Source organism: Flavobacteriaceae bacterium, from assembly GCA_014075215.1.
Classification (GTDB): Bacteria; Bacteroidota; Bacteroidia; order Flavobacteriales; family Flavobacteriaceae; genus Polaribacter.
The window spans coordinates 519,043-576,713 of sequence record CP046177.1; the positions used below are offsets into that span (position 1 = coordinate 519,043).

The following is a 57,671-nucleotide window of genomic DNA, read 5'->3' on the forward strand; positions in this document are numbered from 1 at the left end:
TTCCCATAAACCAAGGTAAATGTTGCTCCGTTATCGTTCTCTAAAACCTCTTTAATCATAGACATAATCGGAGTGATTCCACTTCCCGCTGCAAAGGCGATATAATCTGAATTTGCTTCGGAATTTAAAATAAACCTGCCTTCGGGCCAGGTAACCTCCACCATATCTCCAGCTTTTAACCGAGTGTTGGCATAAACAGAAAAAGTACCATTTTCTATAGCTTTAACGGCAATTTTTAACACACCGCTTTTAGGAGACGAACAAATAGAATATGCCCTTCTTAATTCTTTACCGTCAACGGTACTTTTAATCGTTACATACTGCCCAGCTTCAAAAGAAAAAGTAGCTTTTAAATCTTCAGGAACTTCAAAAGTAATGGAAACAGCATTCGATGTTTCTTTAACAATCTTTTGTATAGGTATGGAGTAAAAGGGACTCATTAAGCATTCGATATTAGATGATTTTTAACCAGATATTCTGCAATTTGTATTGCATTTGTGGCAGCTCCTTTTCTCAAATTATCAGAAACAATCCATAAATTCAGAGCATTTTTTTGAGACAAATCTCTTCTGATTCTCCCTACAAATACATCGTCTTTTCCTTCGGCATAGAAAGGCATTGGATAGCTGTTGTTTTCAATATTGTCTTGTACGGTAACTCCTTCGGACGCAGCCAATAACTCCTTTAATTCTACAAGGTCAAAATCATTCTCAAATTCAATATTCACACTCTCGGAATGGCCTCCTACTACCGGAATCCGGACAGCAGTTGCAGTAATGGCAATAGTATCATCTCCTAAAATTTTACGTGTTTCATTAACCAATTTCAACTCTTCTTTCGTATATCCGTCAGCTTCAAAAACATCGCAATGCGGAATGGCGTTTTTATGAATTTGGTAGTGATACACTTTTTCGGCTGTTGCTCCTGCAAATTCGGAAGCCAACTGGCGAACCGCTTTTACACCGGTGCCCGTAACCGATTGGTAAGTAGAAATAACTAACCGTTTGATTTTATATTTCCTGTGTAAAGGAGCCAAAGCCACAACCATCTGTATGGTAGAACAATTAGGGTTTGCAATAATGGTATCTCCTGCAGTTAAAATTTCGGCATTGATTTCTGGAACAATCAATCGGTTTTCGGGATTCATTCTCCAAGCAGAAGAATTATCAATAACGGTAGTCCCTACTGCTGCAAATTTCGGAGCCCATTTTAATGAAGTACTCCTTCCAGCGGAGAATAATGCGATATCCGGTTTTGCAGCTATGGCATCGTCCATGCTTACAACCGAATAGTTTTTACCATTGTAAACCATTTGTTTTCCAACTGATTTCTTCGATGCAACAGGAATCAATTCAGTGATTTTAAAATTACGCTCTGCCAGAACCTGTAGCATTACATTTCCTACCATTCCGGTAGCGCCAACAACTGCAATTTTCATTTTTCCGGTTTTAAAACTTTCATTTAACTTAAGAACTTAGATATGCTAACCTCATTTACAAAATGCAAAGATGCTAAAAAATGTAGCAAAACTTCCATGTTTTTTATTAATTGATGAAAGGAAATCATTTGACCCAAATAATGCAGTTGAACATCTATGATTCTTTTTGGTATTAGAATTTGAAATGCAATTCCAATCGAAAATAATAGTACTTTAGCCAAAGATTACATTCGAACATCAAGTAATATGTTTAACTAAATTAGTATAGCATGCAACTGTACAATAAGTTAAGTGCTAAAGAACGCGCGGTTTTAATTGATAAGGCGGAAAAAGATCGTCTGACGATATCTTTTTATCGATATCACAAAATAGAAAACCCGCAGCTTTTTAGAAATCATCTTTTTATAGCATGGGATTGCTTTGAGGTCTTAGGAAGGATTTATGTTTCTTATGAGGGTATCAATGCACAACTTTCTGTTTCTGCGGAAAATTTCCGGTTATTCAAAGAGCACCTGGACAACATCTCTTTTTTAAATGGAGTACGTTTAAACATTGCTGTGGAACAAGGCAACAAATCTTTTTTAAAACTAAAGATAAAAGTTCGGGATAAGATTGTTGCCGACGGGTTAAATGACAATACATTTGATGTAACAGACATAGGGATTCACCTGAATGCCAAAGAATTTAATAGAATGCTGGAAGATCCGAAAACCGTTTGTATGGATATGCGGAATCATTACGAAAGTGAAATAGGCCATTTTAAAGGGGCAATAATACCGGATGTAGATACCTTTAGAGATTCGTTAGATATCATTGAAGAAGATTTGAAAAATCATAAAGAAGATAAAAACCTGTTGATGTACTGTACCGGAGGGATTCGATGTGAAAAAGCATCGGCTTATTATAAACATAAAGGATTTAAAAACGTATTCCAGCTGGAAGGAGGCATCATAGAATATACCCGACAGATAAAAGCCAAAGGAATCGAAAATAAGTTTATCGGTAAAAATTTTGTATTCGATCACCGGAGAGCTGAAAAAATTTCCGATGATGTCATTGCCCATTGCCATCAGTGCGGCAAACCCTGCGACACACATGTAAATTGTGCGAATGAAGCGTGTCATTTATTGTTTATTCAATGCGATGCATGTTCCGAAAGAACCGAGAATACTTGTTCTGCAGATTGTCAGGAAATCATTCATCTGTCATATGAAGAACAGAAAAAACGCAGAAAAGGAACACACAACAGCAATAAGATTTTCAAAAAAGGACGTTCTGAAGTATTGAAATTTAAGAAATGAAAACAAATTTTAGTAAAATTTTTCATTCCCTTTTACTCTTAGAATCCTTATATTTACAAGTCAATCAAAATAAGATAGGTTAATATGAGTATATTAATCTGAAAATCAATTAATAAGAATCGTAACGTTTTTAGTGTGTAAGCATATTCTTTGATCATGCAACAACTAAAAACGAAGAATGGATAAAATATGGGGTGTGGAAGTTGTGGAACGTCAAAAAACGGAGTTCCAAAAGGTTGTAAAAGTAATGGAAATTGTGCTACGGGAAGTTGTGAAAAGCTATCAGTGTTTGATTGGTTAGCTAATATGACACTTCCGGACAATGAACAGCGATTTCATATTTTTGAAGTACGTTTTAAAAACGGACGCAAACACTTTTATCGCAATCCGAAAAACATACCGTTGATTATTGGAGATGTGGTTGCTGTAGAAGTAAATTCGGGACATGACATAGGTGTTATTTCTTTGGCAGGAGAGCTGGTAAAAGTTCAAATGAAAAAAAGAAAGATAGCTTTTGATAGCAAGGAAATCAAAAAAATATATAGAAAAGCTTCCCAAAGAGATATAGATGTTTGGCAAAAAGCGAGAGATAAGGAACTTGAAACACAAACGAGAGGAAGGGAAATTATTAGTCGTTTAGGCTTAAAAATGAAGCTTTCCGATGTGGAGTATCAGGGAGACGGAAACAAAGCTACTTTTTATTATACGGCAGATTCCAGAGTAGATTTCAGACAACTCATTAAAGATATGGCTGTAGTATTTTCTATTCGAATAGAAATGAAACAAGTCGGAGCCAGACAGGAAGCTTCCAGATTGGGAGGAATAGGATCTTGCGGCAGAGAACTTTGCTGCTCTACTTGGTTGACTGATTTTAGAAAGGTTACTACAACTGCTGCAAGATATCAGCAGTTATCTTTAAATCCTTTAAAATTAGCCGGGCAATGCGGAAAGCTCAAATGTTGCTTAAACTATGAACTGGACACATATTTAGATGCTTTGGAAGATTTTCCCGAGCAAGAAACCATATTAAAAACAGAAAAAGGAGACGCTGTTTTTATTAAAATGGATATCTTTAAAAAACAGCTTTGGTATACCTATAAAGAAGAAGGAACAAAATGGTTTAAATTAACTCTGTACCAGGTAAAAGAGATCATCGCTCTTAACGAAAACGATGAACCGGGCTTAGCATTGGATGAATATGAATCCGAAACGGAAGAGCTGCCAAAAGTAGATTTCGGAAATGTAGTGGGGCAAGATAGTTTGACTCGCTTTGATATACCAAAGAAAAAACGAAGAAGAAACAGAAACAGACACAGAAAGAATGCAGCTGCGACAACTGAAGCAACTGCCGGAAAACCCAACCGGAAACCGGAAAATAAAAACCGGTACACCAAAAACAGAAAAAGAGGTAAAGGTTCTAATGGAAACAATAATCAAAAAAAATAAAAAACTTTTGATACTGGTTTTTATCGGATGTATTTCTTGTGTTTCTGATAATCAGATTTTTGATGAATACCAGACATTGGAAAATGCTATTTGGGAAGCAGATAAACCTGTCGAGTTTTATTTTTCCATAACAGATACGATTTCAAAAAATAACCTGTTTATAAATTTGAGGAATAACAATAAATATCCTTACAGTAACTTATACATCATAACACAATTGGATTTCCCCGATGGAAATCGCATTGTAGACACACTACAATATGCCATGACAGATACTAAAGGGAACTTTTTGGGAGCCGGATTTACCGAAATTAAAGAAAATAAATTGTTTTATAAAGAGCAAAAAGTGTTTCCCGTTCCCGGAGAATACCATATTTCAATACGTCAGGCAATGAGAAAAAATGGAGAAATAACTCAGATTAAAAAATTAGAAGGAGTTTCCGATATCGGTTTTAGAATTGAAAAAACAAAATAAAATGAAGAAGAAAAACAGACATTCTTACAAAAAATATATCAAGCGTTTTTGGATATTGGTACTTAGCGGCTTTGGAACCATCTTACTGCTATTTTTACTGGCTTCCTGGGGAGCTTTTGGAGTACTTCCGACTTTTGAAGAGTTAGAAAATCCCGAGAAAAATTTAGCGACGGAAATTATTTCCGCAGACGGAAAAACAATTGGAAAATATGCATACGAGAACAGGACTCCTGTAAGATACAAAAACCTGCCAAAAAACCTTGTAAATGCATTAGTTGCCACAGAAGACAAACGGTTTTATAGTCATTCCGGGGTTGATTTTAGAAGTACCGCCAGAGCTATTTTATATATGGGAAGAAAAGGGGGGTCAAGCACCATTACACAGCAATTAGCAAAGATGCTTTTTACAGGAAGAGCGTCTAAAAATATTTTCCTGAGAGTCATTCAGAAAATGAAAGAATGGGCAGTTGCAGTTAAATTGGAACGTCAATACACAAAAGAGGAAATCATTACCATGTATTTAAACAAATATGATTTCCTAAACCAAGCTGTAGGAATACGGTCGGCGTCAAGAATTTATTTTGGTAAAGAACCCAAGGCATTAACGATAGAAGAATCAGCGGTATTGGTAGGGATGCTTAAAAACTCCTCTCTTTATAATCCCAGAAGAAGAAAAGCACTGGTTGAAAAAAGAAGAAATGTGGTTTTAAAGCAGATGTACCGTAATGCGTTTTTGGACTTACCGGAAAAAGATTCCATTCAAAAAATCCCTCTCCAATTAAACTATAAACCTGAAAGCCATAATGATGGTTTGGCAACTTATTTTAGAGAATACTTAAGAGATTTTTTAAAAAAATGGGCAAAAGAAAACCCTAAACCTAACGGAGAGAGATATAATATAAATAGAGACGGGTTAAAAATTTACATAACGTTAGATTCCAGGATGCAACAATATGCAGAAGAAGCTGTGAAAGAACACATGGTAAATCTGCAAAAATATTTTTACAAAGATCAAAAGAAAAATAAAACAGCTCCTTTCTATGACCTGGAAGAAGAACAAATTGAATTGATTTTGTTAAGAGCAAAAAAGAATTCGGAGCGTTATCGGAAAATGAGACGGTCACAAAAATATTCTCAAGTGCAAATCGACTCTGCTTTTAATGCAAAAACCCAAATGAAAGTATTCTCTTGGAAAGGAGATATAGACACCATTATGACACCCAATGATTCTATAAAATATTACAAGTATTTTTTGCATTCGGCACTCCTTTCCATAGAACCGCAAACCGGACACATCAAAGCATGGGTTGGTGGGATCAATCATAAGCACTTCAAATACGACCATGTAAAACACGGGAAAAGACAGGTAGGATCTACATTTAAACCCTTTGTATATGCAACGGCCATAAACCAGCTGCGTTTATCTCCATGTGAAACCTATCCGATATCACCCTATACGATTCCAAAAGGGAGGCATGGACTTGCTGAAGCCTGGACACCGGACGATTCCGGAAAAATATTTGGAGGAGAACTAACATTAAAAGAAGCTTTGGCCAAATCTATCAATACGATGTCAGCTCGCCTTATAGATATGGTAAACCCCAAAAATGTAGTGCGTTTGGCGAAATCCGCAGGAATAGAAAACAGAGTTCCGGAAGTACCGGCGATTGCCTTAGGGGCCGTAGAACTTACCCTGATGGAAATGACAAGTGCTTATGCTACGTTTGCAAACAAAGGCCTTCGGGTAGAACCCGGTATGATTACCCGAATTGAAGATAAAAACGGAACGATATTAGCTCAATTTACACCTAAAACAAAAGAAGTAATGAGCGAGGAATCTGCCTATGTGATTTTAGACTTATTAAAAGGTGTAACCATGTATGGTTCAGGTGTTCGATTGAGGACAAAAGAACACTACCTGAAAGAGGTTATCACAGGGTTTCCGTATGAATTTACAAATCCGATTGCCGGAAAAACCGGGACCAGCCAAAATCATACGGACGGGTGGTTTATGGGAGTAGTACCTAACCTTGCTACGGGAGTCTGGACAGGAGGAGAAGATAATGCCATTCACTTCGAAAATTTAGCAGAAGGACAGGGCGCAACAATGTCGCTGCCTTCTTGGGCAATATTTATGCAGAAGGTATATGCCAACGAAACGTTAAATATAAGTAAGGAAGATTTTGAAAAACCGGAATATGTAGGAATCAATTTAAACTGCGGTTCAGGAAAAAAAGATGAAGAAATACATCCTGTAAAAGATGATGATACGGATTTTTAATACTATATTACTTTCGAGCATGTAAAAATGAAATTAGAAAATGATCCGTTTTGAGCATAATAAAGTAATTTGGATTTGTGATATCTTTATAAAAATGATTTCAGCGTTTCAACACAAACAAAATGATACATAAAGAAGTAAAAAATGTTCAGGAAGCCCTTGAAGGAGTTACCAGTGGAATGACTTTAATGTTAGGAGGTTTTGGGCTATGTGGAATTCCTGAAAATGCCATAGGAGAGCTGGTCAGGTTGGGTGTAAAAGGCCTTACCTGCATCTCTAACAATGCCGGAGTAGACGATTTTGGATTAGGCCTTTTACTACAGCATAAGCAAATACGAAAAATGATTTCATCTTATGTAGGCGAAAATGATGAATTTGAGAGGCAGATGCTTTCAGGTGAACTTGAAGTAGAATTAACACCACAAGGTACATTAGCGGAAAAATGCAGAGCTGCCCAAGCAGGATTTCCTGCATTTTATACTCCGGCAGGTTACGGAACCGAAGTAGCCGAAGGAAAAGAAACCAGAGAGTTCAACGGTAAAATGTACGTATTAGAACTTGCTTATACAGCAGACTTCTCTTTTGTAAAAGCGTGGAAAGGAGATAGCACAGGCAATTTAATTTTTAAAGGGACAGCACGTAATTTTAATCCGTGTATGTGTGGCTCTGCTCATATAACTGTGGCAGAAGTAGAAGAGTTAGTTCCCGTTGGAACATTGGACCCAAATCATATTCACATCCCCGGAATTTTTGTACAGCGAATTTTTCAAGGCGAGAAATATGAAAAAAGAATTGAACAACGAACAATCCGCAAACGAGAATTATAATGTTAGACAAAAACGGAATCGCTAAAAGAATAGCAAAAGAAGTAAAAAACGGTTACTATGTAAACTTAGGGATAGGAATTCCTACACTGGTTGCCAATTTTGTACAAGAAGATTTGGAAGTTGAATTTCAGAGCGAAAACGGTGTTTTAGGCATGGGGCCTTTTCCTTTTGAAGGTGAAGAAGATGCAGATATTATCAATGCGGGAAAACAAACCGTCACGACAATGCCGGGTGCCAGTTTTTTTGATTCTGCTACCAGTTTTTCCATGATACGCGGAAAACATGTACACCTGACCATCCTGGGAGCAATGGAGGTTGCAGAAAACGGAGATATTGCCAACTGGAAAATTCCGGGGGAAATGGTAAAAGGAATGGGAGGTGCAATGGATTTAGTAGCCTCTGCAGATAGTATTATTGTTGCCATGATGCATACCAATAAAAAAGGAGCATCAAAATTGCTAAAACGCTGTTCGTTACCTTTAACAGGTGTAGGATGTGTTACAAAGGTAGTTACTAATCTGGCAGTAATGGAAATTAAAAACAATCAATTTCATTTACTTGAAAGAGCTCCGGGAGCTCGTATAGAAGATATTCAAAATGCTACGGAAGGAACATTGGTGGTTGGAGATCATATCCCTGAAATGAATATATAATAACCTAGGAAAGAAAAAAAGTCAAGGTGAGGTCATTAAAGAGACCTTTGCAGAATTGATTTGACAAAAAAGTTCGACGCCCGAAGAAAATTTTCAACCGGAATAACCTGTTGGTTTTGAGGATTTAAAATTTTCGAGAAGGAAGAAATTTGAAGTCAAATCAATTTAAATACGGAATATATCACTATTTTGCAAAGGTTTCTAAAAGTAAAAACTAAAATACAGTTAAGAAAATAATCATTGAATAGCTGTTTAGATATCTAAAAGGAATTAGTAGAAAATTTTTTTAAACCTTTGGATCTTTCAATTTTTTTACTATGTATCCAAGAAATATAATTAGGTATCATAACGGACAATCAAAAGTAATAAAACCCTTTTTTAAAGAAGCAAAAAGCATACACAGATTTTGATGAAAATAATGTCTTATAATGTTAACGGAATCCGAGCAGCACTTAAAAAAGGCTTTTTAGATTGGCTGCGAAAAGCAAATCCGGATGTTATCTGTATTCAGGAAACTAAAGCCCATAAAGAGCAGTTAGACACTGAAGCATTTGAAGCTGCCGGATATCCATATCATTATTGGTTTTCAGCACAAAAAAGAGGCTATTCAGGTGTAGCTGTTTTTTGTAAAGGAAAACCGAACCATATAGCATATGGGACAGGAATTGAAACGATGGATTTTGAAGGAAGAAACCTTCGGGTAGATTATGACACCGTTTCTATTATGAGTTTGTATATTCCTTCCGGTACAAATTTAGATCGGTTGGAATTTAAGCTGAAATACATGGCAGATTTTCAGGAATATATACATAAACTAAAACAAGAAATTCCGAACTTGGTCATTTGCGGAGATTATAATATTTGTCATGAAGAAATAGATATCCATAACCCGAAAATGAAAAATGTTTCCGGATTCTTACCTGTAGAACGAGAATGGATTGGCAACTTTATTAATAGCGGTTTTACAGACAGCTTTCGTCATTTAAATAAAGATCCTCACCGCTATAGTTGGTGGAGTTACAGAGCAAATGCCAGAGCAAATAATAAAGGTTGGAGAATTGATTATAATATGGTTTCCGAACCGTTAAAAAATACCATTACAAGAGCATATATTTTACCCGAAGCAGAACATTCGGACCACTGCCCGATTGCAGTAGAACTTAATATCTAATCATTAATCGTATGAAAACCCCCCTGCTCATTATATGTAGTATTCTCTTTAGTTTGAGTTTGAATGCTCAATTGCATAAAGACGCTTTGTCCCTAGAAAAAAATATTGTCAAAACTTCTAAAGAAGCATTGTTTTCCGATGTAGACATTGCCCGTATAGACAGCTTGGTTTTAGACGCTAAATTTAACTCTCCTCTGTACGATACAGCAGCATATTTTATAAGAGATATCGCTACAAAAGAGGTGTCGTCTGTCCAATTAGCAGCAACTGTTTTAAAAAAACGCCTGGCAGCTATTAATGCTAAAACACCTTTTCATATTGCATACAACCCTGCACTGGAGAGGGTCATTAAATCGTATTTAAAATATCGCAGGAAGTACTATCCGAATTTAATGGCAAGGGCAACATACTACTTCCCAATGTTTGAAAAATACTTAGACCAATACAATATTCCTTTGGAAATGAAATATTTGGCAATTGTAGAATCTGCATTATACCCAAAAGCCAAATCAAGAGTGGGTGCTAAGGGCTTATGGCAGTTTATGTATCAAACAGGAAAACAATACAAGTTAAAAGTGAGTTCTTATGTTGATGAACGCCAGGATCCCGTAAAATCTACCATTGCAGCCTGTGAATACCTAAGTGATCTGTACAAAATTTTCGGCGACTGGGATCTGGCTTTAGCTGCCTATAATTCAGGCCCGGGAAATGTTTCCAAAGCAATTAAAAGATCCGGAGGATATAAGAACTACTGGAATATTCGCCGATATTTGCCAAGAGAAACAGCAGGTTATGTACCTGCTTTTTATGCAACCATGTATTTGTTTGAGTATGCCAAAGAACACCATTTAAGTAAAAACATTCCGAAAATATATCATTTTGAAACAGATACTATCCATGTTAAACGCACAATAAGTTTTAAACAAATATCAGAAAAAACAGGAATAGATATAAAAGTACTCTCTTTTTTAAACCCTTCTTATAAGTTAAATACGATTCCATATATAAAAAATAAAAATTATACGGTAACCATTCCTAAAATAGCTACCATAGGGTTCTTAAAAACCGAAAAAGAATTATATGCATTGGCAGACAGAAATGATGCAAAAAGAGAAAAACCACTTCCCAAATACTTTGAGGTGGATAAAAGGGTTCGCTACAGAGTGAGGCGTGGAGATTATCTGGGGAAAATAGCTCGTAGGTTTGGAGTGCGAATAAGTCAGATAAAAAAATGGAACGGTTTGAGAAGCAATCATTTAAGAATAGGGCAGAGGCTGAGTATTTACCCTAGGAGAATTTGAACGCCTAAATCAAATAAAAAAAGCCATAGAAAAACAAAACTCTTAAAAAATAGTGTTTAAATAATTGACATTGGAATACTATTTGAGACAAAAAATATGGTGATGAACTCATTTAAAGAGACCTTTGCAGCATTGATTTGGCAAAAAAAGTTCGACGTCCGAAGAACATTTTCAACCGGAATAACCTGTTGGTTTTGAGTATTTAAAATTTTCGAGGAGGAAGAAATTTGAAGTCAAATCAATTTTAATACGGAATATATCACTATTTTGCAAAGGTCTCTTAAACTAAAAAAACAGGCAGTATGAAAAAAATAATAGCGGTTATATGTATATTCTTTTTACATACTTCCTGCGGAGGCAATGACTCATTTGTGATGCCTCCTTCTGTTGGTAATATTAACCATGTTCTTGTTGTAATAAAAGGGAACCTGTGGAAAGGAAGTGTAGGAGATGAAATAAAGAAATCTTTAAGTAAATTACAAAGAGAGCTACCACAAGAAGAACCTGTCTTATCACTATTGCACGTCGAACCGAATAAATTTTCAAATATCATTCAAAGAAATCGCAATATTCTGATCATAGAAGAAAGAGCAGACGAAATGTTTAAAACGATAAAAAATAAGTATGCCGGCCCGCAAACCATTGTATATATTTCAGCAAAAAACAAAGAAGAAATCAAACGTGTTATTTCGGAAAAAGGGAAAGAAATTGTTGCTATTTTCAGAACGGCTGATATCTTACAGACACAAAGGGTATTTAGAGCCAAGAAAATAAATGATATATTGTATAAAACCGTAAAGAATTTAAATATTTCTTTAACTATCCCCGAAGAATACAGAACGGTAGATGATACAGGGGAGTTTTTATGGTTGCGTCATCGCTTGAAAAGCGGAATAGCAAAAGGAGCAGGAAGTAACAATATCATAGTTTATGCATTGCCACTAACAGACACCTCTGTAATGAGAGCTAGTATAGCTCAAATAAGAGATTCTATTGGAGAAAGATATATCCCCGGTGCAAGAGAAGGCATGTATATGATTACCGAAAAAGCCTATACTCCGGAAACCTTAGCTATAGAATTAAAAGGATATAAAGCTTTTGAGACCAGAGGCAAATGGGAAGTGAAGAATGCATTTATGGCAGGTCCTTTTGTAAACTACACCATTTTAGATAAAAAAAATAACAGATGGTTAATTGTAGAAGGTTTTACGTATGCTCCGTCAGTTGATAAAAGAGATCTTTTATTTGAATTAGAAGCAATTGCAAAATCAGTAATCATAAAGTGATATATATATTTCTAAGTAAACATTTCAAAATCAAATGTTTATTTTTTATATATTTGAACTTAACTAAAAACTTTACATTATGGATACGAACTATTTAATTCTTGCACTAGCTGCATTAGTACCCCTGGTAATGGGCTTTATTTGGTATGGCCCCATGCTATTTCAGAAAGCCTGGATGAAACAAATGGGTTTTACGGAAGAATCTTTAAAAGGCGGAAACATGGCTTTTATTTTTATTTTAAGCTATGTATTTAGTTTTATGTTAGCCATGTTATTACAATTATCTGTCATTCATCAAACAGGAGTTTTCTCTACTCTAACCGGAGAACCGGGATTCATGGATAAAACAGGAGAAGTATATACCTATTTTCAGGATTTTATGGCGACCTACGGAGACCGCTTCAGAACATTTAAACACGGAGCTTTACACGGAGCTTTAACAGGTATTTTTCTAATACTTCCCGTATTGGCAACTCAAGCCATGTTTGAGCGTAAAACCGCTAAATATGTGCTTATTAATGTTGGCTATTGGACCATAACACTTGCCATAATGGGAGGTATTCTTTGCCAGTGGGTATAATACCATTTCTGAAAGACCTTTGCAAAATTGATTTGGCAAAAAAGTTCGACGCCCGAAGAAAATTTTCAACCGGAATAACCTATTTGAGGATTTAAAATTTTCGAGAAGGAAGAAATTTGAAGTCAAATCAATTCAAACACAGAATATATCACTATTTTGCAAAGGTCTCTCTGATTTAAAATTTTACATTGAAATCTCACAGAATAACTAATTTGTTTCCATGTCTGTGAGATTTTTTTAACCTTCATTACGAAGTTCTAACGCGTAATCCGGGTTTAATACCCTATTTTATTTCGGACTCTTTGCAGTACGTCTTGAGCTACCTTTTTGGCTTTTAAAGCACCTGTATGGAGAATAGTATCGATCTCATTTTTATTTTCCATAAAATAAGTATACCGATCTCTTATAGGATTAAATGAATCTAAAATAAGTTCGCATAATTCTTGTTTTGCATGCCCGTACCCATAATTGCCTCCTGTATAATTACTCCACATTTCATGTATCTGTTTATCGGATGCCATTAATTTATACAATGCAAAAACATTGTCGGTATCGGGATTTTTAGGTTCTTCCAGTGGAGTACTGTCTGTCTTAATAGACATGATTTGTTTTCGCAGTTTTTTTTCAGGTAAAAAAATATTGATGATATTATCCCTGGATTTACTCATTTTTTGACCATCTGTACCGGGGACTAATTTAGTATGTTCCTGAATTTTTGCATTGGGAGGGACTAATGTATTTCCTACTATATGATTAAATCTGTTAGCAACATCCCGGGTCATTTCCAGATGCTGCAATTGATCTTTCCCTACCGGAACAATTTCGGCATCATATAAAAGAATATCGGCAGCCATTAACATTGGATACGTAAATAAGCCTGTATTTACATCTGCAAGACGATCTGCCTTGTCCTTAAAACTATGTGCTAAAGTCAACCTTTGATAAGGAAAAAAACAACTCAAATACCAAGTGAGTTCGGTTACTTCCGGAATATCACTTTGCCTGTAAAAGACAGTCTTGGAAACATCTAACCCACATGCTAGCCAGGTAGCTGCAGTACTATACGTATTTTCCCTCAATTCGTTTCCGTCTTTAATTTGAGTTAAAGAATGCATGTCTGCAATAAACAAAAACGATTCGTTTTTAGGGTTATTTGCCATTTCTATAGCAGGCAATATAGCCCCCAGTAAATTCCCTAGGTGCGGTGTTCCCGTACTCTGAACACCTGTTAAAATTCTGGACATTCAATATAATTTCGGAGCAAAAATACAGATTTCATAAGTAAATCGATTCTGATTTTAAAAATACTCAAATAAAAAACGGCTATTTTTAACGGGTAAATTTAAAATCAGAAATGGTATAAAATCAATCAAACAAAAGAATATTACTACATTCGCAATTATGGGATATGTAAAAATACCTTTTCTAATACTTTGGCGGTTTTGGTTTTACTTTCTAATATTTGTAACCGTATTGTTAATGACTCCTGTTTTATTGATAGTAACAGCCAGGGAACGTTATTATATTGCCTTTTGGAAACTGATAAGAATTTGGGCTTTTTTCTTGATATATGCTATGGGCTTCAGGCTAAAAATTAGTGAAGAACAAAAATTAGATCACAACCAGAGTTACATGTTTTGTCCAAATCACGCATCTTTAATGGATCCTTTTGTATTAATTGCCATTTCTAAAAATCCGATTGTTTTTATCGGAAAGAAAGAACTGGTAAAGGTTCCCGTTTTTGGATTTTTTTATAAAAAGGTAGTCATTATAGTAGATAGAAGTAGTTATACCAGTAGAAAAAAGGTATACGAGAGGGCTAAAAAAAAGTTAAAAAACGGTGTGAGTATGGGCATCTTTCCTGAAGGATTGGTGCCCGAAATGGATGTCATTTTAAGCCCGTTTAAAAAAGGGGCTTTCAATTTGGCGATAGAACATCAAATACCCATTGTGCCTCAAACATATTATGATTGTAAGCGTCTTTTTTCCTGGGACATTTTAAAAGGAGGAATGGGAACGCTTAGGGTAAAACAACACCATTTCATTGAAACAAAAAACAGGGATATTTCTGAAGCAGATTCTCTGAAAGACCAGGTATTTGATGTGATTTATAATGAATTATATAATGATGAGTTATATATGAAAAATACGGACCACTACAATGAAAAAAAGAGCAATTCATGATAACCAAAAAATATTGCTTTATCTAGGTCTTTAAAAAAAATCAGTATTAAAAAAAAAAAATTTGTTTATATAGAAAAAAATAATTATCTTTGTCAAACTGAACATGCTTTAGTGGTTTTGTTCGGTAATTTATAATCTTATTTTAGGGGGTAAGTTTATTAAATTTCCTCGAACCTCTCGGTTCGAGGTTTTTTTATGGTCAATTTTTAAGGATCAAGCAAAAAAGAGATCAAGATGAATTGAGATTGCGGTTATAACTATACTGTTGAACAAAAATCAACAACAAAACCCGACTCTATGAAAAGACAAGCATTACAATTGTATTTAGAGGGTTTAGGGTTTCGGTCAATAGGCAGGTTATTACAAGTAAGCCACGTATCCGTTTATAATTGGATAAAATCATTTGGTTCTAAACCGGATAATCTGAGAAGCGATAATGCCATCTTCGCATAATGTGAGTAAAGATTGGATCAATCTCAAAAGTTGTGTGTGAATTTAAAATAGTATTGTGATCTTTGTAAAAAAAGGAGGTTGGATACTTATATAGATTTACTAAAATTAATTTTACCAGAGTTGTTAGTTGAACATTTTGATTTGTCAAAACATAGTGTTGAAAATGAAGTGATGCATTTGTATTTTGAAGAACGTAACATAGTTCCCAAAGAAGAATCAGAACGTATCTTGATAGCTCACGGATTTCATAAAGAGCTTACCATTCAAGACTTTCCATTACGAGGCAACACAGTATATCTTCACATTAAACGTCGTAGATGGTTAGATAGGAAGACCAAACAAATTGTACAAAGAGATTGGAATTTAGTAGCACAGGGGACTCGAATGACAGAGCAGTTCGCTGCTTTTTTAAAAGAAATTAGTAGATAGAGAAACCAGTGATTGTAGAACTATAGGTAGATTTTACGGAGTTGATGGTAAAAAACTTGGACGTCAATATCGTGATTATTTAAGTGAGTTTAAACAATGGAAACAAAAAAAACATGCTAAAGAGTGGCATGTTTTTCCTGAAAATATAGGTGCTTATTTATCTATTGATGAAACAGCATTGTCTAAAGGAGAACTCTACACCATTATTACCAATAAAAAAGCCAAAGGTAAAAAAGGAGCTATTGTAGGGGTTTTTGCAGGCACTAAGATAGAACCCATTATAGAACAGTTACTTAAAATATCCTCTAAAAAAAGAAACAAAGTCAAAGAAATTACACTAGATATGGCGAACTCTATGAAAAATATAGCCAAAACATGTTTCCCTAAGGCCATACAAGTAACTGATAGATTCCATGTGCAAAAACTAGCTCTAGAAGCGCTACAAGATATTAGAATAAAACATCGATGGAATGCAATAGACCTAGAAAATGACCTAATCAAGTTAGCAAAAACAAAAGGTAAAGAGTATCAACCTGAGATATTTGACAATGGGGACACTAGAAAACAACTCTTAGCTAGAAGTAGATATTTACTCTATAAATCTCCTGAAAAATGGACACAAAATCAATATCTAAGAAGCAAAATACTTTTTGAAAAATATCCTGATATTCAAAAGGCTTTTAACTTAAATCAGAGCCTTAGAAATATATTCAATACAGCTAAATCAATACAAATTGCATATACAAAACTAGCACATTGGTATAATGATGTAGAAAAATCTGGTTTTAAAGCTTTTAATACAATAGCAAATACAATTTCTATAAATTATCGGTCAATACTCAATTATTTTATCAATCGGAGTACAAATGCTTCTGCTGAATCTTTTAATGCTAAGATTAAAGCCTTTAGAGCGCAGTTTAGAGGTGTTAAAAATGTAGAATTCTTCCTGTTCAGATTAACACAAATTTTTGCCTAAAACACAACAATTAGTCTTGATCCTAAAGATTTTGCTTCTTCATAGTTGATTTTTTAAAATCATCATTCACTATTAAAAACGTTCTTTCGATTTCTAACTTCATATAAATGGCCTGATTTTAGCACTTATAGGTTTTGACGTTATTACAAGTGAACTCAATTTTTGAGTGAAAGCAAAACGGCAATTTTTAGCCAATTGAAAAAGTTCAAATGAGTTCATAATAAATAAATATATTTGATACCTAGATTTATTACATGAAAAAAGGTACTTTTTTTTTAGTTCTGTTCTTAACAACACTACTCAATGCACAGATAGATTACAGTAATTCCTGGGAAGATTTTTTTTCATATAACAACGTAAAGGATTTAGTAAAAAACAACAATACTATTTATGCGTTATCAGATAATGGCATATTTACTTATAACACAGCGACTCAAGAAATTAGAAAATTATCTTCGGTACAAGGGTTATCGGGAGAAACAACTTCTGCAATACATTACAATGAATCGTTTAACCGGTTGGTGATCGGATATGAAAATGGGTTGATAGAAGTGGTAGATGCAAACGGAACCATAAATATATCGGCAGATATTGTAAACTTTAATCAATCAGGAGCAAAACGGATCAATCACATATCGGAATATAATAATAAATTATACCTCTCAACACCCTTTGCAATAGTGGTATATGACATTAAAAGATTGGAATTCGGAGATACTTATTTTATCGGAAATAATTCAACTTCCATTAAAATAAATGAAACTATTGTGTATAACAACAGGATATATGCAGCAACAGAAGTAGGGATTTTTAGTGCTGATATCACAAACCCTAATTTGATTGATTTTAATAATTGGCAGCAAATTTTTTCAGGAAACTACACACATATAGCTAGTTTTAATAGCAGGTTATTTACAGTTCAGAACACCTCTGTTTATCAAATTTTGGGAGGAAATCTCAATGTAGTCAGAAATTACCCTAATACTGTTAAGGGGTTTAAAAGCTCTGCTACAAACTTAGCCGTTGCTTTTACAAATGCAGTATCTGTTTTAGACGTGAACTTAAATCAAATACTATTTGCCGGTGCGACTACCATGTTTGATTATACGTTAAACAATGCTTTGGCAACAGATAATATCTTATTATTAGGAACGAATGAGTTTGGAATTCTTTCAGCTAATTTCTCAAGCGTAAATAATTTTACTGAAATTCACCCCGAAGGCCCTTTGACAAACGATGTGTTTTCAATAGAAGCCAATAATAACAATTTATGGGTGGTTTACGGAGGCTATAGAATAGATTTTTCTCCAACTGCAGAGAGAAAAGGATTTAGCCGTTGTACCGGGACAGAATGGATAACCGTGAATTATTCGCCTGCTCAGCCTTTTCCGGATTTGGTAGACATTACATCTGATCCGTCAAACCCGAATAAGGTTTTTATTAGCGCATTTAATGACACTCAGAACGTAGACAATATTAGTACAGCCGGATTAATTGTTGTAGAAGATACAATGGTTACTCAGTTTTACAATCATATAAACAGCGGATTGGAAGATATTGCATTCATCAATCCGAACAGAGCAACGATAAGAGTGAGCGGATCTGTATTTGACAGGCAGGGAAATCTCTGGATGACAAATATTGGTGTTCAGCAGGAATTAAAAAAGTTATCCTCCGGAGGAACCTGGTCAGGGGTTGATATAAGTAGTATTAAAGAGTCTAACTCGTTTGGATTAACCGAAATAATTGTGGATAGAAATAATAGTATCTGGATGGGATCTCGTAAAGACGGAGCCCTTGTGTTTAATGAAAACGGGAATAGAATACGTGCATTAACGACACAAGCAACAAGGGGAAGTTTACCCGATGATAATGTAAGAACTTTGGCTGTGGACGGAAGTAACCGAATTTGGATAGGAACCCTTTCCGGATTGGTTGTTTTTAACAATGCAAGTGGTCTTTTTGATGCGGATATTTATGATGCCGCCCCTGTAATTATTTTAGATGATGGAATCCCCAGAAGATTATTAGGAGATCAAACCGTAAACTCTATAGTTGTGGATGGAGCCGATAACAAGTGGTTTGGTACGGATAACGGAGGTGTGATCTATACCAATCCAAACGGGCAAACGACATTGGCTAATTTTAGTACACAAAACTCCCCTTTACCTTCCAATAAAATTGTAAAAATATCGGCAGATGATACGAATGGAAAAGTATACTTTGCAACCGATAAAGGAATTGTTGCCTATAAAAGTAATGTGGCTCCTTTTGGAGATACGCTGGGAGCCGTTTATGCATACCCGAATCCTGCGCTAAAAAATCATGCAACGGTTACTATTGACGGGAGAAACGGTACGCATTTACCCAGAGGCACAAATGTAAAAATCTTAGATATTTCAGGAAATTTAATCTATGAAACCAATGTTGTAGAAGGGCAACAGTTGCAAGGAGGAAAAGTAGTTTGGGATAAAAAAAATTTAGCCGGGAAAAGTGTAGCCTCAGGCATTTATGTAGTGCTACTGTCTAATGACGATGCTACGGAAACATCGGTAACTAAAATTGCTATTGTGAATTAATGAGCATCATTACTACAAAGGCAATTGTAATGAATGCAATAAAATATAGCGATACAAGCCTTATTGCAAAACTTTATACGGAGTCCAACGGATTGAAATCATATCTGATCAGAGGAGTTTTAAAAGCTAAAAAAGGAACACTAAAACCGGCGTATTTTCAACCATTTACACAACTTAAGATCACAGCTACCCACAATACAAAAGGAAAGTTGAACAGTATTAGGGAAGCACATATTCTATACCCGAATACAACCATATATAAAAGTGTCACAAAACAATCGATTGTACTTTTTCTATCCGAAATTTTAGGAAGCTGTATCCGGGAAGAAGAAGTCAACAAACCTTTGTATCACTATTTGGAAAATGCTATTTCCAAACTGGACAGCAATGATAAAATGGCTAATTTTCACCTGCTTTTTTTACTAAACCTTACCCGGTTCATTGGTTTCTACCCGGAACTTTCAAATATTCATAAAAAAGCTTTTAATCTGATTGAAGGAGTTTTTACAGATATCACGGAAGGACAGGATATGGTTACAGGTGAGCAGCTAAGTCAATTTAAAAAACTATTAGGCATAGATTTTGATAATGTAGAAAGCATGCTATTTCGAAAAAGTGAAAGGCAGCAGATTTTACAGATTATAATTAGATATTTTGAATTACATTTGGACGGGTTTAAAAAACCAAAATCGTTAACCATTTTAGAAGCAGTATTCAGTTGATGAGATTAGTAGTTTGCATTATACTATTTTTTCTATTTTGTCTATCCGCATACGGCCAAAAAGTGAGAGTGGCAGATAACGAAACAGGAAAGCCGGTTTATAATGTTATTGTTTTTAACAAATCCGAAACTTTTAGTGCCACTACAAATAAAAAAGGAGAAGTAGATATTTCTGCTCTAAAAAAAAATGAAATAGTTATATTTTCCCATGTCTCTTATGCCATTTTTAAGAGCACAAAATCCAATATCGTTAAGCAAAAAAATATTGTTTATTTAGCGAAAGAATCAGAACAATTAAATGAAATTGTTTTATCTGTTTTTAAAAGCAAAAATAAAGCTACCCGAATTGCAGAACAGACGGCGGTATTAACAAAAGGAGAAATCCGGAGAGTATCGCCTCAAACATCGGCAGACCTGTTAGCTGCGGTTCCTGGGGTTAGGGTTCAAAAATCGCAATTAGGAGGAGGAAGCCCTGTTTTAAGAGGGATGGAATCTAATCGGGTTCTATTGGTTGTAGACGGAGTTAGAATGAATAATGCTATTTACAGAAAAGGACACCTGCAAAACTCCATAACCGTTTCACCCAACCAATTAGACAGAACAGAGATTGTATTTGGGCCATCGTCTGTTATATACGGTTCCGATGCTTTGGGTGGAGTTATTCATTATTATACAAAAACTCCCGGAATCTCTGAAGATGAAGTTGTAAACAGCAGTTTTTTTTCCAGGTATTCGTCTGTAAATAATGAAATAACCACAAATGTTTCTGCAGAACTTAGCTTCAAAAAATGGGGTTCTTTTACAAGTATCAGTTATAGTGATTTCGGAGATTTAAAAATGGGTAAAAACCATTCACATGGTTTCCCAAACTGGGGTAAGGTATTTGAATATTCACAAAATACAAATAGTTTTTACAGTGCTGCGCCAACTGTAAATGCAAACCCCGACCTTCAAAGAAATACGGGGTATCGTCAAACAGATGTTCTTCAAAAATTTTACATTCCGCTACGCAAAGATGTAGATGTAAAAGTGAATCTTCAATACGGGACTTCATCAAATATTCCAAGATTTGATCGGTTAACAGAAATCGCCTCGGGAACTTTAAAGTTTGCAGAATGGTATTATGGCGCTCAGGAAAGATTACTATTGTCTTCACAATTACATGTTATTCCTCATAAAAAGTGGATAAAAGAAGGAACAGTTACAGTAGCTTACCAGCATATAAAAGAGCCTAGAATTCAACGGAGATTTAATAGCTTAGACAGAAGCTACAGAAAAGAGCAAGTAGCTATATTCAGTATAAACGGAGATTTTTTAGTGCCTTTGACAAAAGACAATAATCGGAATTTAACATATGGTTTCGAGTTGGCATATAACGATGTAAATTCTGATGCTTTTGGCAGGACCTTGCAGGTTTCCGGAAATGAAATTTTAGGTTTTTCAAATACTTTTAATGTACAATCGCGCTATCCGGACGGGGGAAGTAACTATACAAGTATAGCAACCTACTTAGGATACAGGCAAGATGTTAGCAAAAATACTACTTTAAATACCGGAATTAGATTTACGCATACGCACTTGGAAGCCAAATGGATGGATCAATCATTTATTATGCTGCCTCAAACAAACATTAGCATAGATAATTCGGCGGTTACGGCAACATTGGGATATGTATACAAACCAAGTAAAAACTGGCAATTTAACAGTGTACTGTCTTCCGGATTTCGATCTCCTAATATAGACGATATTGGCCGGGTAAGAGAAAAGAACGGAAATGTTACTGTGCCCAATATCTATCTTAAGCCTGAGTTTGCTTATAATGCCGAAATTGGAATTCAAAAATATTTTAATGATAAGAAGTTTAGAATTGGCGGGAATGTGTATTATACGTTATTGGACAATTACATCATCAGAGATCGGTATATTTTGAATGGAAATACTACTATTATATATGATGGAGAAGTAGGAAATATAGTGGCAAATCAGAATCGAAAAACAGCTTTTGTCACGGGTTTTACAACAAGTTTTCAAGGGAAAATTTCCTCGGCTTTTAATGCATCAGGATCCGTCACATATACAAAAGGAAGAACGTATGATACTGATGAACCATTATCATCGATCCCTCCGTTATTTGGCCGGTTTGATGTAAATTTTAAACACCACCATTTGGAGTTTGGCACCAACCTGCGTTTTAATGCTAAAAAAGATATATCGGACTTCAACATTTCGGAAGGGATTGATAATCATGATCTAACCCCCGTCACAAATGAAACAGCCACTAATGATTTAGATAAATATTACGGGTCTCCCGCTTGGATTTCTGTTGGATTAAACAGCAGATATATTGTAAATGCTAATTGGACTTTTCAAGGATTGATAAGTAATCTTTTCGACCAACATTACAGAGAATTTGCTTCGGGAATTTCCGCTCCCGGAAGAAATTTTTCATTTTCTGTTATCGCTACTTTTTAATTTGAAGAGACCTTCGGAGCATTGATCTGACACAATTGCAACACTCGAAGAAATTTTTCAGCAATAAATACCCCAACAGTTGCTTTAAATCGGAAAAAATAATAAATAAGCTTACCCTAAAATTTTAGATTTTTTACCCAGTTCTTTTATAAACGGTTGATTAACTAATCGTTGCCCGGTAGCAGCTTTAATGGCATTTGCAATGGCTCCTCCTGCAGGAGGTAATCCCGGTTCGCCTAATCCGGTTGGTGCCAGCATATTCTCTACAAAGTGTACCTCAACTTCTGGTGTTTCATTCATCCTAATGAGTCTGTATTTGTCAAAATTGCCCGCTTGTGGTTTTCCGTTTTTAAAAGAAAAATCGCCATACATCGCGTGTCCGATTCCGTCTAATACACCGCCTTCTATCTGGTTTCTTGCTCCTTTAGGATTAATTACGATACCGCAATCCACGGCAACCGTTATTTTTTTAAGTACCGGAGCGCCATTTTTTAAGAGGATGTCCGCAACTTCGGCAACATGTGTATTATGGCTATAATAGGCAGCAAACCCCCGATAAGTACCACTTTCTGTTTTTCCCCAGTTTGATTTTTCCACAACCAGTTTGATGGTGTCTTCCATTCTTTTTCCCGAATATTGAATATTTTTGTCGGTAGTTCCCTTTACATGTTGTAATAATTCCAGCCGTAATTGTATGGGATCTGTTTTTAACTCTTCGGCAAGCTCATCGAAGAAACTTTGCTCGGCAAACGCCAAAAAATTTGTATAAGGTGCTCTCCATGCTCCGGTAGTAATATTACTTTTGTAATGCCCGGTACTGACTCTGTAATTCGGAATGCACCCTGCCGGGAAAAAATGAGGAATCAGGCCATACATATTCTGATTAATTGCAGCTTCTTTTAAGTGATAGCCCGTAATTTTTCCTGCCTTTACAGATGCGGCAATTCTATATTTAATGGCAGGCCTGTACGTACCCGCCGTCATATCATCTTCCCTGGAAAACACCACTTTTACCGGTTTTTTCACCAGACTGGAGATCTCCGCAGCTTCCAAAGCAAAATCGCCATATAGTCTTCTTCCAAATCCCCCGCCCATTCGGGTCATTTCCAGATGAATTTCTTCCGGTTTCCGGTTTAATAATTTGGAAACTTTATTTGCTGTCCAGGCCGGTGTTTGAATAGGGCCAACCAAATGTATTTTTTCAGGAGTTACGTTGGCATAAAAATTCATAGGCTCCATACAATTGTGAGGTAAAAAAGGCGAATCATATGTACGTTCAATAACTTTATCGGCTTTTGCAAAAGCTTGCCGAATGTTTCCATCGTTACGTCTTGTATCAAATTTTTTGCCATCTAAAATACCGTTTAACAATGTATGATGGTCTTCGGTGCTTTCGAGTTTTGTATCTGTTGCCCAATGAGCAGTTAATGCTTTTTTCCCTTTCATTGCAGCCCAGGTATTTGAAGCTAAGACAGCTATTTTATTACCAAATCTTACTACATCAAATACCCCGTTTACCGTCTTTGTTTTTGAAGCATCAAAGCTTTTGAGCTTTTGCCCGAAAGCAGGCGGTCTCAGTACAGATGCATATAGCATCCCCTCTGCTTTATAATCCAAGCCGAATAGTGGTTTCCCCGTGAGTATTTTATCAATATCCACATTGGTAATTTCTTGTCCTATGATTTTATAATCTTTGGGATCTTTTAGTTTTACATTTTCCGGAACTTCCATTGTTGCAGCTTCTTTTACCACATCTCCGTATCCAAGTGTATTACCGTTTGCATTGGTAATAACTCCGTTTGAAGCCGTACATGTAGATGCATCGACATTCCACTTTTTGGCGGCAGCATTTACTAACATTTGCTTTGCAGTAGCTCCTGTTTGCCTTAGCACATCCCATCCGAACCGAATAGACTGACTGCCTCCTGCTACCTGCCTTTGAAAATTTTCGGTATCCAAAGCTCCTTGTGCCACATAAACATTTTTCCATGCTACGTCTAATTCTTCGGCAATAATCATAGGCATTGCGGTTTTTACCCCCTGTCCAATTTCCGGATTTGGCGAAAAAATGGTTACCATTCCATTATCCGCTATTTTAATGAACGCGTTAAAATCATTAAAATTCAAATTTTCTATATCTATCGGCATGATAGCATTTGGTTTGCAAGCGGATACCAAATTAAACCCTATCAGCAATCCACCACCGGCCAATGCAGAGGTTTTTAAAAAGTCTCTTCGACTAAAACGAGTATTATGTTGAGGTTTCATGGTGTGTTGTTCAATTTGTTATGACATTTTTTGAGAAGCGGCTTTCACTGCTTTTTCGATCCTGTTATAAGAAGCACATCTGCAAATATTTTCATGCATTGCTTCTCTGATTTCTCCGGTTGAAGGGTTCGGATTTTCTCTTAAAAAAGCGGTAGCAGTCATGATCTGTCCTGCTTGGCAGTACCCGCACTGGGGAACATCCGTTTCTTTCCATGCTTGTTGCACCGGATGAGAACCGTTTTTTGATAACCCTTCAATCGTAGTAATTTCCATACCGTCAACCACGGAAATCTGAAGTTGGCAACTTCTTGTTGCCACACCGTCAAGGTGAATAGTACAAGCACCACATTGTGCGATTCCGCAACCAAATTTGGTGCCCGCTAAATCGAATTCATCTCTAAGCACCCATAATAGGGGAGTATCCGAATCAACATGAACCGTTAATGATTTTCCATTAACTTTTATATTATAATCAGGCATAATTATTGATTTTAAATTATGACGGGTTAAGTTACAAAAAAAAGACTACTTTTTATTTAATTTCATCGCTTTTAGTAGCTGATGAATAAAGATGATAGGATACTTATAAAAAAACCCACTCTTGCGAGTGGGAAAATTGCTATGAAAAAGAAAAAAGTACTCGTCAGTACTTCGTCTCAAAGGTACAAAAAAATATAAAAGGATTTACAAAAAAATGATTTTTTTTTGAACTCGTTTATATGAACTCATCTTGACTTTTTGTTTTTAACCGAAAATTAGAAGTTTTTAGGGCTGTTGAAGGCTTTTTTGAGTTGCATAGCAGCACTACGAAAGGAAAAAAAGACAAAAGCAGAGTAGAAAACAGCAATTTTTTAGCAAATTCAAAAAGTTTAAACGAGTTCGTATAGTAATTTTTTTCTGTAAAAAACTAAATTTTGATTAAAAGATACAACATTTAGTTTCACTTCAGTAATCACTTCGTTAGTCCATAAATTTTTTTCATTTGTTTTTTGTGAATTTTCAAATGAAAAAATTCATGTACTTTTAACCTTATAAAAACTGTCGAAATGCAAAATAAAATTATCGTAACGGGAGGTTGTGGTTATATAGGTTCGCATACGGTTATTGAATTAATTGAAAACCATTACGAGGTTGTTATTTTTGATGATTTATCAAATTCGAGCGAGAAAATATTGGATAGGATACAAAAAATTACCGGTAAGAAGCCGTTTTTTGTAAATATTGATTTAAAAAATAGCACAGAAACCAAAAGCGCCTTTAAAGAGCATGCAGATGTTAAAGCAACCATTCATTTTGCGGCTCATAAAGCTGTCGGAGAATCCGTACGGAAGCCTCTGAAATATTATCAAAACAACCTTTATTCTTTAATAAATACACTTACTTCACAAATTGAAAATGGTATAAATAATTTTATTTTTTCTTCATCCGCTACAGTATATGGAATTCCTGCAGCATTACCAATAACAGAAGAAAATAAAACCCAACGGCCTTTTTCCGCTTACGGAAATACTAAAAAAATGGCTGAAGAAATATTGGAAGATCTCACAGCCGGGAATGGGTATTTTTCTGTGATTTCTTTACGGTATTTCAATCCCATAGGGGCTCATGAATCCGGCCTTATAGGGGAGTTGCCTAACGGGACACCTAATAATTTAATGCCTTATATTACTCAAACAGCAGCTGGAATCAGAGAAAAATTACTAGTATATGGAAATGACTATCCCACTAAGGACGGAACACCGGTCAGAGACTATATACATGTAGCGGACCTGGCAAAAGCGCATGTAAAAGCTTTGAAAAGATTACTCCGTAAAGAGCAGGAACATTCATATGAATCTTTTAATCTGGGGACTGGTAGGGGATATTCTGTTTTGGAAGTCATACGCTCATTTGAAGCCGTAACAAAATCTAAATTGAATTATGAAATTACCGGTAGAAGAGCAGGGGATGTTTCTCAATTATATGCAGCTACAGATCTGGCTAAAGAGAAATTAGGGTGGGCCGCTGAGAAATCATTAGAAGATATGATCAAATCTTCCTGGAAATGGGAACAACATTATAGAAACTCAATCGAATGAAAATAATTTAAACCGGATTCAGCTTCAAACGTAAAAAAATACAGGATATATGATTAAACCCGGATTTTAAGAAACTGATTACACTTTGACAGTTAAGAGCTAACTTGCCAAAGAGTTCGATAATTAAGCCTATTGTATAAATGGTGATTAAGATCCCCTCCCGAATTTTGGTTAGAATGCAAAAAAGACTTTCTGTATGGCTATTGAATCGGTAAGTATAAGCACTGTTCTAAGCTTTTTATCAGAAATAGGCACCGATATCTATAAATTTGATAGTGCCAAAAAATTTACAAATTGGTTAAGACTAGCAACCAATAACAAAGTTTCAGGCAGTAAAACCCTAAGTAGTAGAACTCCTAAGGGTAAAAATAAATTTGCAATAGCTTTGCCTAATGCAGCTAATACCATAGAAAATAAAAAAGAAGGTTATTTGGCTCAGTTCTTTAAACGTATCGCCTATAAAAAAGGAAGAACAGCAACTATAACAGCTATAGCCAGAAAAATAGCAATACTTATATGGAATATGATTATCAAAAAACAAGCCTATCATCCTATAGATTCAGAACAAGACAAAGAAAAATTAAAACAAATCAAAACAAGACAAATTCAAAAAAATTATGAAACAACATAAAATCGATATTAGCACATTATCAGTGTGTCAGGAATTAAGTTAGATAGAATGATGCATTAGAAAATCTATTACAGCTTGAAATCGTTTCAAAATATATCGCTCCACTGCTTTTTTGAAATGAACCGTAGCCATGCCTGTGTTTTTTAACTCGAACTTTGAAATTTTCTTCACACAATCTTTAGACCACTTTAATATTCATTTTGGTATAAAACAAGACGCGGCTTACGCTACTAGAATTAAAACAGCTATGGTTCTTGACTCTAGAGTCAATAGATATTTAAATGATGATATTTTGTATTGGTTTAGTTATAAAGGAGTAACCTTATTAGCTTCTAATCGATATTTTTCTTTACTTTCCGGACAAACAGCAAATACCTGGTCATTAAAATGGAGCCTATGTCCGTATTTGCTTACCCACCCGATTTGTTTTGCGGGGTTGCCGACAACCAAAGCAAAAGGCAGTACTTCTTTTACAACAACTGCTCCGGCTCCAATAAAAGAATATGATCCAATAGTATTCCCGCATACAATAGTAGCATTTGCTCCGATACTGGCACCTTTTTTAATCAGCGTTTTTTTGAACTGGTCTTTTCTTTGAATAGCACTTCTTGGATTGACGATGTTAGTAAAAACCATGGAAGGCCCTAAAAAAACATCGTCTTCACATATGACACCGGTGTAGATAGATACGTTATTTTGTACTTTTACATTGTTGCCCAAAATAACATCCGGAGAAATGACTACGTTTTGCCCGATATTACACTTCTTTCCAATGGTTGCGTTTGGCATTATATGACTGAAGTGCCAGATTTTCGAATGATCTCCAATAGTACAACCTTCATCAATAACTGCAGTTTCATGGGCAAAAAAAGAATCCATTTTAAATTGATTTTTGTTCCGTAAAACTACAATTATTTATTGACGAATTTATAATACTATTATTTTACAACTACTTTCATAGGTAAGGTATATGTTACTTTTACAGGGTTCCCCCTCTGCATGCCCGGTTTCATTTTGGGAAGTAGTTTCATAATTCTAATGGCCTCTTTTTGTAATTTGGGGTGTGGTGCTTTGGCTTGGATATTGACAATATTTCCTGTCTTATCTATTACAAATAACATGATTACACTTTTCCCCCCCGAAGAAAGGCCCAATTCATCGGGTAAGTCAGTGTCAAATTTTCTGGCAAAATGTTTTTGTATTTTCTTATTGAAACACATTTTTAATTCTTTTTTATTGCCTTTACACCCCGGGAACACAGGAGCATCTTCTATTACTATAAACGGAACGTCTTCTTCAGTAGAATCTATAGGTCCGATAGGATTAAAATGATTTAAGGCATTGTCGATTTTAGTATCCTCACCTACTAGATCGGGTAGATCAGTTTCGATAATTTTTGTGATATCGGGGACTTTTTCAATCGTATGTAATACGGTTTTTTTAGCTTTTTTACTGATTTTAGGAGCAATCGCTTTTTTAACTTTTTTTTCTTTTACTACCGGTAATATATTATCTTCAATATAGATTGGGTCAGTGGTTTGGTATAATGTCTCTGCCAGTGCTAATTTTTGTTCAGATGTATGTTCAATGATGACATAAGTAGTAAATAGGACAAATACCAGGGCCAGTTGCATAAAAATAGTGGAGAACTTTTCCAGTTGTTTTTTCGGATGTTTTTTAAATGGTTGCATAGTTTCTGTTTTAAATGTTAAAACTATGGTAAACCAAATAATGTGCCAATAAAAAACCGAACTGTAAATGATTGAGTCTTTTTTTATACTGATTATCCGTTGTCGGCCTGGTGCGTGGTACGTAGGTGATGTGGTTTTGAAAAAGCTGAAGAGATTTGGCTCAAAGAATGACAGTTTCATAGCTAAACACTTCTTTTTTGCAAAGGAGTTTTTTTTGAAAATTTGCTTCTGTTTTTTTCTAGGATTTCGCTATCTTTACTTTGTTAATATCAAAGATATTAACTTTCTTTTTCATAGCAATTTTTCCCGTCCAATCTTGGGCGGGTTTTTTAGTCACAAAATCGTTTTAAATCCGAAATAATATTCCAACATTAAAGCTACTCCTAAAATTTCTAGTAGTATCTGAATTTCCTCCTACATTCTCTAAAATGTCAGTAAATCCTGATTGGGCATCATATTCAAAGAATAATTTAAGTGCATCGCTTATTTCAAATTTATAACCGATCCCCCCATTAAAACCTATATCAACGGACTGAAATGAGTCTTCAATATCTTGATCTTGGTAGGATTCTTTGGCACTTAGTAAAAATCCAAAATAAGAACCAAAATGCAAGTACCAGTTTCGATTAGATCCAAAATGCCAATTTGCCATAACGGGTATCGTAAGATAATTCACCTTGACTTTAAGGTTTATGTTATCAACGGGAACTCCAAAATTGTCAGTAATTTCAATGTTTTTAATTGTATATCCTTTCTGGTCATAAATAAGTGAAGATTTAATTCCCCACCTATCAGAAAAATAATATTCTGCTGTAGCTTTAGCATTAAATCCAGTTTTAAGATCAGCTGATTGACTGTTATCTAGATTAGAGACATTGGATAAGTTAATTCCAGAAGCAAGACCTAACTCTAAACTTCCTTTTTCTTGCGCTTCCATATTGTAAAAACCAATGGTCATAAACAAAATAACTGCTAAAAATTTTCTTGTAATCATAATCGTATTTAATTGTTTACTGTAAATGTATTTATTATTCTCTTAATTTCGTAAAAGACTAAAGTTACCTGTTCTTCTTCGTACTCTTCCATTAGTACTCACTAATTCAATTACAAACCAATAATCATTTGATGGGAGCAACCTCCCGTTGTACAAACCATCCCACCCGTCATTGTCTATGTTAAAAAAACTCACTCGTTTACCAAACCGATTGAATATTTCCACTTTTCCATTTTGAAATAGGTTTCGGCTATATCCTTTGATGTTCCATGTATCATTAACCCCATCATTATTAGGTGTAAAAAACTTAGGAAAGGTAATGAGTGATATTTCTCTTGAAAGCACACCACAGCCATTTTTATCTCTAATCAAAACTGTGTAAAAACCTCCTTCCAAATTATCGAAAAATGGATCATCCTGAAAATCAACGAGAGTAGATAATTGCTCATCTAGTAAACTAAATTCATAATCACCGATTCCAAGGTTTGCTATATCAATGGTAATATTATTGTTGGTTGAATCATCAACAAGCACAATCTCTGAATTATCCAGCATGGCAATTTCAGATTCGACGATAGTAATTTCTTTAGAGGCAGATAAGCAACCAAATTGAGAAGTAGCTACAACTGTATAAGTTCCTACCTGAGTAATGGTTGCTGACATATCAGAACTTACAGCCAATCCTGATTCATCTGTCCACTCATAGGAATAGTTCCCACTGGGATTTTGTACAGAAACTTCTAATTGAGGACTTTCTGTGATGCAAATCACATCTGTTTCCTGTAATTCAAAATTAGGTTTATCTCTTACAATAAATTCTATCGTTGTCTCGTCATAGCAATCTATAAATATTGGATTGATAACCCTAGCTGTGATGGTCTGTGATGCTGTTATAAAAGGATTAGGTAATGGGCTTGGAAGCAATATTCCATTTTCATCAGTATATTCAACGGCCATTCCGGTTTGTGAACCGAGCAAAGTGCTTTCGATAGTGGATGTATCAAAAGAAATCATGCCATCAAAATCATCATCACACTGTTCCTGGACAGGCAAAGGATTGGCAATGGGTACGGCAATCACCGTAAAATTGATAGTTGTTTCATCAAAACAGGCTCCGTCTGGGTCTTGAGAATTTGTATTCACTACTGTTGCAGTAATGGTTTGAGAAGCGGTAATAAAGGGATTTGGAAGTGGACTTGGTAAAGTGTTTCCACTTTGGTCTTTGTAGGTAACAGAGACATTTGTCTGCCCATTAAGAATGGTTGATTCAATATTAGAAGTATCAAAAGCAAAAAGTCCATCTCTATCCCCGTCACACTGTTCAGAAATCACAACAGGATGAGCAACAGGAACAGTTTCTACATGAAGGGTAATATGGTGTCCCAAACCTAAGCAATCATTATCTAGTTCACTGTCGACACGGACATAGATATTTTGTGAATTGGGATAGCCAACATTTTGGTAATTGGAAATATCTGTAATTGGATTGATTTCTGAAAGTGCATCTGCTTGGTTTCGGTAGTAGTTGATGATCAGTTGTTGACCTACAGGAAATAAAGATTGTATCTCAGCATTCACCGAACTAAAATCAAAGGTAGCAACGCCGTCAGTAGTATCAGTACCACCACATTGATAGAATTCTCTTAATAGAGAGCTAGGGATTTGAGTTGTTGAGACAGTGAGGTTTACCTGAGCAATCCGGTAACAGCTATTTGCATTCTCAATTCTTGCCCATACCGCATCGGTACTTACCGTTTCATTGGTATAGGCTGTTGTATTTGTTATCGCATTTGAACCACTCTGGGCTTCTGATTGTAATTCATAAAACGTGATGGTTTCGTTTTGCTCATTTGCCGAGAGTTCGGCATTTACCTCGGTTAGATTAAAAACACTAAATCCGTCTAAATCATCATCACATTGCTTGAGTTCTACTACAGAAGTCACTTCAGGAAGTTCATATACTTCAATATCAAATGAAGTTGAGGCTGTACAATTTGTATTTTGGATATTGACTACTTGAACGTAGATAGTTTCATTTGGATTGGTATTTTGATATTCAGTAGGGTTTGGAATTTGATTGATAAGCCCACTATCTGTATAGTAGTTGACAGTAAAATCAGATGCAGACTGTCCATCTAAAATAGCTGTTGTATTTTGTGTTAAATCAAACTCTATTCTTCCATCAGTATCAGTTCCTACACTGGTGTTATCACAAAACGATAGCGTTGGAACATTTGTTGAAGGAGTTGGAGATTCAAAGACCTGAATTTCAAAAGTAGTGATAGCAATACATTCTGTGTTTCCATTATTTTGAACACTAGCAACAATAGTTTGAAGAGTATACCTTGTATTGTTGATGTAATTGTTGGGATCAGTAATCGGATTGTTATTATCAAAATCATCTTGAGAGGCAAAGTATGTGACAGTAAACATTGACGGGTCCTGTCCATTCAAAATAGTAGTATCTTGACTTTTTAAATTGAAGTTAAAAAAGCCATCATTGTTATCATCACATACCAAAATAGAAGGAACACTTGTACTAGGTGTTGGGCTTTCAAAAACTTGAATGTCAAAATTAGTAGTAGCTTCACACGTTGCATTTTGAACATTGTGAACACTTACTACAATATTTTGAGTTGTTACAGCAGTGTTTATATAATTACTTGGGTCTGTAATCGGATTGTTATTATCGTAATCTGTTTGTGAGGCATAGTAGATTACCTCAAAATCTGTAGGGTCTTGTCCATTTAAAATAGATGTCTCTCGTAGAGTTAAATCAAAAACGGAAAAACCATCATTATCGGTATCACAAGTTTTTAGTGGGGAAAGATTTGTACTTGGTATTGGACTTTCAAAAACTTGAATATCAAAAGTAGTAATTGCTTCACAGTCTGAATTGTGTGTGTTTTTAACACTAGCTACAATAGTTTGTAGGGTGAATGCTATGAGGTTCGTATAATTACTTGAATCTGCAATGGGATTGTTATTTGTATAATCCGCAATGGAGGCATAGTAAGTAATATTAAAACCTGATGGGTTCTGACTTCCCAATATCGCATTACTTTGCAAGGAAAGATCAAAAGAAGAAAACCCATCGTTATCATCATCACAGATTAGGAGATTTTGAGGACTATTTGCCTGTGGAGCTTTAAAAATAATTACTTCTTGACTATCAGTAAAGGTTTGACTACCTACATTAACCGTAAGTGTAACAGTAAATTGCCCAGAACTAGCGTAGATGTGAGTTGGATTCTCTAGGGTGGATGTTGTCCCATCTCCAAAACCCCACTCAAGACTGTCGTAGCTCTCTGAAATATTAGCAAAAAATTCTGTGACATCTCCTTCACAGGTATTCTCAAACTGAAAGCCTACATTAAAAAAAGATTGGATAAATATAGGCAGACCAAGTTCTGCACTTCCAGTACCTAGGTCAATCGCATCTTTTTGAAAATCACATCCGGTTCCCAAAATATTTGGATTATTTATAACACTCAAGTAAGGAATAGCAGGGTCAGTGAGTTGATTTGGTGCTCTTGTTATATATATTTTCCCATCTGGTGCAGCTTGTATGGCAGCCCAATTGCTCAATGGAAAAAGCCCGGTAAGCTTTACTTTTGAAGCAGCAATATCATTTGCTAATAAATTATATTGTAAGACACCATTCTGAGAATTATCTCCAGCAAAAAGCCCCGTTACGTACAATATATTTCCATTACTTGAAAACTCTAAACCATGTGGATGTACATCTTCATCATCGGTAATCTCAATAGGATTACTCGGAATTCCTGTTGATGTATCAAAATCAAATATTTCTGTGACATTATCAATAGTATGTCCTATAGCTAATTTTTTACCATTAGGTGCTAATTTTATATACCCAGAATTAAATCCATCCTCAGTATAATTACCTCCAATTACAGTCTCTACTGGTGATGATGAGAGACCTGAATCAGTTACTAAATATGAAAAAAAAGTACCAGTTGTATGAGTAATTACCCATACATCATTGCCATTTGCGTGATTTACTGCGGTAATTCTTTGATCAATTGATGACTCAATAAGTACTCTTTTATTAGTAACATCGCCTAAACCTCCGTCTAGGCTCATATCGATTTCTGAGTATTCAAACCTTCCATTAGTGTTAATTATAAGAACAAGATATTTGCCATTTGAGTTTGGGATAGGAACTGTTGTTAAAGTAAAAAGAATCCCATTTTGGGATAGCCCCGTCCCATTTGGCATAACTTGATGGTTTTTATTCCAAACAGTCAGACCATCTGTATAAAACAGAAGATTTCCATCAGAGTCAGAAATGGATGCAGAACCTTTCCTTGCATCCATTTGACTATCTTGCAGTACGGTAACTGAGCCAGTAGAAAAATCTAATCCAGCTCTGTTACCGAAATACCAAATATCTCCTTCTTTTTGTGCATGTAGCTGTATGCTAACAATCAACGAGAAGTAAAATAATATAGAGCGTAGAATCTGCATTAATCATCAATAGCTTGTTTATTTTAGAAAATTTTTGATCATTTTTTTTAGATTCACATAAAGATGTTCTCCATCATAGAAAGCAAAAGGTTTTCTGAGTCTCTTATTATCACGAACCCTATAAAATCGGTTAGAAATGGTGTCATTTCCTATTTTGATTCTAAATGTGGTGATAGTATCTGTAGAAGTCATTTTTTTGAAATCATCTACCTTCTGATAGATTCCCTTTGAAAAGGTATTTCTATCCTGACTGTACAAAATAAAACTATTTCCTATCAAGAATGCATATACAATTATGCTATTAAAGTTTAGTTTTATCATAATTAATTTAAAATTACCAATCTGGCTCCAAATCTAAAAACTCTTTAGGAACTCTAATTGGGATATATGAACTTGCCCAACCATTTTCTGGCAAAGCAGTAGCCCCATGAGGTTTTTCAATCAGAACAATTGAATCGCGTCCATAAATTTTTATTTCTTCATGAGATACATAACCACCACCGTCTCCTCTATAAAATTGTTCAACAAAAATTTTTCCTTTTTTCTGTCCATAATAGCCCATTCGACCTCTTTTGGGATTTAATGAGGCTTTATTTAACACTTCTGTAGCTATTGTAGCTACTTTTCCATTCTTTAAGAAGACCAAGAAAAAAATTGTTTTATTTTTTGGTTTTACTACTTTATAGTATTTGACTTCTTCTCCAGATTGATAAAAATTTGCTTTAAGCCTATATATAGTGGACTCGGTATCAAATGGTAAATCTACAGGTTTAAGTTTATAAAAACGATTTTTTGAAACCCGTGGAATTCCCTTCTCATTTCTTTTGAGTGAATAACAAGAATTAAGCAATAGAAAAAGCATAATAAGTAAACTATTTCTTACCATAAATAAGTTACCAGTCTGGTTTCCAGCCTTCTAAAAATGTATTATTAATATTATATTTCATATATACTCTAGTTCCCATATGGGGATGTCCAACACTTTTTAGATACAGACTATCTCCTTTAATGGTAAGTATAGCATTCGAGATATCGGCTTTACACTGATTTATTATTAAATGTCTTGTATAAATGATTTTCTCAACATCATATATAACACCCATTTGAGATTTTTCTGGGTTAAAATCTTCTCTAGATATTTTATAATTTGAGAGTAGTTTATGATTTTTAGAATCATAGCCTACTCTATTGAATACACTAAATTTACCGCTTCCATAAAATCTAAGAAAATTATTTCCAAATTTACTATTGTCTGTATTGTAAAAATAATCGTTATCAATACGTCCTATTTCCTTATATAAAACCATAGTGTCTATTTTTTGATAGATTTTATTAGAATATTTCTTTGATTTTATTATATCTCTAGGTTGCTTATATTGTGTAACAACACCCTTATAGCAACATGACTGTATTATAGTCAATAATGTGATATATTTGATAAACTTTACCATAGTGTATATCGGTTTTGAGATTGATATTGAATATATGGATTTATTTCATCAGATGTTGAAGTAAAACCTCCTTGAGGTTTGAAAAAATAGTGTGCCATGATATTTTGGATTGGGTGACCAACATGTCTATAAGAGTCAATTCCTATTCTTAAATCACCCCAGCCAATATAAGCCGCCCCTAACCTATACTTAGGTCCAACCTCATTTACTGGACCGTAAGGATGATTAGCTCCAAATCCTAAATCTGTTCCTTTTGGAACTTTACTAAATATTCTACCAAATATACCTTTTTCAGGTTTTATTTTTGATTCTTCATCAAATACTCTCTTGCCAGTAAAAATATTAAATCCTGCCCTAAAGTTTTTTATTCCAATTTGAAAAGCTGCAGTTCTACGTTCATCTGTCCCTCCCGTATTCTATGATAAAAACAAGTAAAAGTTGAGATATTATTTTTACTAATTTATGCAGCAAATTTAAAAGTATCTACATAGGGTGTTTGTCGTTTGACAACGGCAAACACTCTTGCTATTAATTTGTTTCTAATAATGTTAACGGTACTCATTTTACTTTTGCCTTGTTTTATTCTTTTATGATAGTATAATTTCATTTCTGGGTTATGTTGTATAGCAGAAATAGCGCACATATTAATAATTGCTTTCAATTTTTTATTAGCCAAATGAGAGACTTTTGTACGTCCTTTAATACTAGTTCCAGATTGGTAAGGAAAAGGAGCAACACCACAATAAGAGGCAAACTTTCTCCAGTTTTCAAATTTTGAAAAATTGTCAGTAAACACAATCATCATTATAGCAGTTTGCATTCCTATACCTTTAACACTAGTAACAAGTTTATAGGTTTCTTTTAACATTATATTTTGGTCAATAATAGCTTGCATTTGAGTATTAATCTTGTGTATTTGTTTGGTTAGTTCTGCAATCATTTTTTGTTGAACGTCAAAGATTATTTTATACTCTTTTGCTTTATAAATTCTTTTTTGTTCTTTCAAAGTAACTTTAAAACCAGCTCTTTGTTTGTTAAGTTTTGTCCTTAAAGATAAGAGACTTTTTAGTTGTAATATACTTCTTTTAGGTAGCTTACTGGGTTTAAGTTCTTCTTTTAATCGATACCCATATAGAGCAATGCGTTTGGCATCAATTTGGTCATCCTTTCCACGAGCAATACCAATAGATCTTTTAATTTCTAAACCAGAAGCTATGAAAAAAGATAATTTTTGTTCAGTTAAAGACACAGATAATAAATGAGAGTACATTCCTGTATGTTCAAATACAAACATGGTTTCTTCTTTAGAGAAAGACGAATTTTTAAAACTCCACTTTAGCATTAATTTAAATCCAGATTTACTGTTCTCAAACTGTTGAACAATTTGTTTAGAATAGATACAAACATCAATTAATAATTTACTGACATCGATTCCGATAATTTCATTTGTTTTCATAATTTTGTAATTAGATATTAATAATAGTTACTTAAACTAAGACCTTTAATAAGGGCAGAAACTGAAATTCTATATGGTTCTAAGTAACTTTTAAAAAGAACGGAGACTAATACGGGGGATGGCTCTAAAAAGCTAGCTGGCCGCTAAAGTTCACTCCGTTCTTTTGTGTTTTTGGTTATCAACAAAATAAGAGTTATTAACAAAGAAAAAAAGAAGCAAAAAAAGAAATTTCATCATAACTATTATGTTTTTATTTTAAGTAATTATTTCTATTTGCTAATCTAAAGGCTGTATATTTTGCTAAAACATTCGAATCATCATTCTCATATCTAAAATTAAAGTCCCCTTTGTTAAAACTAAAACCACCTACTTTCTGAGGTTTCATACCAGAAAAAGTTGTACTATAAACTCCAACTCCTTGATGACCATCATCCCAGTTGATTCCCCAAGACTTTCTATATTCCCAACCAGAATGACCTGTGCCATGTGCTGAGCCAAAGTAGGTAAATCCTACCCCAGCAGAAATAGAAAAATTACCATTGGAAAATTCAAAACCTGCATTAATTCCAAATCCACTTGCATTTCCTGCTGCTAAAGCGAGACTTAAATTAAAAGATAAATTCTTACCAATTGAAATTTCTTTGGAAGGAAGAAATGCAGATGCTAATCCTAAAACCACAGATCCTCCATATCCGTTAGAGAGGAATGAACCGATGACTGTCTGAGGAGCTACAACTCCAGCAATAGCACCCGAAAGAGCTCCTCCAAAAATAGCAGAAGCAAAGCCTCCCCAACTCCAATTTCCAGTCATGTCTGCTCTAATTAGATAGGTAATAGCTCCAACTGTTCCTCCTATAATTGCACCTATTAAAACTGCACCCCATATTACTTCACCACTAGGATCTGTATATTTAAGCGGATTATTTAAAACATATCCATACCTATTAAAATTTTGCGTGTCAAAAGGTTCTTGTATATAGTTATCAGGTGAGAGGAATCGCCCTAAATTTGGATCATACATCCGTCCGTTCATGTGAATTAAGCTCACATCAAAAAAGTGCTCATGCCCAGAGTATCCTCTGCTGATGAGTGATTCATAACCAAATGTTGATTGATTTTCACCTTCTAAGAATTTGTCTGTCTTTCCCCATGCACCGAATTGACGTTGTTCTAAAATTTCAGCATCAGCATTAGAGATAGCAAGGATGCTTCCTAAATAATCTCTATGGAGGTAGTGGTAATCATCTATTGCATTTGAGCCATTGGTTTTAATGTGAGCCACAGGAGCTGTGTATGCATCACCGCCTATATAAGTCACAATTTTAGTTGTATTTGATTGTGTATCTTCTGTTATTTCAATCGCAGAAATCCCAGAGTAATGCTTGTAATAACGCCTATTGTTAATATTTTCCTCGTTATTACCATAGTAAGCATGACTTCTCATTAACATTGGATTGTACTGAAAGTTAACGATACCATGCCCCTCTTCCTCAATTTCTATGGGTTTTTTAAATGCATTAAATTTCACCTGTTGTAATGCATGAGATGTATAATAGTTATCCCCACTTGAATTTAGTGTAGCTTCATTTATTCTATAGATACTTCCACTTGTATAAGAAAACTGTCCAATATCCGAATTGTTAGTAATTCTTCCTCGGGAATCATAGCTTTTAGAGTTAGAAACTGATCCACTTATTTGTGTAAGCCGATCTAAATGGTCGTAAGTGAATGACTCACTCCAGTCCAATCCTACATTTTCTCTACTCATGAGATTTCCTCTCTCTGCATTAAAGTTATAATTAGCTTTAAGAGCTATTATGGGTTCTGGCGGATCTAAGAGATTGATAATATCACTCTTCTTTCGTTTTTCATCTAGTATTGAAGTTAGATAACCAAACTGATCGTAGGTTCTCTTTTTTGTAATACCATTCCCTAATCCAACACTTGTAGGATTTCCACGATGGTCAAGAGAATTTAATGACCATAACGTTTGCAAATTAGACCCATTAACAATTCTTTTAAGAATTCCTGAGTAGTAGTCATATACATTATTCACTGATACCGTGCTGTTAAATCCATTTGAAAGGTTCGTTGAATTATACGTCTCCGAATTAACTCTTCCATAAGAATCTCTAGTGACGGTATGTTCGAACGAAGCCTTACTGTTCACTTCTTGAGTTTTATACAGACGTTTGTAGCTATCGTAACTATAAGTGTATGTGTAAGAATCACCAGAAATACTATTACTCGCTTGAATCGAACTTAATAATTTACTGGTTCCGTTGTATGTATAGTCAATAACCATTCCCGTATTACCAAAATTTCCTGTAAGCTCTTTTCTTGTTAATTTTCCAAACGAATCATACGTATAGATAGTAGAACCTTTAGGAGTTGTCTCTTGTAGGAGCTCTCCTAAATTATTCAAAGTATAGTTATATGTTCCTGAAGATGGGTCTGTCAAACTTACCTTTCTTCCCCAACCATCAATTTGTGTACTAATAAGGTGTCCCCCATAGTTGGCAGATTTCATAAGTCCGTTACCATGATAGGTGTAATTAATTGTTCCTCCGTCATCTTGCATGGATACAATGTTTCCAGCACCATCAATAGTACTAGTTTTCGTCTTAACACCATCGTCAACCGTAGTTGATAGCCCATTATACGATGTGGTGATAACTCTACCTGTAGCACTTACTTGAGAAACCACTCTACCATAAGCATCGTATGTGACAGTACTCCATTGACTTGCGGAGGAAACAGTAGGCTCACTAACTCTAACTTTTCTTCCAATAATATCATATTCAGAAAATACTTTGATCCACTTATTGTTTAAGCTTAAAGCCCTATTTTCTATCTCCCATCCAAAAGTATTGAAACGTATTATTTCGTCTTGTCCCTGCGTGTAGTCTGTCTTTACTTCCATCCCACCTCCATTAATAGCTATGTATGAAGTAGTAGTTATTTTTCCAATATAATCAGTTTCTTTAGTGATTCTATTCCAACCACCATACTCATACGTTGTTAATAAATTAAACGGATTTTTCAGGGTTTTAGTATTACCAAAAGAGTCATAAGTGAATATCGTTTTCAACCCCTCAATGTCTTTTGATTCAATCATAAACCTTCCACTCGTATCATATTTGAATGTTTCTGTCCTTGAGCTTAACCCGCTGGATGAAAGGATTTTTTGTGTGACGTTTCCAAAACCATCATAACTATATGTTTCTGTGTTCCAAGGTGTTCCAGAACCTTTTACTTTAAGTTGGCTCAGTAAATTATTGTTATAAGAATATTGTTTTTCTGAAGTAAACGAATTGCCACCAAGGGTATTCGTTTCTATTTCACGAGTGATCCTTCCTACATGATAATATTGACTGGTTGAACTGGGACTTGAACTATACTCATAATCTATTTGACTTGAGCCTCCTTGAAAGTTAGTTGTTTTTCTTGTTACCAGTGCATAATCACCATAAGTGTAATTCTCACTGGTTGAAATGCCTTGCAGAGCATCTTGACTAGTAATCAGTATAGGTAAATTTTTAAACACCTTATTTGAAGCAAGGTGTGTATCGTAGGTGTAGTCCACTTTACTGATATGTGAACTAGTATTACCGCTGTAATCTGACATTGAAGTCCATTGCTGAGTTACTGCACCTTTTAATTGCGGATTGTACTTAGAAATATTCCAAATTGTGGATACTCCATTTCCATCCCAATTTGTACGTTTTGTTGTTTTGAAGCCTATAAATCCTAATCCAATGTGAGACACAGCTCCTTCATATTTGAATAGTTTATGTCGGCTGATACCTCCTCCTGTTTGTGTAATTTTCTTAACCAATGGTAAAGAACTAGCAAAATTAATGTTAATGTAAGGATACAATTCATTATAATCAGCAGTATATGAAGGTACATTATACGGATGATTATCGTCGTACCCTAGCTTTTCATACTCAATTTGAGTGAAGATACCATTATTATCAACACTAAGTAATTTAATATCCTCTTGATGGTTTTTTGTAAACTCGTAGACGTGAACTTTACCATCATCAACATAGGCATACTCGAAAAAATTATTATCCGTAGCTGTTTGAATTTGAATTGGAGTACCATATTTCGTTATGCCATTGTCTCTCTCCGAAATACTAGAAGATGCAATAAATGTAGGTCTAGAATCAGATGAGTCAAGCATGTTTTCATAAATTGATACTGTTTCTACACTTTTACTATTAGTCGTAACCTCAGTTGCAACAAAATGCTTAATAAAATCTGTCTTTCCATCACCGTTAACATCTTGTGCTAGGTAGTGATTTTCTGTAAAGACACTATTAAAATAATATCCTCCAATAATCATTTGTCCGCCAGCTCTATTTTCAACATATTGCAAAGGCATTTTTTTGTTGTATCGCAGAACAGTACTTCCTTTAGAAATGTAGAACCTCCAATAGTCATTGTTCACAGCGGTAGGAAGCATGAAATCTGCTTTACCATCACCATTATAATCGCCCATAACTATGGGGCGATCCATTTTAATAAGACTATCCGTAGTGGAGTAAAGGATCGTAAGTTGATTACTATTATTGAGAGAGTAAACGTAGAGGTGTCCTTCTTTAAAAATATATAAATCCGTTCTTCCATCTCCATTAAAATCGGCCGTCTCAATTCTATAGTCGCCAGATAAGTTTGATTGAAGTCCTCCAAGAAATTTTATATAATCTGATGTTTTATTTCTATTTAGGTCAATAAATGTAGCAGAAGCAGTATTAACTGTATATGATGAACATTCGCAACAATCTTCTTCAATTGGTCTAAGAATCTCAGAAACCTTAGTCTTATCTACTTTACTTTCATTACTATTTTTATCTGCATTTCTGTAGAAATCATCATCGTCACACGGAACTTTTCTACAAGTCCTTATGGTGTGAGGTTTAGTAATAGCAATTATATCTGTCAAGCCATCACCATTAAAATCGCCAGAAATATATTCTTTAGGAATTTTTCTAATATTTCTTGGTGCTATTTTTGCACTAAAGTTTGAACCTGATTGAGCATGAAAACCTGGTTTTAGTATAATGCTTCTTTCAGCTTCATATGTTGCATTGGCTCCACTCCTGATTACATTACTTGCTGTAACTGTTCTACCATAATCACTAAAATTATGACCACTATTAATAGTGGTAGAAATATTTATATCATCTTCACAATAATTCTCATAAATATATGTGGGTGCATTCCAATCTTTTGTATATTGGTAATAAAGACCTGCTGCTCCGGAATAATAACTTTTAAATTTGACATTGCCATTATTCTCAGTGATCAAAGTTATACCTTGTTGTGATAATACTTTGCCTTGATGATTTATCATATTGTTGGCAATAATGTCATCAAAAGATGAGGTAGTATAAGTCTTGCTTATATTAGAAGAGGAGCCCATAAATCCCTCAAAAATATTTATTTTGTTTCTTTGGTTCTTGTTGTAAGTAATGAAATCCAAATAACCATCTCCATTAAATTCTCCTGAAACGAGTCTGGTCCCGGTAATATCAAAGCCAGGGTAGATTGTAGCAGGAGACTGTTTATAGAGGTTGGAAGATGTATTACTGTAATTAAAGGTAATAGGGCTAAAAGATTTACCTTGTCCATTCGATTCTTTGATTTCAATTAGTCTATTGTAGCCCAGAGACGTTTGGTCATGAGTTAATTCGTATTTTCTGAATAATGATCCAGATGCTCTGACTTCAACTCTAGTTAATAGGCTAGTACTGGTAAAAGTTTGATTATTAACGTAAATAACATCTTCTCTATCTGGGTTTCTGTAATAAAATTGAATTATGTTGGGTCTGGACGTATATCCTGCTCTTCCGCCATATTGAATATTGTTAATACGCGACAACCCATTTAGCTGTGTATAATTGTAAATCACGACATTTCCCTGAGGGTCTCTCCAATCATATAACGCCCACTCTAATCTATTTCTTGAATTTCCTCCATTTCCATACCATGCTCGAGCTCCATTAGGATAAAAAACAATAAAATATGATGGACCGTACGCAGCACCGTATGGAGAAGTTCCATACGCAATTACTTTTATGTTTGAGTAGTTCTCAGTTTGATAAATTGAGCCTGCTGCTCCATAAGTTCCTGATTTGAGGATTAATCTCTGTCCGTCCAATGCAAATCGATCATTACCATCAAAATCAACCCCGTCATTAGTCCCATCATGGTATTTCGTTGAAGGAATTCTAGTTATACTAGATAACCCCGATATACTCCAACCCCATCCAGCTATTCCGCTTCCTGCTTGGCTTGAAAAACTTAGTCCTACGCTCGGCCTTACATCTTTTATGCCAAGTGGTAAAACAAAAGGAACTTGATATGTTGCGGCTCCTGTTAAAGATACCGAAAATTGACCTTCAGTACTCCCAGCCTCTGAACTTGAGGTAGATCGAGACGATTCTGCAGGATTACTATCAATGGTTTTAGGGTTTATCTGTTGAGTTAGGTCTCTGTTTCCTTTCACTATGTTACTGGCGGTAATTATATCCCCCGAAGACTTAATTAAATCTTCTTTTTGTTGGGCACTAACGTGATAACTTATAATAAATCCTAAGATGAAGAGTAATTTTGTTTTCATAGCCGATAATTAATGTTTTATAATTTTTTTTGATACTATATGCCCATTTCCATGAATGAATCTTATAAGGTAGATTCCGGCAGGATAGTTTTTGATATCAAGTGAGGTAGAATTAACATTGGCATCTACTTTTTTACTCATCACTAATCGTCCTGTAACATCATAAACTTGAATCATATTCAGCCCTTTGTGCTCACTGTTAATGGAAACCTTAATGTAACCGTCTGTTGGATTCGGATAAATAGTAAATATCGAAGTACCACTCTTTATCGTTTCTTCAACAGGCTTCCTCAGAGTAGTCTCTTCTGCTGGTGGTGCTATCGGCGGAGGTGGTGGTGGGGAACAATTGGGAGGTGTACAATGATATCTTTGACTTTGATTTCCAGAAGCATCATAACTAAAAATGAGTTTAGACTGAGCACTTATGAAATGGGTACACAGTAGCCCAATAACAAATAGAAATATTTTTGTTCTCATAGCTTATTCTTTTTCAGGTGATTCTTTTAGTAATAGTAACTCTAATTTAGCCAATCGAGCTTCCAGTTCCTTATTTTTCTGATTTTGTTCTTTTAGCCTTTCTTCTTGTTTTTTTAACTTGTTTTCTTGAGCAATTGTATAAAGAGTTAATTCCTCGATTTTCTCTAGTAGTTTTTTGTTCATTTGCCCTAATAGAACTCCATTTTTTTCTACTTCTTTTTCAGATGGCATTTTAGGTAAATAGCCATTTTCTTTAATATAAGCTTCTACTTCTTTTATAGTTAGTAGTTGATACTCTTTTTTTAAAAACATAGTCAGGCCAACCTATTAAATCTACTTTCACTTCCTTGGCATGGATTTTTCCGTTTACTGCTAATTTTTCATTGGGATTTGTTATTCCAATACCAATATTACCGTTTTCTTTTACAGTAAAAATTTCTCCAGTACCACCAGATCCTCCTGCATAAAGTCTATATCTATCAGCATCAAATCTCAATGTAGTGATAGCAGAATTACCTCTCTCCATTTGTTGCCCAATATTGGTGCCTTTATTGCTGATAGATCCGTTAAAAAAAGAAGATCCGTTAACATACAATTTATAACTTCCTGTATTTGTTCTGCCAATTCCTAAAGGACCTCTTACATATAATTTTCCGTCATTGAAAACGGTTAATTGTTTACCCCAATCCCATAAACCGTTAGTCTTAGGGGCAATATGTAAAGTTGTCCTTCCATCATCAGGCGTATGAAATATCCACGAATTAGAACCACCACTAATTAGATCTTGAGCATTTACATTTACGAATCCTAAAAAAAGAAAACCGAAATAGAGTATTTTTTTCATCATAATTTATTTTAAATGTTTTTACTGAGTTTAATTTATCTGCTAAAGAATACTAGACGACACATACTTCGCCACCTTATTTATCTGTTTTAGCAATTTTAAATATTATTTCCGATAAAAGTAAAAAAAAAAAAATGAGCATACACAAATTTTTTGCAAAAAACTTGGTAAAAGTAAATCTATGCTTTTCTATATTTTCAACTCTTCCCTAAGGAAGCCACCTTAAAAAGAGGTGGCAAATTGCATGAAAAAGAAAATGGTGTAAAAGCACACCAAATATTGTTATAACTTAAACCGATACTCCCACTTTCAACAAAACTAATCCATATCCAAGTTCAGAGAAAATACTGAACCCATTTGATAGTTGATATCGTCCTCCTATGTGAACCTCATAAAAGAATCCTCCATCTATTACAGGTCCATCGTGGCTGGTATACCCAAGAGATGTTTCTGTGTAGAAGTTAAAATCGTCTTCATCTGTCCGGTAGTAGTTTAACAGCCCTCCAACAAAGAACCCACTGGTTTCATCATCTGAAGTACCAAAACTAATGTCTGCCTTTTCGGTGCTATATCCTCCTACAAAGCCTAGAGCAAAGCTCTCATCCAAAAAGAACTCCAGGTTTGCATCAAAGGATGGTGTTTGTAATTTATCTGAACCATACGTTCCTGCTATACCTACATAGGGACTGATTACTGTTCCTTCTTGTTGTGCTTGAGCTGAATAACAGAATAGTGTAAGTGTTGTGAGAATAATAAACTGTTTGATTGTTTTCATGTTGTATTGAATTTTAGTTATTGATTACGGTATGTATTGTTACCAATCCTCTTCATCTTCATCGGCTTGTTTGGTAATGATGGTGTCGTTGATTCCTTTTATCCAATCGGGTAAGAGTTTGTTGATCTTCTTGATAATCTTCTTGTCAGAAGTTTCATCAAGACGTTTGTACTTTGAAGCAGATGTTACGGCTTTGAGGTAGACAATATTGCCTAGTTTCCATCTTACTTTTCCGTCTCTGACATTAAAGGTTTCCATCACCCACCTTTGCCCACTTAAATGTTCCTAAACGAAACATATATCGGAGGACAATCTTTTTGTCTTGTGTTTGAGATTGTATGGTGGAGGCTTCTTGAATGTAATTGTCAATGATACGTTGGTAGAGAACTGGCGACGATGTTCCTTTTGATTCGAAGACTTGAGTGTACTCCCAACGTTTGGTGGATTTGTTTTGGGTGAGTTCTTGGGCGCTTGTTCCAAGAAAGGTTAGGAAGAACAGTATAAAAAGATAATGTTTCATAACGGATATTGTTTTGCTATGAGGCAAACATAGAACTCATCTTGACTTTTTCTATTTCCTAAAAAATGAATGAAATTCACCTATATTTCGTTACTTTTCTTACCTATAGCGCTGCTATAGCTTTCAAAAAGCGCCTTATCTGGTTAAATTTCAGCTCATTTTCGGTTAAAAACAAAAAGTCAAGATGAGTTCATAATAAAAATTTTGTAAAGACAACGTTTGCGTTGCCAATATATTTTTTTAAAGCTTCTACTTTCATTTTCAGTATCGTTAGAATTATGGAAGAACTAAATGATAAAGATTTTGCTAAAATGTTTGAAAAGCATATTAAAATGCTAAGAAAGCGACATGAACTTTCTCAATCAGAACTAGCAAGAAGAGCAGAGCTTGAAAAAACAGCGATACAAAGAATTGAGCGAGGTTATAATTCAACATTAAAAACCCTAAGAAAAATTGCCAAGGGTTTTGATATTTCTTTGTCCGATCTATTTAAATTAAATGAGAGAAAAGCATAAGTTATATGCCTAACTTCTGATAAGGTTTTCTGTTTTAAAATATTCAATTAAGAATTTATAATATTTATTATTTGGTGTAGGTTGTAATATGTTAAATACTTCTTTTCCTGCCAAGGTTAAGACTACCATTTCCAGTTGTGCAATGCTTTTGCTAGCTTTAATTACATGTTTCTTCTACTAATCCAATAGCAGAGAGATGAGGAATAAAAAAGCTATCAAAATTCCAAGCTTTTTCATCTTGCTCTCTATTTGAATACATATCTTTTATTAATACTTTTTCTTTGAATTCTCCTATTCCTTTAAAGGTCCAGGTGCAATTGCATAGTTTGGTAAAAACTCTAGCTTCTTGATGTATTAATAATTTAATAATAGATAATGTTCTTCTTGAGATAGAACTAGGTTCTTCAACTTCGCTAGCTAAAAGTTTTGCCCATAAATACTGCATATTCTCATGAGAACAATCTTGAGCAATATTGAAAAATTCAATGATCCAGTCTGGGCCAACTGCATTCTCAGATCCTTCTTTCTCTCTGGCAAATTCAATGACTTTAGCAACAATGCCATCAATGTTTCTTTGTCGCCTTTCTTCTTTTAATACAATCCTATTGTAGATTTTCTTGGTCGGGTATATACCAAACTCTCTTGGGTTTTCCTTTACCCTCTTCGACACAATATCTCCTGTTACAATAGAAACAGTCTTAATTAATTTCTGTATATACCCCTCATCTAATCTATAAGAGACTTGGAACTCTCCTAGGTCAGCAGTAAGCGTTTTCATAGTTGGAACTACCAAAGCTCTTTTCTTGTGAAGTCTATCCAAAATGGATTCAGCTTCTGTATCAGAAATCAAATCAATCTGATCCATTCGACAATTTAAATCTTCAACAAGCTCTGTAAAATTATTATAATTGGTATCACCCTCAAAACACCAACTGTAAAAATATTTAGACTCTTATGACTTATTCTTTTGGGTAGGTCTCTAAATGAACAAATCCTGTAGACAGTACTTTTTTTCACGCTTGAATCCTTACCAAACATTTTCTCGATTGCCAATTCAATTTCTCTGTGTTCTGGGTCTCCTATTTTAGTACTTGTCTCAAAATGATTCGCTTTGAGATATGCTAGCATGTAAATGAGACTTTTTACTTCCTGTATTGTTCCTGTTACTGTTTCTTTCATCTATTCGTTTTTTTCATGACTTTTCGTGAAAATTCATGAATTCTTTTTGATTGATAACTCTTCTACTTTAGCCTCACGTTACAGCTACATGCTAGCTTCGGTAGCCTGACGGTGTCCTTGTCTTGCAAGACATTTTGTTTCACTTCTTCCTGACTCGCTTTAGATGTAAAGCGATGATGGGAGCTAAAACAAGATGTCAAAATGAATATACGCATTTTCACACTCGTTTTCAGTCTTCTCCTTGGAATACCATTTGATACGTCAGATACCCAACGGATGACAAATGCTGACAAAACAGACTTTTGTATAATCATCAAAAGTTGTATCTTTGGCGCTAAGAATTGAACGTTTTGATTTACAAAAAACAGTTATACTCATCCGTTATATCAGTGCTACTTCTCTTGGCATTGGCAGTACCTGTTTCTATTCAATTCTTTCATATGCTTGAAGGGCATCATGATATTTCATGCAATATCAAAGGCCGTCATTTACACCAACTCGAACGGGAGTGTAAAATATGTGATTTTTGCCCGTCTCCTTTGGGTTTTAATTTAAACATTTCCGTTGCTACTTCAACATCTGTTACAATTGAAAAGGGTACTAATCAGTATAGTACACCTTTCATAAAAGCTTTTTATAAATCTAACACCTCATTAAGAGCTCCTCCCTATTTTCTTATGTAATTAAAAATCATTTTTAATGCAAATAAGGATTTATGCGAATATATGGATTATGGCTGTTGTTGTTTGGCAATATAGTCATTTCACAAAATTGTAATTATACATTTTCCGGTAAAGTAACAGATCTTCACGATGGTTCACCACTTGTAGAGGCCCGGGTTGCTATTGCCCATACGGAAAAGATCGTTCTGACCGATGAAAATGGAAATTTTATCATTCCTAACCTCTGCAATCAGACATATACCATTAGTGTATCTCATCCTCTTTGTACAACAAAGCAATACCGTATTAAGATAAGGGGAAATACTACTAAAGTGTTTCGTTTGGAACACCATATACAAGAGCTTAATGAAGTGATAGTTAAAGGGAAATCTTACAAAAAAAAGACACATAGTTTGCTTGAAAATAGAGTTTTAAAAAAAGATTTGGAGCGTTTTAGCAGCGCATCAATTGGTGATGTTTTGAACAATTTGTCCGGTGTTTCTTCTTTGAATACGGGAAATACTATTGTCAAACCCATTATCAACGGTCTTCACAGTAGCCGGATTATTACCATCAATAACGGGGTACGTATGGAAGACCAGGAATGGGGCGCAGAGCATGCTCCAAACATCGATATCAATTCTTCGGGAGGCATTACATTAATAAAAGGAGCGGGCGCTTTGCAATATGGCGGAGATGCTATTGGAGGAGTTATTGTTTCTGAAATTTCCAAAACACCTCTGAAAGACAGTTTGTATGGAAAAACACTGTTTGCGGGAATTTCAAACGGACGGGGAGGTTCGTTAACCGCTCAATTGACAAAAAGCTATAAAAACGGATGGCATGGCATATTCCAAGGCACATACAAACGGTTGGGAGATACCCGGGCTCCGGATTATACGCTAAGCAATACAGGTGTTCAGGGAAAAAATGCTTCATTAAGTATAGGTTTTAATGGTTTGAATTATGGAATAGAAGGCTATTATTCACTGTTTAAAAACGATATAGGTATTCTAAGGGCATCACATATTGGTGGCGCAGAAGATCAGGTATTGGCTATCAATCAACAGCAACCGCTTATCATTAATGACTTTACATATAACATAGCTGCCCCCGGGCAGGATGTTACCCATCATTTAGTCAAGCTAAGCGGGTTTAAAAAAATGAACTCAAGAGGGAAATTAAGTTTTCAATACGATTTTCAGTTTAATAACAGGTTAGAGTTTGATATCAGGCGCGGAGATGACAGAAATAATGCTTCTCTGGATTTAGAACTCAAAACACATACATTGAAATTTGATGTAGATGCTAACATTTCGGAAACTTCAAATCTAAAAACAGGGATATTGATGAGATACCAAAATAATTTCGCAAACCCCGATACCGGAGTTCGAAGGTTAATTCCAGACTACTATAAATACCATATAGGGGTTTATGGAATTTTAGACCATCGTTTCAATGAAAAATGGCTGGCGGAATTGGGTAGCCGATTTGATTATAATCATATGGATGTTTTTAAATTTTACAGAACTTCTTTCTGGGAATCCCGTAATTATGATGACCTCTTTTCACATATTGTTGTACAAGAATTAAACAATCAAATTTTGACCAATCCCAAATTGAATTTTTATAATTTTTCCGCAACTGCCGGTATAAAGTACTCATTTAAAAAGTACTATGATGTATATATGAATTACTCTTTGGCTTCCCGATCTCCAAATCCGTCAGAGTTATTTAGTGAAGGGTTACATCATTCCGCATCAAGAATTGAATTAGGAGATTTAAGGTTTCGTTCGGAAACGGCTCATAAGATTTCATTAACATTCCTCTATAACAATGAAAATGTTAGCGTTTCTATAAATCCTTATGTAAATATAATTCACAATTTCATCGTGATTGAGCCGACAGGAGTTCAGCAAACAATAAGGGGAAATTTCCAGATATGGGAATATCGCCAAACGGATGCCTTATTAGCAGGGTTGGATATAGACGTATCTTATAAGCTAGCCGGAAACCTCAGGCTATATCATAGATTCTCACTTGTAAAAGGTTATGACAGAACCCGTGATCTTCCTCTGATACAGATGCCTCCGGTTAGGATAAACAGTGAAATGGTGTATAAAAATGAGAAGGCCAATAATGTGCGCATTGCTTTACAAAGTGTTTATGTTTTTAGACAGAATGAATTCCCTGACAACAACTTTGATGTTTTTATTCCCGGTACGGGATCATTTGAAACCGTAGATGTAAGCACCCCTCCCGGTGCATACCATATCCTGAATGTTAACTCCAGTGTGGACTTTAATATCAGCAAAAATTCATGGATTACCATAGGCGCAAACATTAATAACATCCTGAATACCAATTACAGAGATTACCTTAACCGATTACGGTATTACGCTGATGACTTAGGAAGAAACTTCCTATTGAGTTTTAAAATCAATTATTAATTATATCAAAACAAGCAAAATGAGAAAAACAAATTTTTTAAATGTATTATTTATTACAGCTTTACTAATTGTATCGTGTTCAAAAAATGATACTCCACAGGTCGTTAATGAAGAAGAAGTAATTACGACGCTTACCGTAATATTAACCCCTGCAGGTGGCGGTACAGCCATCACATTACAAAGCCAAGACTTAGATGCGGACGGCCCTAATGCTCCGGATGTTACGGTTTCAGGACCGCTGTCTGCGGGAGTTGTTTACAACGGAAGTATTGCACTTCTTAATGAAACTGAGACTCCGCCAGGCAATGTAACCGAAGAGGTTGAACAAGAGTCGAATGAACATCAGTTCTTTTACACTGTAGCAGGTCTGGATATAACCACTGCCTATACTAATTTTGATGGAAACGGAAACCCTCTGGGAACTATGTTTACACTCACTACAGGCGTTGCCGGTACAGGTACCCTGACCTTTACATTGCGCCATGAGCCCACAAAACCAAATACGGGATTAAGTGACGCAGGAGGAGAAACAGATATTACCGTAACTTTCGATGTTACCATACAATAATAGGTATAAAATACTGCCATGGGTACATATTGCCATAAGAAGTAATGCAAAGAGGCTTCTACCGGACATACACCACTCAATAGGAAGTGACTATCTACAAAGTTATCTTGATGAGTTTTGCTATAAATTCAACAGAAGATACTTTGATTCTGTCTTTGATAGGATGTTAGTGGCAGCGCTAGAATGCAAGTGGAAAAAATGTGCAAACTATCGGATAGTCATTTTAAATTAACCAAGTTGGGTTAATTTGTTTTAGCTGTCCGCCTGTTCCCAAATTTTTAGTAAACGAATTGACCTATGAGGCAATCACACGAGGGAGTGGACTTTCAAAATCGTAAAATTGTAAAGCGAACTCATCCGGTTAAATAAATTTCAATCATTTTTTAGAAGGAAATTGAAAAAGTTTAGATGAGTTCATTAAAGCTTTTTAGTTTATTCTATTTCCCACCGGTTATTTTCCTGATTGACGTCTGCCATTAATTTAGACGGATCAATTGCTACGGATTCTATTTCTTTATGTGTATTAAAGGTATACGTCGGATGTGCCCAGGGCCAGTCTTCTAAAACCGTGGCCGTTGTTGGTTTGTTTCCTCGCATCATTCGCAGTGGAATATTAAAATGTTCCTTTGTACCATCTTCATAGGTAATCTCCACGTCTACAGGCATAGGCATCTGACCAATTCTTTCCAATGTAATGGCTGTTCCGTCTACGGATTGTATACCGTAATCTATGGTGTGTGTAGTTTGTGTCCATTCATTTAAATACCAGTCCAGATGCAAGCCGGAAACTTTTTCCGCAGATCTTTTAATGTCATTAGGAGTGGGATGTTTAAAACAAAAATCGTTAAAATATTTTTTAATTGTTTTCGTCGTATTTTCTTTACCGATTATATATTCTAATTGAGATAAGAATATGGCACCTTTACTATAGCTTCCAATTCCATATGCTAAATTGGTATGGTATCTGTCAGCATGAGTAGACAGCGGCTCTTCCACTCCTCTGGATACAATAGCATAATATCCTCTATACGAACCGGTATGCGGATTTGCACTATTTCCCCCCAGGATTTCATCACCGGCTTTTGCAGCGATATAAGAAGTAAAGCCTTCGTCCATCCATGGGTGTTTACTTTCATTAGTTGCCAGTAAAAACTGAAACCAAGTATGTGCCAGCTCATGTGCTGTAACTCCAAATAAACTTCCGTAAGATCTTTTTCCGGTAATAAGTGTAGACATGGCGTACTCCATTCCGCCGTCTCCTCCCTGAATTACCGAGTATTGCTTATACGGATAGGCTCCTATATGTGTGCTGAAATAATTCATCAGCGCGGCTGTATGTGGTTGTAATTTTTTCCAGTTTTCTATGTATTCCGCATCTAATGTTCTTTTATAGAAAAAGTGTAAGTCAATTCCACTATCCATCTTATAGATGTCATGGTTGTATTCCGGATCTGCAGCCCAGGTGAAATCATGCACGTCCGGAGCCTTAAAATGCCAGGTCAATTTATCTGATGCCGGCAAATTCAGAGGTTTTGATGTATCTTCATAACCATGACCTACTTCTTGGGGGTTTTGCAGATATCCTGTGCCGCCTACTACAAAGTTTTTATCAATGTGTAAGGTTACATCAAAATCTCCCCAAACACCGTGAAACTCTCTGCCTATATAAGGAGGCGTATGCCAACCTTCAAAATCATATTCGGCCATTTTAGGATACCATTGGGTCATAGACAATGCAATTCCTTCTTTATTATTTCTTCCTGAACGACGAATCTGTACGGGTACCTGGGCGTTAAAAACCATGTCAAAGGTTACGCCCTCTCCGGGTTTAATAGGTTGATTTAGTTTTACCTCCAGAATAGTTCCTACGGTTTTATAGCTGACTGCTTTGCCATTTTGCTTTAGAGAATTTACATTTATAAAACCTATTTCGGATGGTGATAATTTACTAATCCTGTCTTTAACTCTGCTATCCGGATCAATGATATTTCTGGAACGAACGTCCATTTGGGAATTTGGCTGAAAGGCATTGAAATACAAATGGTAGTATACATTTTTTAGTTCATCGGGGGAATTATTCGTATAGATTAATTTTTGAATCCCTTTATATTGATACTTATTTACATCCATATCAATATCCATCGTGTAATCTGCTTTTTGTTGCCAATAAGTAGTACTTGTTGAACCAGGTACAGTTGACGACGTGTTTTCTCTTGTAGTTGCACAAGAAACGATAAACGCAATCGCTAATAATAAGATGATTATTTTCTTCATTGTCAATTGATTTGGTAATTACTTCCCATGAACCATTTTAGCTGCCATTTTTAAAGCATTGTAAGCATTTACAATTCTTCCTGATACCGATAGCTCTGAAAAATGTACTTTTTCTCCTCCGGGGTATGCTGCGGAAACGGAACCCGGTTTTATGACCTCTATATCTACTTTTGTTCCCGAATTCATGATGATTTTCTTTACCTGACTTGCTGATAAATCCGGATAGTAGGACCTTATCATTGCTGCAACTCCTGCTGTGGCAGGAGAAGCCATAGAAGTTCCGCTATTGAATTCATATTCGCTTTCCGGAGTAGTCGAATAAATTTCAACACCGGGAGCAAATATGTCTACATTTATTTTCCCGTAATTTGTAAATGAAGCCGGTAATTTTTCATTGTAGTGGTAGCTTATCGCTCCAACGGTTAAAAAATTGCCGGCGATTTCATTTTTCATGTCGGGTGCATCATTAGGGTAGCTTATATCCATATCAATATTTTTACCTGAATTTCCTGCGGCATTTACAATTAACACATCTTTTTTTTCTGCGTATTTGATGGCTTCATATACCCACTCTTTCTTTGGAGAGTATCCTTTACCGAAACTGGTATTGATTACTCTGGCTCCATTAGCTACCGCATATCGGATTCCAAGGGCAACATCTTTATCGTATTCATCACCGTCGGGAACGACGCGTACAGCCATAATTTTAACATTCTTTGCAACGCCATTCATCCCAATTTGGTTATTTCTTGTTGCTCCTATAATTCCCGAAACGTGTGTTCCGTGTGATTCTTTTTTCTCCGAATGTCCCGATTTGTTATCCCCGTAGAATTTTGTTTCCATAGAGTTTTCATCATCATTCAATACACTTCTATAGTCTTTTTTAAGTACTGTTCCGGCGAGAATATCTTCTGCTTCGGACACTAATGAAGTAAGTTCGTCTATAGCTTCTTGCATAGAAGACAGGCCAAAATCAAACATCTGATTGGCAATGTCTGCACTTTTTGCCATTTGTTCATCCGAGGTGTCAATGTTAGCCAAATCTGCTTTTTTGTATGCTTTGGTTCCTAATTTTTTAGAGATATTGTCATCCGCAAAGGTTACCGCTTGTAAAATTCGGCCATATCTCAACTTGTTTTGAGAAGCATCTGCCACTTTTTTATCATATGCTGCTTTTGCTTTTTGATATGTGGCTTCATCAACGAGTTTTGGGTTTTTAATGATTCGGTACAGTTCCGCGTTCTCCTTATAAATTCCACCCAGGAAATTCCACCCATATACGTCATCTGTATATCCGTTTTTATCATCGTCAATTCCATTTCCCACCTTCTCTTTTGGGTTTGTCCATGCTACATCTGCCAGATCTTCATGCATTAAATCTGTTCCCGAATCTACGACTGCTACAATAACGGTTGTCCCTTTTTTATTTTCAACAAATTGGTATGCTTTCTCCAAGCTTATTCCGGGGATAGAGTCTTTTATCAAATCCAAATGCCCCCAACCCTGTTTTTGATGTTCCGTTAATGCGGTTTTCTTACCCACTGCATTTATGGGTATCGGATTCCCTTCGGGTACAGCAAGGGTATTTATCGTTTTACACCCGGCTAATAAAAATAACCCTACGGATATATATACTAATGTTTTTATGGTTTTCATAATTGCTCTAGTTAAAAATGTCATTAAATTTATATGTTTCTTTTAGTCTGACTCCTTTTTCTGTTTTTTGAACCGTGCAAATTTCCGTATCGGCATCGTGTTCCAAAAACAAGAAATATTCTTTTTCTGCAGCTTCATTCAAAAAAGCTTCTTTTTCTTGTATGGTTATCAATGGCCTTGTATCATAGCCCATCACATAAGGTAAGGGTATATGTCCGGTAGTTGGTAATAAGTCTGCCATAAAAACCAATGTTTTACCCTGATAGGTTATTTTTGGCAGCATTTGTTTTTCCGTATGACCATCCATGTATAATACATCAAACCCCAGTGCGTTTTCACCCGGTTTAATAAAATGAAGTTGTCCGCTTTCTTCAATAGGCAGAATATTTTCTTTTAAAAACGAGGCTTTTTCCCTCGGATTGGGATTTACAGCCCACTGCCAATGGTTTGTATTACTCCAAAACCGGGCATTTTTAAAAGCGGGCTCATACCCTGTTTTGGTTTGGTTCCACTGAATGGCTCCTCCGCAATGATCGAAGTGTAAATGTGTTAAAAATACATCTGTTATATCTTCTCTGTGAAATTCGTGTTTTGCCAGGGAAGTATCTAAGGAAAAATCTCCAAACAAAAAATAGTATCCAAAAAATATATCTGTTTGTTTAGAACCCAAGCCCGTATCAATCAGAATGAGGGAATTTCCATTTTCAATCAGCATACACCGCATACTCATGGAAATTAAGTTATTGGCATCTGCGGGGTTTGTTTTTTGCCAAATGGTTTTGGGTACAACACCAAACATAGCCCCTCCGTCTAACTTAAAATTTCCGGTTTCTATGGGATAAATTTTCATACGCAACAAATATGCGGAAAAATGATGACTTTTTTGTTAATTAAATGAGACCTTTGCAGAGTTGATTTGACAAAAAAGTTCGACACCCGAAGAAAATTTTCTAGAAGGAAGAAATTTGAAGTCAAATCAATTTTAATACGGAATATATCACTTATTTTGCAAAGGTCTCTAAATTCTAATACCTTTTAACAGGGCAAAGGCATTAAACTTTGATAAGATTAAGTACTTTAATAAGGTAGTGATTATTCCATCCAACCTTTAATCTCCTGCTTTTGACACCAACTTTAGCTGATTTTTCATTTTTAAGAAGATTAAGCGCAATTTTGTTTAGAATAGAAAAGTTTTGCGCAGCATTATCTTTTCTTTTTCTAGAAGCATCTTCTTCGAATGCAACATCTAAGGTCCAATGCAGTTTATTTTCAATACCCCAATGTGAACGTATGGCTTTTTGAAAATCTTTAGGCTTAGCCTTTGTGCTAGATATATAATAGCGTGTAGCTGTTTCTATTGGTTTATCAGAGTTTTTAAATTCACGCTTGCTTTCTATTTTAACCATAGCAGTAAGACTATCCCATTTATTATCCGGTGGAATACATTGAAAGTTTGTCATAACACTGCATTTTCGGGTTTCTATCCT

General features: G+C 35.2%; 47 protein-coding genes and 2 pseudogenes (2 of these 49 only partly in view). 23 read left to right on the forward strand and 26 right to left on the reverse strand.

Annotated elements, in window-relative coordinates:
* Nucleotides 1-440, reverse strand: the 5' portion of a protein-coding gene (locus GKR88_02655) for a 2Fe-2S iron-sulfur cluster binding domain-containing protein (protein QMU63284.1). 607 nt of this gene lie to the left of the window's left edge; 440 of the gene's 1,047 nt are visible here — the first part of the coding sequence; the start codon lies at nt 438-440; the stop codon falls past the left edge of the window.
* Complete coding sequence (locus tag GKR88_02660; GenBank protein ID QMU63285.1) at nt 440-1,438, reverse strand: aspartate-semialdehyde dehydrogenase; 999 nt, start codon at nt 1,436-1,438, stop codon at nt 440-442. The genes GKR88_02655 and GKR88_02660 overlap by 1 nt, the downstream gene beginning before the upstream one ends.
* Before the next feature lie 269 nt (nt 1,439-1,707).
* Here GKR88_02660 and GKR88_02665 point away from each other — a divergent pair, with 269 nt between their 5' ends.
* The 10 genes from GKR88_02665 to GKR88_02710 all read left to right on the forward strand — a co-directional run bounded on the left by GKR88_02665 (nt 1,708) and on the right by GKR88_02710 (nt 12,759).
* Entirely contained in the window at nt 1,708-2,739 is a 1,032-nt protein-coding gene (locus tag GKR88_02665; protein QMU63286.1) for a rhodanese-related sulfurtransferase, read from the forward strand.
* Nucleotides 2,740-2,928: 189 nt separating this feature from the next.
* The gene (locus GKR88_02670; protein ID QMU63287.1) at nt 2,929-4,185 is read left to right on the forward strand and encodes a hypothetical protein; all 1,257 of its coding nucleotides are present in this window, start codon (nt 2,929-2,931) and stop codon (nt 4,183-4,185) included.
* Nucleotides 4,160-4,660: a gliding motility lipoprotein GldH gene (gene gldH, locus GKR88_02675; GenBank protein ID QMU63288.1), complete on the forward strand. Its 501-nt coding sequence runs from the start codon at nt 4,160-4,162 to the stop codon at nt 4,658-4,660. The genes GKR88_02670 and gldH overlap by 26 nt, the downstream gene beginning before the upstream one ends.
* 1 nt (nt 4,661) lies before the next feature.
* Entirely contained in the window at nt 4,662-6,941 is a 2,280-nt protein-coding gene (locus GKR88_02680) for a penicillin-binding protein (protein ID QMU63289.1), read from the forward strand.
* A gap of 122 nt (nt 6,942-7,063) precedes the next feature.
* Nucleotides 7,064-7,768 (forward strand): 3-oxoacid CoA-transferase subunit A, encoded by a 705-nt coding sequence (locus tag GKR88_02685; protein ID QMU63290.1) that lies wholly within the window; start codon nt 7,064-7,066, stop codon nt 7,766-7,768.
* The gene (locus tag GKR88_02690; GenBank protein ID QMU63291.1) at nt 7,768-8,421 is read left to right on the forward strand and encodes a 3-oxoacid CoA-transferase subunit B; all 654 of its coding nucleotides are present in this window, start codon (nt 7,768-7,770) and stop codon (nt 8,419-8,421) included. The genes GKR88_02685 and GKR88_02690 overlap by 1 nt, the downstream gene beginning before the upstream one ends.
* 409 nt (nt 8,422-8,830) lie before the next feature.
* Nucleotides 8,831-9,592: an exodeoxyribonuclease III gene (gene xth / locus GKR88_02695; protein ID QMU66621.1), complete on the forward strand. Its 762-nt coding sequence runs from the start codon at nt 8,831-8,833 to the stop codon at nt 9,590-9,592.
* Nucleotides 9,593-9,603: 11 nt separating this feature from the next.
* The gene (locus GKR88_02700; protein ID QMU63292.1) at nt 9,604-10,893 is read left to right on the forward strand and encodes a transglycosylase SLT domain-containing protein; all 1,290 of its coding nucleotides are present in this window, start codon (nt 9,604-9,606) and stop codon (nt 10,891-10,893) included.
* 302 nt (nt 10,894-11,195) lie between these two features.
* Nucleotides 11,196-12,179, forward strand: coding sequence for a DUF4837 family protein (locus GKR88_02705; GenBank protein ID QMU63293.1), 984 nt, complete (start codon nt 11,196-11,198; stop codon nt 12,177-12,179).
* A 79-nt stretch (nt 12,180-12,258) separates the two neighbouring features.
* Entirely contained in the window at nt 12,259-12,759 is a 501-nt protein-coding gene (locus GKR88_02710) for a DUF1761 family protein (GenBank protein QMU63294.1), read from the forward strand.
* Between the two features lie 275 nt (nt 12,760-13,034).
* Here the strand turns inward: GKR88_02710 and trpS are convergent, their stop codons facing one another.
* Nucleotides 13,035-14,003 carry a tryptophan--tRNA ligase gene (gene trpS, locus GKR88_02715; protein QMU63295.1) on the reverse strand — a complete coding sequence of 323 codons (969 nt, stop codon included), beginning with the start codon at nt 14,001-14,003 and terminating at the stop codon, nt 13,035-13,037.
* A 157-nt stretch (nt 14,004-14,160) separates the two neighbouring features.
* Here trpS and GKR88_02720 point away from each other — a divergent pair, with 157 nt between their 5' ends.
* From GKR88_02720 to GKR88_02750, 7 genes and pseudogenes are all read left to right on the forward strand, one after another.
* Nucleotides 14,161-14,943: a 1-acyl-sn-glycerol-3-phosphate acyltransferase gene (locus GKR88_02720; protein QMU63296.1), complete on the forward strand. Its 783-nt coding sequence runs from the start codon at nt 14,161-14,163 to the stop codon at nt 14,941-14,943.
* Between the two features lie 243 nt (nt 14,944-15,186).
* Nucleotides 15,187-15,387: pseudogene (locus GKR88_02725) on the forward strand (IS1 family transposase).
* A gap of 87 nt (nt 15,388-15,474) precedes the next feature.
* On the forward strand, nt 15,475-15,825 hold the full coding sequence (locus tag GKR88_02730) for a transposase (GenBank protein QMU63297.1): 351 nt from the start codon (nt 15,475-15,477) through the stop codon (nt 15,823-15,825).
* A gap of 22 nt (nt 15,826-15,847) precedes the next feature.
* Nucleotides 15,848-16,801 carry a DDE transposase gene (locus GKR88_02735; protein ID QMU63298.1) on the forward strand — a complete coding sequence of 318 codons (954 nt, stop codon included), beginning with the start codon at nt 15,848-15,850 and terminating at the stop codon, nt 16,799-16,801.
* 254 nt (nt 16,802-17,055) lie between these two features.
* A complete protein-coding gene (locus GKR88_02740; GenBank protein QMU63299.1) occupies nt 17,056-19,380 on the forward strand; it encodes a hypothetical protein in 2,325 nt (774 codons plus the stop codon).
* A complete protein-coding gene (gene recO, locus GKR88_02745; protein ID QMU63300.1) occupies nt 19,380-20,102 on the forward strand; it encodes a DNA repair protein RecO in 723 nt (240 codons plus the stop codon). The genes GKR88_02740 and recO overlap by 1 nt, the downstream gene beginning before the upstream one ends.
* On the forward strand, nt 20,102-22,573 hold the full coding sequence (locus tag GKR88_02750) for a TonB-dependent receptor plug domain-containing protein (protein QMU63301.1): 2,472 nt from the start codon (nt 20,102-20,104) through the stop codon (nt 22,571-22,573). Before recO ends, GKR88_02750 begins: the two co-directional genes overlap by 1 nt.
* 111 nt (nt 22,574-22,684) lie before the next feature.
* Here the strand turns inward: GKR88_02750 and GKR88_02755 are convergent, their stop codons facing one another.
* Together GKR88_02755 and GKR88_02760 are read right to left on the reverse strand one after the other, a co-directional pair.
* The gene (locus tag GKR88_02755) at nt 22,685-24,841 is read right to left on the reverse strand and encodes a molybdopterin-dependent oxidoreductase (protein ID QMU63302.1); all 2,157 of its coding nucleotides are present in this window, start codon (nt 24,839-24,841) and stop codon (nt 22,685-22,687) included.
* An 18-nt stretch (nt 24,842-24,859) separates the two neighbouring features.
* Entirely contained in the window at nt 24,860-25,321 is a 462-nt protein-coding gene (locus tag GKR88_02760; protein ID QMU63303.1) for a 2Fe-2S iron-sulfur cluster binding domain-containing protein, read from the reverse strand.
* A 566-nt stretch (nt 25,322-25,887) separates the two neighbouring features.
* Between GKR88_02760 and galE the strand changes: the two genes are divergently transcribed.
* Both galE and GKR88_02770 read left to right on the forward strand, forming a co-directional pair.
* Complete coding sequence (gene galE / locus GKR88_02765) at nt 25,888-26,919, forward strand: UDP-glucose 4-epimerase GalE (protein QMU63304.1); 1,032 nt, start codon at nt 25,888-25,890, stop codon at nt 26,917-26,919.
* A gap of 196 nt (nt 26,920-27,115) precedes the next feature.
* Complete coding sequence (locus tag GKR88_02770) at nt 27,116-27,550, forward strand: transposase (GenBank protein QMU63305.1); 435 nt, start codon at nt 27,116-27,118, stop codon at nt 27,548-27,550.
* Between the two features lie 306 nt (nt 27,551-27,856).
* On the opposite strand, the gene GKR88_02775 is transcribed toward GKR88_02770, so the two are convergent.
* The 15 genes from GKR88_02775 to GKR88_02845 form a co-directional block, all read right to left on the reverse strand.
* On the reverse strand, nt 27,857-28,429 hold the full coding sequence (locus tag GKR88_02775; protein QMU63306.1) for an N-acetyltransferase: 573 nt from the start codon (nt 28,427-28,429) through the stop codon (nt 27,857-27,859).
* A 59-nt stretch (nt 28,430-28,488) separates the two neighbouring features.
* The gene (locus tag GKR88_02780) at nt 28,489-29,241 is read right to left on the reverse strand and encodes an energy transducer TonB (protein ID QMU63307.1); all 753 of its coding nucleotides are present in this window, start codon (nt 29,239-29,241) and stop codon (nt 28,489-28,491) included.
* 346 nt (nt 29,242-29,587) lie between these two features.
* Nucleotides 29,588-30,235 carry an outer membrane beta-barrel protein gene (locus GKR88_02785; GenBank protein ID QMU63308.1) on the reverse strand — a complete coding sequence of 216 codons (648 nt, stop codon included), beginning with the start codon at nt 30,233-30,235 and terminating at the stop codon, nt 29,588-29,590.
* A 42-nt stretch (nt 30,236-30,277) separates the two neighbouring features.
* Nucleotides 30,278-34,726 (reverse strand): T9SS type B sorting domain-containing protein, encoded by a 4,449-nt coding sequence (locus tag GKR88_02790; protein ID QMU63309.1) that lies wholly within the window; start codon nt 34,724-34,726, stop codon nt 30,278-30,280.
* A gap of 18 nt (nt 34,727-34,744) precedes the next feature.
* Nucleotides 34,745-35,047 carry a hypothetical protein gene (locus GKR88_02795; protein QMU63310.1) on the reverse strand — a complete coding sequence of 101 codons (303 nt, stop codon included), beginning with the start codon at nt 35,045-35,047 and terminating at the stop codon, nt 34,745-34,747.
* A gap of 13 nt (nt 35,048-35,060) precedes the next feature.
* Entirely contained in the window at nt 35,061-35,612 is a 552-nt protein-coding gene (locus GKR88_02800; protein ID QMU63311.1) for a hypothetical protein, read from the reverse strand.
* A gap of 7 nt (nt 35,613-35,619) precedes the next feature.
* Nucleotides 35,620-36,033 (reverse strand): hypothetical protein, encoded by a 414-nt coding sequence (locus GKR88_02805; GenBank protein QMU63312.1) that lies wholly within the window; start codon nt 36,031-36,033, stop codon nt 35,620-35,622.
* A gap of 137 nt (nt 36,034-36,170) precedes the next feature.
* The gene (locus tag GKR88_02810; protein QMU66622.1) at nt 36,171-36,551 is read right to left on the reverse strand and encodes a hypothetical protein; all 381 of its coding nucleotides are present in this window, start codon (nt 36,549-36,551) and stop codon (nt 36,171-36,173) included.
* Nucleotides 36,552-36,637: 86 nt separating this feature from the next.
* Nucleotides 36,638-37,633 (reverse strand): transposase, encoded by a 996-nt coding sequence (locus GKR88_02815; protein QMU63313.1) that lies wholly within the window; start codon nt 37,631-37,633, stop codon nt 36,638-36,640.
* Nucleotides 37,634-37,883: 250 nt separating this feature from the next.
* Entirely contained in the window at nt 37,884-44,264 is a 6,381-nt protein-coding gene (locus GKR88_02820) for a hypothetical protein (GenBank protein QMU63314.1), read from the reverse strand.
* 9 nt (nt 44,265-44,273) lie between these two features.
* On the reverse strand, nt 44,274-44,741 hold the full coding sequence (locus GKR88_02825) for a T9SS type A sorting domain-containing protein (GenBank protein QMU63315.1): 468 nt from the start codon (nt 44,739-44,741) through the stop codon (nt 44,274-44,276).
* 3 nt (nt 44,742-44,744) lie between these two features.
* Nucleotides 44,745-45,053 carry a hypothetical protein gene (locus tag GKR88_02830; protein QMU63316.1) on the reverse strand — a complete coding sequence of 103 codons (309 nt, stop codon included), beginning with the start codon at nt 45,051-45,053 and terminating at the stop codon, nt 44,745-44,747.
* A complete protein-coding gene (locus GKR88_02835; GenBank protein ID QMU63317.1) occupies nt 44,995-45,588 on the reverse strand; it encodes a hypothetical protein in 594 nt (197 codons plus the stop codon). The genes GKR88_02830 and GKR88_02835 overlap by 59 nt, the downstream gene beginning before the upstream one ends.
* A gap of 286 nt (nt 45,589-45,874) precedes the next feature.
* Nucleotides 45,875-46,360: a hypothetical protein gene (locus GKR88_02840; GenBank protein ID QMU63318.1), complete on the reverse strand. Its 486-nt coding sequence runs from the start codon at nt 46,358-46,360 to the stop codon at nt 45,875-45,877.
* Between the two features lie 39 nt (nt 46,361-46,399).
* On the reverse strand, nt 46,400-46,618 hold the full coding sequence (locus GKR88_02845; protein ID QMU63319.1) for a hypothetical protein: 219 nt from the start codon (nt 46,616-46,618) through the stop codon (nt 46,400-46,402).
* A gap of 540 nt (nt 46,619-47,158) precedes the next feature.
* On the opposite strand from GKR88_02845, the gene GKR88_02850 reads away from it, so the two are divergent.
* Nucleotides 47,159-47,395, forward strand: a complete 237-nt coding sequence (locus GKR88_02850) for a helix-turn-helix domain-containing protein (GenBank protein QMU63320.1) — start codon at nt 47,159-47,161, stop codon at nt 47,393-47,395.
* Nucleotides 47,396-47,552: 157 nt separating this feature from the next.
* Here the strand turns inward: GKR88_02850 and GKR88_02855 are convergent, their stop codons facing one another.
* Together GKR88_02855 and GKR88_02860 are read right to left on the reverse strand one after the other, a co-directional pair.
* Nucleotides 47,553-48,260: a DUF2806 domain-containing protein gene (locus GKR88_02855; GenBank protein QMU63321.1), complete on the reverse strand. Its 708-nt coding sequence runs from the start codon at nt 48,258-48,260 to the stop codon at nt 47,553-47,555.
* 8 nt (nt 48,261-48,268) lie between these two features.
* Nucleotides 48,269-48,574 (reverse strand): hypothetical protein, encoded by a 306-nt coding sequence (locus GKR88_02860; protein QMU63322.1) that lies wholly within the window; start codon nt 48,572-48,574, stop codon nt 48,269-48,271.
* A gap of 715 nt (nt 48,575-49,289) precedes the next feature.
* Between GKR88_02860 and GKR88_02865 the strand changes: the two genes are divergently transcribed.
* From GKR88_02865 to GKR88_02875, 3 genes and pseudogenes are all read left to right on the forward strand, one after another.
* Complete coding sequence (locus tag GKR88_02865) at nt 49,290-51,686, forward strand: TonB-dependent receptor (protein ID QMU63323.1); 2,397 nt, start codon at nt 49,290-49,292, stop codon at nt 51,684-51,686.
* Between the two features lie 19 nt (nt 51,687-51,705).
* Nucleotides 51,706-52,254 (forward strand): type 1 periplasmic binding fold superfamily protein, encoded by a 549-nt coding sequence (locus GKR88_02870; protein ID QMU63324.1) that lies wholly within the window; start codon nt 51,706-51,708, stop codon nt 52,252-52,254.
* Nucleotides 52,255-52,261: 7 nt separating this feature from the next.
* Nucleotides 52,262-52,486 (forward strand): annotated as a pseudogene (locus GKR88_02875) (IS1595 family transposase).
* Nucleotides 52,487-52,686: 200 nt separating this feature from the next.
* Here GKR88_02875 and GKR88_02880 read toward each other — a convergent pair.
* The 4 genes from GKR88_02880 to GKR88_02895 form a co-directional block, all read right to left on the reverse strand.
* Entirely contained in the window at nt 52,687-54,528 is a 1,842-nt protein-coding gene (locus GKR88_02880) for a M1 family peptidase (protein ID QMU63325.1), read from the reverse strand.
* Nucleotides 54,529-54,546: 18 nt separating this feature from the next.
* Nucleotides 54,547-56,184: a S8 family serine peptidase gene (locus GKR88_02885; protein QMU63326.1), complete on the reverse strand. Its 1,638-nt coding sequence runs from the start codon at nt 56,182-56,184 to the stop codon at nt 54,547-54,549.
* 7 nt (nt 56,185-56,191) lie between these two features.
* A complete protein-coding gene (locus GKR88_02890) occupies nt 56,192-57,034 on the reverse strand; it encodes an MBL fold metallo-hydrolase (GenBank protein QMU63327.1) in 843 nt (280 codons plus the stop codon).
* A gap of 202 nt (nt 57,035-57,236) precedes the next feature.
* Nucleotides 57,237-57,671: the end of an ISAs1 family transposase gene (locus tag GKR88_02895; GenBank protein ID QMU63328.1), read on the reverse strand. The gene runs 681 nt beyond the window's last position; the window shows 435 of its 1,116 coding nt (coding positions 682-1,116); its start codon lies beyond the right edge, outside the window; it ends in the stop codon at nt 57,237-57,239.

What these genes read in the sequence shown, in the direction of transcription:
- GKR88_02670 (QMU63287.1), top strand. Translation starts at nt 2,929, where the DNA reads ATGGGGTGTGGAAGTTGTGGAACGTCAAAAAACGGAGTTCCAAAAGGT.
- GKR88_02760 (QMU63303.1), bottom strand. Translation starts at nt 25,321, where the DNA reads ATGCCTGATTATAATATAAAAGTTAATGGAAAATCATTAACGGTTCAT.
- GKR88_02885 (QMU63326.1), bottom strand. Translation starts at nt 56,184, where the DNA reads ATGAAAACCATAAAAACATTAGTATATATATCCGTAGGGTTATTTTTA.
- GKR88_02685 (QMU63290.1), top strand. Translation starts at nt 7,064, where the DNA reads ATGATACATAAAGAAGTAAAAAATGTTCAGGAAGCCCTTGAAGGAGTT.
- GKR88_02700 (QMU63292.1), top strand. Translation starts at nt 9,604, where the DNA reads ATGAAAACCCCCCTGCTCATTATATGTAGTATTCTCTTTAGTTTGAGT.
- GKR88_02660 (QMU63285.1), bottom strand. Translation starts at nt 1,438, where the DNA reads ATGAAAATTGCAGTTGTTGGCGCTACCGGAATGGTAGGAAATGTAATG.
- GKR88_02805 (QMU63312.1), bottom strand. Translation starts at nt 36,033, where the DNA reads ATGGTTTTATATAAGGAAATAGGACGTATTGATAACGATTATTTTTAC.
- trpS (QMU63295.1), bottom strand. Translation starts at nt 14,003, where the DNA reads ATGTCCAGAATTTTAACAGGTGTTCAGAGTACGGGAACACCGCACCTA.
- xth (QMU66621.1), top strand. Translation starts at nt 8,831, where the DNA reads ATGAAAATAATGTCTTATAATGTTAACGGAATCCGAGCAGCACTTAAA.
- recO (QMU63300.1), top strand. Translation starts at nt 19,380, where the DNA reads ATGAGCATCATTACTACAAAGGCAATTGTAATGAATGCAATAAAATAT.
- GKR88_02840 (QMU63318.1), bottom strand. Translation starts at nt 46,360, where the DNA reads ATGAAAACAATCAAACAGTTTATTATTCTCACAACACTTACACTATTC.
- GKR88_02830 (QMU63316.1), bottom strand. Translation starts at nt 45,053, where the DNA reads ATGTTTTTAAAAAAAGAGTATCAACTACTAACTATAAAAGAAGTAGAA.
- GKR88_02665 (QMU63286.1), top strand. Translation starts at nt 1,708, where the DNA reads ATGCAACTGTACAATAAGTTAAGTGCTAAAGAACGCGCGGTTTTAATT.
- GKR88_02870 (QMU63324.1), top strand. Translation starts at nt 51,706, where the DNA reads ATGAGAAAAACAAATTTTTTAAATGTATTATTTATTACAGCTTTACTA.
- GKR88_02775 (QMU63306.1), bottom strand. Translation starts at nt 28,429, where the DNA reads ATGGATTCTTTTTTTGCCCATGAAACTGCAGTTATTGATGAAGGTTGT.
- galE (QMU63304.1), top strand. Translation starts at nt 25,888, where the DNA reads ATGCAAAATAAAATTATCGTAACGGGAGGTTGTGGTTATATAGGTTCG.
- GKR88_02785 (QMU63308.1), bottom strand. Translation starts at nt 30,235, where the DNA reads ATGATTACAAGAAAATTTTTAGCAGTTATTTTGTTTATGACCATTGGT.
- GKR88_02795 (QMU63310.1), bottom strand. Translation starts at nt 35,047, where the DNA reads ATGATAAAACTAAACTTTAATAGCATAATTGTATATGCATTCTTGATA.
- GKR88_02855 (QMU63321.1), bottom strand. Translation starts at nt 48,260, where the DNA reads ATGGATCAGATTGATTTGATTTCTGATACAGAAGCTGAATCCATTTTG.
- GKR88_02690 (QMU63291.1), top strand. Translation starts at nt 7,768, where the DNA reads ATGTTAGACAAAAACGGAATCGCTAAAAGAATAGCAAAAGAAGTAAAA.
- GKR88_02815 (QMU63313.1), bottom strand. Translation starts at nt 37,633, where the DNA reads ATGAAAACAAATGAAATTATCGGAATCGATGTCAGTAAATTATTAATT.
- GKR88_02825 (QMU63315.1), bottom strand. Translation starts at nt 44,741, where the DNA reads ATGAGAACAAAAATATTTCTATTTGTTATTGGGCTACTGTGTACCCAT.
- GKR88_02800 (QMU63311.1), bottom strand. Translation starts at nt 35,612, where the DNA reads ATGGTAAGAAATAGTTTACTTATTATGCTTTTTCTATTGCTTAATTCT.
- gldH (QMU63288.1), top strand. Translation starts at nt 4,160, where the DNA reads ATGGAAACAATAATCAAAAAAAATAAAAAACTTTTGATACTGGTTTTT.
- GKR88_02860 (QMU63322.1), bottom strand. Translation starts at nt 48,574, where the DNA reads ATGAAAGAAACAGTAACAGGAACAATACAGGAAGTAAAAAGTCTCATT.
- GKR88_02835 (QMU63317.1), bottom strand. Translation starts at nt 45,588, where the DNA reads ATGATGAAAAAAATACTCTATTTCGGTTTTCTTTTTTTAGGATTCGTA.
- GKR88_02880 (QMU63325.1), bottom strand. Translation starts at nt 54,528, where the DNA reads ATGAAGAAAATAATCATCTTATTATTAGCGATTGCGTTTATCGTTTCT.
- GKR88_02680 (QMU63289.1), top strand. Translation starts at nt 4,662, where the DNA reads ATGAAGAAGAAAAACAGACATTCTTACAAAAAATATATCAAGCGTTTT.
- GKR88_02705 (QMU63293.1), top strand. Translation starts at nt 11,196, where the DNA reads ATGAAAAAAATAATAGCGGTTATATGTATATTCTTTTTACATACTTCC.
- GKR88_02780 (QMU63307.1), bottom strand. Translation starts at nt 29,241, where the DNA reads ATGCAACCATTTAAAAAACATCCGAAAAAACAACTGGAAAAGTTCTCC.
- GKR88_02750 (QMU63301.1), top strand. Translation starts at nt 20,102, where the DNA reads ATGAGATTAGTAGTTTGCATTATACTATTTTTTCTATTTTGTCTATCC.
- GKR88_02710 (QMU63294.1), top strand. Translation starts at nt 12,259, where the DNA reads ATGGATACGAACTATTTAATTCTTGCACTAGCTGCATTAGTACCCCTG.
- GKR88_02740 (QMU63299.1), top strand. Translation starts at nt 17,056, where the DNA reads ATGAAAAAAGGTACTTTTTTTTTAGTTCTGTTCTTAACAACACTACTC.
- GKR88_02755 (QMU63302.1), bottom strand. Translation starts at nt 24,841, where the DNA reads ATGAAACCTCAACATAATACTCGTTTTAGTCGAAGAGACTTTTTAAAA.
- GKR88_02820 (QMU63314.1), bottom strand. Translation starts at nt 44,264, where the DNA reads ATGAAAACAAAATTACTCTTCATCTTAGGATTTATTATAAGTTATCAC.
- GKR88_02790 (QMU63309.1), bottom strand. Translation starts at nt 34,726, where the DNA reads ATGCAGATTCTACGCTCTATATTATTTTACTTCTCGTTGATTGTTAGC.
- GKR88_02845 (QMU63319.1), bottom strand. Translation starts at nt 46,618, where the DNA reads ATGGAAACCTTTAATGTCAGAGACGGAAAAGTAAGATGGAAACTAGGC.
- GKR88_02865 (QMU63323.1), top strand. Translation starts at nt 49,290, where the DNA reads ATGCGAATATATGGATTATGGCTGTTGTTGTTTGGCAATATAGTCATT.
- GKR88_02890 (QMU63327.1), bottom strand. Translation starts at nt 57,034, where the DNA reads ATGAAAATTTATCCCATAGAAACCGGAAATTTTAAGTTAGACGGAGGG.
- GKR88_02720 (QMU63296.1), top strand. Translation starts at nt 14,161, where the DNA reads ATGGGATATGTAAAAATACCTTTTCTAATACTTTGGCGGTTTTGGTTT.
- GKR88_02850 (QMU63320.1), top strand. Translation starts at nt 47,159, where the DNA reads ATGGAAGAACTAAATGATAAAGATTTTGCTAAAATGTTTGAAAAGCAT.
- GKR88_02770 (QMU63305.1), top strand. Translation starts at nt 27,116, where the DNA reads ATGGCTATTGAATCGGTAAGTATAAGCACTGTTCTAAGCTTTTTATCA.